At 55.8% G+C, this 56,615-nt stretch carries 55 protein-coding genes and 8 pseudogenes (2 of these 63 cut by a window edge); 32 read left to right on the top strand and 31 right to left on the bottom strand.

Translation table 11 applies throughout. The features are described from left to right. Positions 1-292, top strand: a pseudogene (gene tnpC, locus AGA_RS13570) (IS66 family transposase); its annotated part reaches 398 nt to the left of the window's first position; the annotation flags it as partial. Between the two features lie 26 nt (positions 293-318). Continuing rightward, positions 319-1,134: pseudogene (locus tag AGA_RS12955) on the top strand (IS5 family transposase); the annotation flags it as partial. Positions 1,135-1,451: 317 nt separating this feature from the next. On the opposite strand, the gene AGA_RS12950 reads toward AGA_RS12955, so the two are convergent. After that, the gene (locus tag AGA_RS12950) at positions 1,452-3,188 is read right to left on the bottom strand and encodes an OprO/OprP family phosphate-selective porin (protein WP_083503720.1); all 1,737 of its coding nucleotides are present in this window, start codon (positions 3,186-3,188) and stop codon (positions 1,452-1,454) included. Positions 3,189-3,198: 10 nt separating this feature from the next. Then, positions 3,199-4,515 carry an MFS transporter gene (tcuC, locus tag AGA_RS12945; RefSeq protein WP_059024968.1) on the bottom strand — a complete coding sequence of 439 codons (1,317 nt, stop codon included), beginning with the start codon at positions 4,513-4,515 and terminating at the stop codon, positions 3,199-3,201. 303 nt (positions 4,516-4,818) lie between these two features. On the opposite strand from tcuC, the gene AGA_RS12940 reads away from it, so the two are divergent. Both AGA_RS12940 and AGA_RS12930 read left to right on the top strand, forming a co-directional pair. After that, a complete protein-coding gene (locus AGA_RS12940) occupies positions 4,819-5,871 on the top strand; it encodes an IS110 family RNA-guided transposase (protein ID WP_059025018.1) in 1,053 nt (350 codons plus the stop codon). A 369-nt stretch (positions 5,872-6,240) separates the two neighbouring features. Next, positions 6,241-7,854, top strand: coding sequence for an ISL3 family transposase (locus AGA_RS12930; protein WP_083503717.1), 1,614 nt, complete (start codon positions 6,241-6,243; stop codon positions 7,852-7,854). 464 nt (positions 7,855-8,318) lie between these two features. On the opposite strand, the gene fghA is transcribed toward AGA_RS12930, so the two are convergent. The 8 genes and pseudogenes from fghA to AGA_RS12890 all read right to left on the bottom strand — a co-directional run bounded on the left by fghA (position 8,319) and on the right by AGA_RS12890 (position 15,332). Continuing rightward, positions 8,319-9,167: an S-formylglutathione hydrolase gene (fghA, locus tag AGA_RS12925; protein ID WP_059025019.1), complete on the bottom strand. Its 849-nt coding sequence runs from the start codon at positions 9,165-9,167 to the stop codon at positions 8,319-8,321. A 15-nt stretch (positions 9,168-9,182) separates the two neighbouring features. Next, positions 9,183-9,581 carry a VOC family protein gene (locus tag AGA_RS12920; protein ID WP_059024967.1) on the bottom strand — a complete coding sequence of 133 codons (399 nt, stop codon included), beginning with the start codon at positions 9,579-9,581 and terminating at the stop codon, positions 9,183-9,185. A gap of 30 nt (positions 9,582-9,611) precedes the next feature. Further along, the gene (locus tag AGA_RS12915) at positions 9,612-10,724 is read right to left on the bottom strand and encodes an S-(hydroxymethyl)glutathione dehydrogenase/class III alcohol dehydrogenase (RefSeq protein WP_059024966.1); all 1,113 of its coding nucleotides are present in this window, start codon (positions 10,722-10,724) and stop codon (positions 9,612-9,614) included. 198 nt (positions 10,725-10,922) lie between these two features. Next, positions 10,923-11,931, bottom strand: a pseudogene (locus AGA_RS12910) (Rieske 2Fe-2S domain-containing protein). Positions 11,932-12,005: 74 nt separating this feature from the next. Beyond that, positions 12,006-12,398, bottom strand: coding sequence for a VOC family protein (locus AGA_RS12905; RefSeq protein ID WP_059024965.1), 393 nt, complete (start codon positions 12,396-12,398; stop codon positions 12,006-12,008). A gap of 11 nt (positions 12,399-12,409) precedes the next feature. Continuing rightward, positions 12,410-13,393, bottom strand: coding sequence for an isopenicillin N synthase family dioxygenase (locus tag AGA_RS12900; RefSeq protein ID WP_059024964.1), 984 nt, complete (start codon positions 13,391-13,393; stop codon positions 12,410-12,412). A 23-nt stretch (positions 13,394-13,416) separates the two neighbouring features. Beyond that, a complete protein-coding gene (locus tag AGA_RS12895; RefSeq protein WP_059024963.1) occupies positions 13,417-14,445 on the bottom strand; it encodes an isopenicillin N synthase family dioxygenase in 1,029 nt (342 codons plus the stop codon). Next, entirely contained in the window at positions 14,442-15,332 is an 891-nt protein-coding gene (locus AGA_RS12890) for a TonB-dependent receptor plug domain-containing protein (protein ID WP_231946156.1), read from the bottom strand. The genes AGA_RS12895 and AGA_RS12890 overlap by 4 nt, the downstream gene beginning before the upstream one ends. Positions 15,333-15,526: 194 nt before the next feature. Here AGA_RS12890 and AGA_RS12885 point away from each other — a divergent pair, with 194 nt between their 5' ends. From AGA_RS12885 to AGA_RS12880, 3 genes and pseudogenes are all read left to right on the top strand, one after another. Beyond that, positions 15,527-16,441, top strand: coding sequence for a LysR family transcriptional regulator (locus AGA_RS12885; RefSeq protein ID WP_059024961.1), 915 nt, complete (start codon positions 15,527-15,529; stop codon positions 16,439-16,441). Between the two features lie 170 nt (positions 16,442-16,611). Further along, positions 16,612-16,728 (top strand): annotated as a pseudogene (locus AGA_RS14495) (IS110 family transposase); the annotation flags it as partial. Positions 16,729-16,926: 198 nt separating this feature from the next. Beyond that, positions 16,927-17,679 (top strand): IS630 family transposase, encoded by a 753-nt coding sequence (locus AGA_RS12880; RefSeq protein WP_264812030.1) that lies wholly within the window; start codon positions 16,927-16,929, stop codon positions 17,677-17,679. On the opposite strand, the pseudogene AGA_RS12875 reads toward AGA_RS12880, so the two are convergent. Together AGA_RS12875 and AGA_RS13560 are read right to left on the bottom strand one after the other, a co-directional pair. Beyond that, positions 17,668-17,976, bottom strand: a pseudogene (locus AGA_RS12875) (integrase core domain-containing protein); the annotation flags it as partial. The gene AGA_RS12880 and the pseudogene AGA_RS12875 overlap by 12 nt on opposite strands. A gap of 16 nt (positions 17,977-17,992) precedes the next feature. Continuing rightward, positions 17,993-18,379, bottom strand: a pseudogene (locus tag AGA_RS13560) (transposase); the annotation flags it as partial. 92 nt (positions 18,380-18,471) lie between these two features. Here AGA_RS13560 and AGA_RS12870 point away from each other — a divergent pair. Beyond that, positions 18,472-19,524 (top strand): IS110 family RNA-guided transposase, encoded by a 1,053-nt coding sequence (locus AGA_RS12870; RefSeq protein WP_059025018.1) that lies wholly within the window; start codon positions 18,472-18,474, stop codon positions 19,522-19,524. Between the two features lie 312 nt (positions 19,525-19,836). Here AGA_RS12870 and AGA_RS12865 read toward each other — a convergent pair whose 3' ends face one another. Then, complete coding sequence (locus AGA_RS12865; RefSeq protein WP_083503717.1) at positions 19,837-21,450, bottom strand: ISL3 family transposase; 1,614 nt, start codon at positions 21,448-21,450, stop codon at positions 19,837-19,839. Between the two features lie 53 nt (positions 21,451-21,503). Continuing rightward, positions 21,504-21,773, bottom strand: coding sequence for a hypothetical protein (locus tag AGA_RS12855; RefSeq protein WP_059024958.1), 270 nt, complete (start codon positions 21,771-21,773; stop codon positions 21,504-21,506). Between the two features lie 173 nt (positions 21,774-21,946). Here AGA_RS12855 and AGA_RS12850 point away from each other — a divergent pair, with 173 nt between their 5' ends. The 6 genes and pseudogenes from AGA_RS12850 to AGA_RS12820 form a co-directional block, all read left to right on the top strand. Further along, positions 21,947-23,410 (top strand): site-specific integrase, encoded by a 1,464-nt coding sequence (locus AGA_RS12850; RefSeq protein WP_059024957.1) that lies wholly within the window; start codon positions 21,947-21,949, stop codon positions 23,408-23,410. Between the two features lie 357 nt (positions 23,411-23,767). Further along, a complete protein-coding gene (locus AGA_RS13555; RefSeq protein WP_083503716.1) occupies positions 23,768-24,718 on the top strand; it encodes a replication protein RepA in 951 nt (316 codons plus the stop codon). 110 nt (positions 24,719-24,828) lie between these two features. Then, on the top strand, positions 24,829-25,866 hold the full coding sequence (locus tag AGA_RS12840; protein WP_059024955.1) for an AAA family ATPase: 1,038 nt from the start codon (positions 24,829-24,831) through the stop codon (positions 25,864-25,866). After that, positions 25,859-26,476, top strand: a complete 618-nt coding sequence (locus AGA_RS12835) for a ParB/RepB/Spo0J family partition protein (protein ID WP_059024954.1) — start codon at positions 25,859-25,861, stop codon at positions 26,474-26,476. Before AGA_RS12840 ends, AGA_RS12835 begins: the two co-directional genes overlap by 8 nt. Further along, positions 26,473-26,724 (top strand): hypothetical protein, encoded by a 252-nt coding sequence (locus tag AGA_RS12830; protein WP_157065402.1) that lies wholly within the window; start codon positions 26,473-26,475, stop codon positions 26,722-26,724. Before AGA_RS12835 ends, AGA_RS12830 begins: the two co-directional genes overlap by 4 nt. A gap of 381 nt (positions 26,725-27,105) precedes the next feature. Next, positions 27,106-30,018, top strand: a pseudogene (locus AGA_RS12820) (DEAD/DEAH box helicase family protein); the annotation flags it as partial. A 26-nt stretch (positions 30,019-30,044) separates the two neighbouring features. On the opposite strand, the gene tnpA reads toward AGA_RS12820, so the two are convergent. Continuing rightward, positions 30,045-30,458: an IS200/IS605 family transposase gene (gene tnpA, locus AGA_RS13550; RefSeq protein WP_083503715.1), complete on the bottom strand. Its 414-nt coding sequence runs from the start codon at positions 30,456-30,458 to the stop codon at positions 30,045-30,047. Between the two features lie 22 nt (positions 30,459-30,480). On the opposite strand from tnpA, the gene AGA_RS12815 reads away from it, so the two are divergent. The 10 genes from AGA_RS12815 (at position 30,481) to AGA_RS12770 (ending at position 35,410) form a co-directional block, all read left to right on the top strand. Beyond that, on the top strand, positions 30,481-31,701 hold the full coding sequence (locus AGA_RS12815) for an RNA-guided endonuclease InsQ/TnpB family protein (RefSeq protein WP_059024950.1): 1,221 nt from the start codon (positions 30,481-30,483) through the stop codon (positions 31,699-31,701). Further along, the gene (locus tag AGA_RS12810; protein ID WP_059024949.1) at positions 31,701-31,934 is read left to right on the top strand and encodes a hypothetical protein; all 234 of its coding nucleotides are present in this window, start codon (positions 31,701-31,703) and stop codon (positions 31,932-31,934) included. Before AGA_RS12815 ends, AGA_RS12810 begins: the two co-directional genes overlap by 1 nt. An 80-nt stretch (positions 31,935-32,014) precedes the next feature. Then, positions 32,015-32,488 carry an SH3 domain-containing protein gene (locus AGA_RS12805; RefSeq protein ID WP_157065401.1) on the top strand — a complete coding sequence of 158 codons (474 nt, stop codon included), beginning with the start codon at positions 32,015-32,017 and terminating at the stop codon, positions 32,486-32,488. A gap of 75 nt (positions 32,489-32,563) precedes the next feature. Continuing rightward, on the top strand, positions 32,564-32,743 hold the full coding sequence (locus tag AGA_RS12800; protein WP_059024947.1) for a hypothetical protein: 180 nt from the start codon (positions 32,564-32,566) through the stop codon (positions 32,741-32,743). A 58-nt stretch (positions 32,744-32,801) separates the two neighbouring features. Beyond that, a complete protein-coding gene (locus AGA_RS12795; protein ID WP_264811982.1) occupies positions 32,802-33,338 on the top strand; it encodes a hypothetical protein in 537 nt (178 codons plus the stop codon). Positions 33,339-33,439: 101 nt separating this feature from the next. Continuing rightward, the gene (locus AGA_RS12790) at positions 33,440-33,835 is read left to right on the top strand and encodes an SH3 domain-containing protein (RefSeq protein WP_059024945.1); all 396 of its coding nucleotides are present in this window, start codon (positions 33,440-33,442) and stop codon (positions 33,833-33,835) included. Positions 33,836-33,892: 57 nt separating this feature from the next. Continuing rightward, on the top strand, positions 33,893-34,261 hold the full coding sequence (locus tag AGA_RS12785) for a type II toxin-antitoxin system RelE/ParE family toxin (RefSeq protein WP_059025017.1): 369 nt from the start codon (positions 33,893-33,895) through the stop codon (positions 34,259-34,261). Beyond that, positions 34,248-34,589: an XRE family transcriptional regulator gene (locus AGA_RS12780; RefSeq protein WP_059024944.1), complete on the top strand. Its 342-nt coding sequence runs from the start codon at positions 34,248-34,250 to the stop codon at positions 34,587-34,589. The genes AGA_RS12785 and AGA_RS12780 overlap by 14 nt, the downstream gene beginning before the upstream one ends. 117 nt (positions 34,590-34,706) lie before the next feature. Continuing rightward, the gene (locus AGA_RS12775) at positions 34,707-34,982 is read left to right on the top strand and encodes an AbrB/MazE/SpoVT family DNA-binding domain-containing protein (protein ID WP_059024943.1); all 276 of its coding nucleotides are present in this window, start codon (positions 34,707-34,709) and stop codon (positions 34,980-34,982) included. Next, positions 34,979-35,410 carry a type II toxin-antitoxin system VapC family toxin gene (locus AGA_RS12770; protein WP_059024942.1) on the top strand — a complete coding sequence of 144 codons (432 nt, stop codon included), beginning with the start codon at positions 34,979-34,981 and terminating at the stop codon, positions 35,408-35,410. The genes AGA_RS12775 and AGA_RS12770 overlap by 4 nt, the downstream gene beginning before the upstream one ends. A 24-nt stretch (positions 35,411-35,434) precedes the next feature. Here the strand turns inward: AGA_RS12770 and AGA_RS12765 are convergent, their stop codons facing one another. Next, a complete protein-coding gene (locus AGA_RS12765) occupies positions 35,435-35,878 on the bottom strand; it encodes a hypothetical protein (protein WP_157065400.1) in 444 nt (147 codons plus the stop codon). Next, positions 35,875-36,852, bottom strand: coding sequence for a hypothetical protein (locus AGA_RS12760; RefSeq protein WP_059024940.1), 978 nt, complete (start codon positions 36,850-36,852; stop codon positions 35,875-35,877). Before AGA_RS12760 ends, AGA_RS12765 begins: the two co-directional genes overlap by 4 nt. A gap of 129 nt (positions 36,853-36,981) precedes the next feature. Here AGA_RS12760 and AGA_RS12755 point away from each other — a divergent pair, with 129 nt between their 5' ends. The 5 genes from AGA_RS12755 to AGA_RS12735 all read left to right on the top strand — a co-directional run bounded on the left by AGA_RS12755 (position 36,982) and on the right by AGA_RS12735 (position 41,823). Next, entirely contained in the window at positions 36,982-37,455 is a 474-nt protein-coding gene (locus AGA_RS12755) for an SH3 domain-containing protein (RefSeq protein WP_059024939.1), read from the top strand. After that, the gene (locus AGA_RS12750; RefSeq protein ID WP_231946158.1) at positions 37,452-38,189 is read left to right on the top strand and encodes a transglycosylase SLT domain-containing protein; all 738 of its coding nucleotides are present in this window, start codon (positions 37,452-37,454) and stop codon (positions 38,187-38,189) included. The genes AGA_RS12755 and AGA_RS12750 overlap by 4 nt, the downstream gene beginning before the upstream one ends. Positions 38,190-38,585: 396 nt before the next feature. Then, on the top strand, positions 38,586-39,914 hold the full coding sequence (gene repC, locus AGA_RS12745) for a replication initiation protein RepC (RefSeq protein WP_157065398.1): 1,329 nt from the start codon (positions 38,586-38,588) through the stop codon (positions 39,912-39,914). Between the two features lie 44 nt (positions 39,915-39,958). Next, a complete protein-coding gene (locus tag AGA_RS12740; RefSeq protein WP_157065397.1) occupies positions 39,959-40,738 on the top strand; it encodes a hypothetical protein in 780 nt (259 codons plus the stop codon). Positions 40,739-41,328: 590 nt separating this feature from the next. Continuing rightward, entirely contained in the window at positions 41,329-41,823 is a 495-nt protein-coding gene (locus AGA_RS12735) for a MucR family transcriptional regulator (protein WP_083503728.1), read from the top strand. Between the two features lie 4 nt (positions 41,824-41,827). Here AGA_RS12735 and AGA_RS12730 read toward each other — a convergent pair whose 3' ends face one another. Genes AGA_RS12730 through AGA_RS12715 form a run of 4 tightly spaced genes read right to left on the bottom strand, consistent with a single transcriptional unit; the run spans position 41,828 to position 47,429 of the window. Continuing rightward, entirely contained in the window at positions 41,828-44,983 is a 3,156-nt protein-coding gene (locus AGA_RS12730) for an error-prone DNA polymerase (RefSeq protein WP_059024935.1), read from the bottom strand. After that, positions 44,976-45,227, bottom strand: a complete 252-nt coding sequence (locus AGA_RS12725; RefSeq protein WP_083503727.1) for a GNAT family N-acetyltransferase — start codon at positions 45,225-45,227, stop codon at positions 44,976-44,978. Before AGA_RS12725 ends, AGA_RS12730 begins: the two co-directional genes overlap by 8 nt. Then, complete coding sequence (locus AGA_RS12720) at positions 45,227-46,747, bottom strand: DUF6504 family protein (RefSeq protein ID WP_083503714.1); 1,521 nt, start codon at positions 46,745-46,747, stop codon at positions 45,227-45,229. Before AGA_RS12720 ends, AGA_RS12725 begins: the two co-directional genes overlap by 1 nt. Next, entirely contained in the window at positions 46,641-47,429 is a 789-nt protein-coding gene (locus AGA_RS12715) for an ImuA family protein (RefSeq protein WP_059024932.1), read from the bottom strand. Before AGA_RS12715 ends, AGA_RS12720 begins: the two co-directional genes overlap by 107 nt. Positions 47,430-47,614: 185 nt before the next feature. Between AGA_RS12715 and AGA_RS12710 the strand changes: the two genes are divergently transcribed. Continuing rightward, positions 47,615-47,830, top strand: a complete 216-nt coding sequence (locus AGA_RS12710) for an antitoxin VbhA family protein (protein WP_059024931.1) — start codon at positions 47,615-47,617, stop codon at positions 47,828-47,830. 16 nt (positions 47,831-47,846) lie between these two features. Here AGA_RS12710 and AGA_RS12705 read toward each other — a convergent pair whose 3' ends face one another. From AGA_RS12705 to AGA_RS12680, 6 genes are all read right to left on the bottom strand, one after another. After that, the gene (locus AGA_RS12705) at positions 47,847-48,473 is read right to left on the bottom strand and encodes a hypothetical protein (protein ID WP_059024930.1); all 627 of its coding nucleotides are present in this window, start codon (positions 48,471-48,473) and stop codon (positions 47,847-47,849) included. A gap of 96 nt (positions 48,474-48,569) precedes the next feature. Further along, a complete protein-coding gene (gene bamE, locus AGA_RS13545) occupies positions 48,570-48,956 on the bottom strand; it encodes an outer membrane protein assembly factor BamE domain-containing protein (protein ID WP_083503713.1) in 387 nt (128 codons plus the stop codon). 183 nt (positions 48,957-49,139) lie between these two features. Further along, complete coding sequence (locus AGA_RS12695; RefSeq protein ID WP_172793769.1) at positions 49,140-50,042, bottom strand: TraB/GumN family protein; 903 nt, start codon at positions 50,040-50,042, stop codon at positions 49,140-49,142. 49 nt (positions 50,043-50,091) lie between these two features. Next, the gene (gene mazF / locus AGA_RS12690; RefSeq protein WP_059024927.1) at positions 50,092-50,421 is read right to left on the bottom strand and encodes an endoribonuclease MazF; all 330 of its coding nucleotides are present in this window, start codon (positions 50,419-50,421) and stop codon (positions 50,092-50,094) included. Between the two features lies 1 nt (position 50,422). After that, complete coding sequence (locus AGA_RS12685) at positions 50,423-50,665, bottom strand: AbrB/MazE/SpoVT family DNA-binding domain-containing protein (RefSeq protein WP_373319922.1); 243 nt, start codon at positions 50,663-50,665, stop codon at positions 50,423-50,425. A gap of 236 nt (positions 50,666-50,901) precedes the next feature. Continuing rightward, entirely contained in the window at positions 50,902-51,984 is a 1,083-nt protein-coding gene (locus AGA_RS12680; RefSeq protein WP_172793772.1) for an IS5 family transposase, read from the bottom strand. A gap of 216 nt (positions 51,985-52,200) precedes the next feature. On the opposite strand from AGA_RS12680, the gene AGA_RS12675 reads away from it, so the two are divergent. After that, positions 52,201-52,776, top strand: coding sequence for an acyl-homoserine-lactone synthase (locus AGA_RS12675; RefSeq protein WP_083503712.1), 576 nt, complete (start codon positions 52,201-52,203; stop codon positions 52,774-52,776). Positions 52,777-52,821: 45 nt separating this feature from the next. After that, positions 52,822-53,565: a helix-turn-helix transcriptional regulator gene (locus AGA_RS13540; protein WP_083503711.1), complete on the top strand. Its 744-nt coding sequence runs from the start codon at positions 52,822-52,824 to the stop codon at positions 53,563-53,565. Here the strand turns inward: AGA_RS13540 and AGA_RS12670 are convergent. The 4 genes and pseudogenes from AGA_RS12670 to AGA_RS12665 form a co-directional block, all read right to left on the bottom strand. Beyond that, positions 53,546-54,193, bottom strand: a complete 648-nt coding sequence (locus tag AGA_RS12670) for a hypothetical protein (protein ID WP_059024923.1) — start codon at positions 54,191-54,193, stop codon at positions 53,546-53,548. The genes AGA_RS13540 and AGA_RS12670 overlap by 20 nt on opposite strands. Before the next feature lie 322 nt (positions 54,194-54,515). Then, positions 54,516-54,629: pseudogene (locus AGA_RS13875) on the bottom strand (IS110 family transposase); the annotation flags it as partial. Between the two features lie 46 nt (positions 54,630-54,675). Then, the gene (locus tag AGA_RS13530) at positions 54,676-56,040 is read right to left on the bottom strand and encodes a chloride channel protein (RefSeq protein WP_194299308.1); all 1,365 of its coding nucleotides are present in this window, start codon (positions 56,038-56,040) and stop codon (positions 54,676-54,678) included. Between the two features lie 241 nt (positions 56,041-56,281). Beyond that, positions 56,282-56,615: the end of an IS3 family transposase gene (locus AGA_RS12665; protein ID WP_083503709.1), read on the bottom strand. It continues 764 nt past the right edge of the window; 334 of the gene's 1,098 nt are visible here — the last part of the coding sequence; the start codon falls outside the window, past its right edge; it ends in the stop codon at positions 56,282-56,284.

The raw sequence follows: 56,615 nt of genomic DNA, 5'->3' as shown, positions 1-56,615 counted from the left end.
GTTCCTTTCCGACGGACGGATCTGCCTGACCAACAATGCCGCTGAACGCGCACTGCGCGGCATCGCCCTGGGCAGGAAAGCCTGGCTGTTCGCCGGTTCCGATCGGGGCGGCCAGCGCGCGGCCGACATGTATTCCCTCATCGTCACCGCAAAGCTCAACGACGTCGATCCCCAGGCCTGGCTCGCCGACGTCCTCGCCCGGATCAACGACCAGCCCGTCTCACGCCTGCACGAACTCCTTCCCTGGAACTGGAAAAATACCCGTCACGCCAATCATACACAGGTCGCCTGATTCAGGCCCGTGGTCCTCGCCGGATGCTTACTTTCCTTGGGCTGGGACTTTCAGATCGGGTGCCGGATGCCAAAACGGTCTGGCTGTTTCGCGAGCGTCTGACCCAGGCGGGTGCGATCGATGGGCTGTTCAACCGCTTTGATGCGACCCTGCGTAACGCCGAGTATTTGCCGATGTCAGGCCAGATCCTGGATGCCACGCTGGTAGCGGCTCCGAAGCAGCGGAACACCAATGCAGAGAAAGCCGATCTTCGGGAAGGACGTATTCCTGAAGACTGGCAGGACAAACCCGCAAAGCTGTCGCACAAGGATCGTCATGCGCGCTGGACACTGAAGTTCACGAAGGCGAAGCGGCAGGATGATGGAACCATGCCATCCAGCGATCTCGCCATCCCGTTCTTTGGCTATAAATCGCATGTTTCCATCGATCGGAAATACCGGTTCATCCGCAAATGGAAAACAACGCATGCCGCTGCCAGTGATGGCGCGCGATTGAGAGAGGGGCTTCTGGATAAAACCAATACGGCCTCAAGTGTCTGGGCCGCCACGGCCTATCGCTCAAAAGCCAACGAAGACTTCATGGAAAAGCAGGGCTTTGTCTCCAAGGTTCATCGCAAAAAGCCGCATCTCAAGCCTATGCCCCGGCATATCCAGAAATCAAATGCTGGAAAGTCGGTCATCCGCTCGCGTGTCGAGCATGTCTTTGCTGATCAGAAGTCACAGACGGGGCTGTTTGTCCGGACTGTCGGTATCAGTCGAGCCACCATGAGGATCGGGCTCGCCAATATCGTCTACAATATGCGCCGCCTCCTCTTCCTCGAAAGATTGAACGCGAGCGCATAGCCATCCAGCGAGAGACAACTCCCAATCTGCTCAAAACGCAGACTGGACGCCATCGCAAAAACCGTCAATCAAATCGCCAAAACCCAGAAATTACCGGCCAAGCACATCAATCAAGGGTTCTTCGATCCCTCCACCTCTCTCACCGCTTGAAAATCACGTCAGTGGCTCTACTCACATCCCATCCCACTTATCGTGACAGCACCCGCTTTCCCGCGTTGTCGGTGGTCGGCAACAGCCCGTCGATAAATAGAGAAGCCATTTTTCAACTAGCCTCAGGAAACGTAATTTTTTACGAAGGACACGGTGGGTGGAGGAGCTCAGAAAGTAATGCCCGCCCTCATGCCCACGATATTGCCACCCGTCACGCCCGGATACTGGCTGGTGCGGTTATTCACACGTGCATAGGTGTAATTCAGCATCAGGCGTGCATAGTTCACAAGGTACCAGTTGACTCCCGCAGTCGTGGTCCAGGCATTGCCTCCAGATGGGATATCGTTTGCATCCAGCCAGTCTCCCCGCAGAGCCACTTCCCATGCTCCGGGGCCGCCATCCAGAACAGGGGAAAGCACGCGGGGCGCAGCCCATTGGCCGGTATGGGCAAAGTAGTTGGGGGTTTCTCCTGTAAGGAACAGGCCTGCCTGAAGGCTGGCGGCTTGCATGGTCCCGGTATGGCCGCCCAGATCCACTCCGTTATAGCTGTTGCGGAACTGCATGTGCCGCACTCCATATTCTCCCAGAAGCCACGCTGATTTCCATATTGCGAAAAACTCCAGTCCACCGGCAAGGGAGTTTGCGAGTGGCACCGTGTTGATGCGTGCGGAGAAAGCATCATCCGTGCGGGCGAGCAGTCTGATGTTCTGGGTGAACTGGGCGGTCGGCTTGACGTCTTCATAAAACCCCCATGCGCCGAGATGGATCAGGGACTCTTTCGAACGGTAGGGGATCCAGTGCGCGCGGGCCTCGTAGGTCAGGTCATCACGGAGGTTATTCGCGCTGTTGACCGAATTGACGTCGTCGCCCGAAATCTGGGCGGCGAAATGCCAGTTTTCGCCAAAAATCTTGAAGGCGCCGCCGAGACCATACCATCCTTTGACCGGCAGGATGGCGTTGGCGACCAGATCACGATCCAGAAAGACGGTCGCATCCGATCCTGTGGATCCGTCAAAACCACGTTCGTTAAATTTGTTGCCCAGACTGAATTCGGTCAGATGGCTGCCGAACTTCGTGCTCCATGTCGCAAAGGCGCTCATGATGGAAGGGCTGTTGTCGGCAAAGTCACTTTCAAACACCCATGACAGCTGCTTGGCACGTCCTTCCACACCGAGGCGTGCCGCGCGAAGCCGGGTACGGGAGACGTTCTGCTCATGATAATCCGAGCCGAACGACGCGCCGTAATCCGCCAGAATACGGCCACGAATACGAATGGAATACTGACCGTCAGGTGTGGTGATCGCGGGGAGGCCCCGTCCCCATTTCAGTACGAGTCCCCCCACTGTCGTCGTGTGAGAAGAGTAGGGAATGGACGATTCAACACCATAGACTGGTGCTGAACCTGAAGGCATGGCTGAAACCGCGCCGGAGGTTCCGGGCGCTGCAGCTTTGAGGGGATAGGCGGACAGGCCGGGATCAGAGAATGCAGTGGATGTCGTATGAGGAACGACCGCACCGTTGAAAACGGGCGTGACGTCCGGTGAGGTGGCCGACTTTGGTTCATTCACGACAGACGCTGTCTGCGTATTTCCATGAATGGGCATCCCGACGTGCGGCTGGTTCACTTCAGCGACGCTATGATGGTGCGACACCGATGCCGGCGCTTTATGAGCCGGGACATGCTCGATGGCATCCAGACGACTTTGCAGGGCCTGAATCTGTCTGGCTTGTGATTTTACCAGTTCCGCAAGGGCACGCACATCCACGCCGCCAGTATCCGCCGCCATGGCCTGAGCCGACCAGAGCAGGGAGACAGTACCGCCAGACAGAAGCAGATTACGCAGGGATTTTTTCTGGATGTGCATCGGACGCAATTCTTGTGGATCGAGGTATCGGTTGATCATTGAAGCCGTGTCAGGAAACGGAACGTTTCCTGTCGTAAGGGCGTGCAATCAGCGTAGCGATCAGCCCGCAAACTGCGGCAAGGGAAAGCCATAGGCCGGGCATGGAACGATCATGTGTCGCTCCGATCAACCAGGTGCAGATGGCTGGAGTAAAGCCGCCAATGCAGGTTGCCAGACTATAGGCCAGAGAAAATCCTGTTGTACGTATGCGGGGAGGCACGATCTCCGTCAGGAACGGAACGGCTCCGCCATTATAGGCGCTGTAAATCAGTGCAAGCCATAATTCGACAACCATCAGATGAATGAAGGATGGGTCGGCAGTCAGCCATTTCATGGCTGGCCACGCTGTTGCGATTGCAAGAATGGTTGAGCCAATCAGTAGGGGCTTGCGTCCAATACGGTCGGACAACGCTCCAAACACAGGTAGTGCGACAAAATTCATTATGCCGACGCAGAGTGTTACAACAAGAGCGTCACGCGATGACAGATGCAGGACGGCATGCCCGAAAGCCGGTGTGTAAGCTGTAATGACGTAAAATGATGTGGTGGTCATCAGCACCATCATGATTCCGGTCAGGCAGACGCGCCAGTCTTTCAACAGGGCCGAAAGTGTTTCACCAAATGTGGGGTGATGATGAATCTGCTCAAAAGATTCCGTTTCTTTCAGGTTGCGTCGTAGAAAAAAGAGAACAGGAACAATGAGGCAGCCGATCAGAAGGGGAATGCGCCAGCCCCATGAGGCCATCTGGCCTGGCTCAATGAAAGCCGTCAGAGTCACGCCAATAGCAGCGGCGGCCATTACGGCCACCTGTTGTGAGGCGGACTGAAAGGCGACGACAAAGCCTCGAGTCTTCTCTGTCGCAATTTCAGAAAGATAGACCGAAGTCGATCCCAGTTCGACGCCAGCGGAGAAACCCTGTAACAGCCGCCCGCATAGAATAAGAAACGGTGCGATAAACCCGATTGTCGCATAGCCCGGAGTCAGGGTGAGGGAGAGTGTTCCCACTGACATGAGCGCGAGCGTGAGAAGCAGTCCTTTTCTCCGGCCGATCCGGTCCACGTAGGCACCCAGAATGATGGCTCCCAGTGGGCGCATCAGAAACCCGGCACCAAATGTCGCAAATGACTGCAAAAGCTGGGCTGAAGGATCTTTGGAAGGAAAGAAAGCTGCACCAATGGCCGCCGCATAGTAACCGAACACCATAAAATCGTACATTTCCAGCATGTTTCCGCTGGTGACCTGAATGATGGCCCGAACAGGGGACTGTGTTCGCTGGTGGTCCGCAGAGGTTGACGGGGAAGAGACTGGTTCGGGTGCGATGGTCATGGGCTGGTCACATTCTCACTTTTGGGCTGGCCTCTAGTTCACTTGACGCCTTACGTCCAAATTCATGCATTTGTTTCAATTGTGTCTATCCATAAAAGACCGCTTGTCTCGTTTGCGACGGAAAAGTGATATGTTTGTCGCACTTCAGGGGGTCGATCACAGGGCTTCCGGAAGGAGATATCGAGATTTCCGGCCGCAGAAAATCTTTCCCTGTTGATTTTCACTGAGAACTGATGGTGTGGACGGCTCGCAGCGGTCCTGAGAGGATACTGAAGAGCTGAGTGTCCAGTGGAGGAAACCATCATGTCCCAGTTGATCCGTATTGGCATGGATACGTCGAAAAAAGTGTTCCAGCTTCATGGCGTGGATGCCGATGAGCGGGTTGTTCTGAGCCGGAAACTGAGCCGACATCAGATGATCCGGTTTTTCGCGAACCTTCCGCCCACAGTAATTGGCATTGAAGCCTGTGGAGCGTCCCATCACTGGGCCAGAACCCTTGGTGCACTTGGCCACGAGGTGCGGCTGATGGCGCCACAGCTTGTCAAACCCTACGTCAGACGCAGCAAGAATGATGCGGCAGATGCCGAGGCCCTCTGTGAGGCGATGAGCCGGCCGACCATGCGTTTTGTACCTGTCAAAACCGTTGGGCAGCAGGCAGCCCTCATGCTTGTCGGCATGCGGGAGCGGCTCATTGGCAGGCGGACCCAGCTGGCCAATTCCATTCGGGGCTATGCCGCAGAATTTGGAGTGACCGCCCCTGTGGGTCTCTCCCGTGTGGCCCCGTTCCTTCAGCAGATTGCGTCTGAAGAAACGCTGCCACCTCTAGCACGTGATCTGTTTGCGCAGATGGCAGAAGAGTATGAAGGTCTGATGGAACAGATCAGGGATCTCGATAAAAATCTGGCCACATGGCATCGAAGTCAGGAGGTGAGCCGCAGGTTGTCCGGAATTCCGGGCATCGGTCCTCTGGCTGCTGCTCTTCTGCTCATGAAGGCGCCGGATCCGCATCTGTTCCGCTCAGGGCGGGATTTCGCGGCGTGGATAGGCCTCACTCCTCGTGATCATTCCTCAGGTGGCAAGGTCAGGCATGGCGGGATCACCAGGGCTGGAGACAGCCGCCTGAGAAGCACGCTGGTGGTTGGCGCGACCACCGTGCTCCGGCATGTCAGGCAGAACGGACAGAGCCGTCTCGCCACGCCGTGGCTTCTCAGTCTTCTGAGCAGAAAGAAGCCGAAACCCGCTGCTGTGGCTCTGGCCAACAGGATGGCACGCATTGCATGGAAGCTGATGACCAGCGGCGAAACATATCGCAAACCGATGGATGCTGTTGCGCTGGCAGCGGCAGCCGCCTGCTGACGAGATTGGCCAACACGATGCACGGAAAAAGAACGTGATCGTGTGAGCCGATACCGCAGTCCTGCAAAGAGGAGATGGGGAGATCGTTCGATCTGAATGGAAGACACTCCGCAAGAGCCCGTGGTTTTCAAAAACCGCAGAACTGAATGGAACTTCCATCGCAGAAACCATCTTGGCCAGCAGTCTGAACACTGCAAAAACAGGCCGGACATATGGGTGCAAACGACACGGTCACACCGCTATTTTCCCCCTTGCAAGACAGAGCCGTCCACATATGGGTTCTTCCGCACTTTTCGTGATGGGTATCTTGTACTGAGGTTCCGGAACTGGGAAATCCAGAAAGTCGTTCACTTTCATGGATATTCCCCAGTGTCACGCCTTCGGTCTCTTGATCTTCCCCGTTCCCTCGTCGTTCGTCGTGTTGTTGCACTGGATAACAGAGTGGAGATCGAAGTCGGTCTGCGAAAACGGAGTGCAGTGTGTCCGGACTGTCAGTGCCCGACACAACGCATTCACAGTTTCTATCAGAGAAAACTCGCGGATCTTCCATGGCAGGGCCGTCCAGCCACGCTGATCGTTTCTGTGCCGCGCTTTTTCTGCCAGACGATGCTTTGTCCACGTCGGACGTTTGTCATGCCCCTTGAGGGGATAACCGTGCGTCATGGCAGACAGACCACACGTCTTGCCGATCTTCATTATTATATCGCCCACACCCTGGGCGGTTCCGCTGGAGCACGAATGACCGTGCGCCTGTGTTGCCCCATCAGCGCGGATACTCTTGTCCGCCGTCTTCTCTCACGTGTGCAGAACACCACAAAAGGCACGGCCCTTACACGTGTGGTGGGGGTGGATGACTGGGCATGGCGGCGGGGACATCACTATGGAACGATTGTGGTCGATCTTGAGAAAAACGATGTCATTGACCTCCTGCCAGATCGGCGGGCTGAGACCCTGACCCAATGGCTGCAGGTCCACCCCGGTATTGAAATCATTGCCAGAGACCGTGCCGGTACTTATGCAGACGGATGCCGCAGAGGCGCACCATCCGCTCTTCAGGTGACAGACCGCTGGCATCTGCTGAAGAACCTGTCAGACGCTTTTGTCAGCATTCTGGACCGTTTTACGACGACTGTCAGGACCCTGACACGACAGATGAACGTATCAACGGTCGTAAGCAAAATATCTGAAACAATCAGAGCGCATCCAGAAGAGGCGCAGGCGGTCGTCAGGTCAGCCTCTGGGGAACGGCGTGACATTCTTTTCAAGGAAGCTCTTGCCCTGAAAGCAGCGGGACACAGCATTCAGGCTATCGCCACAACGATCGGGGTAGAGAGAAAAACCGTGCGGCGCTGGTTTCAGCGGGGCCATGCACCACCATGGAAAAGAACGGTTCCGTCACGCAGCATACTCGTGCCTTACACAGCCTACCTGGAAAAGAGATGGTCCGAAGGATGTCGCAATAGTCGTCAGCTATGGCGGGAACTCCTGGAGCAGGGCTTTGCAGGACAATATGGCACCGTCTGGAAATGGGTGGCGACGCGACAGGGATGTTCCGCGAAACCCGTTCCTTCCGCGCATGTCGTTGCACCTCGGGGACGCAGACTTGCGCGGCTTCTCCTCGCAGAGGATCCGTTATCTGCCGGACAGGAGGGACTGCTGGTTCCTGCCCTTCTGGAAGCTGAACCGCACCTTGCCGTCACACTCTGCTGGCTCAGGAAAATGCAGACCCTGCTCTGTAAAAGGGGTGACACCTGCACGGGAGGCGATCTGAAGGCTCTGCTGGAAGAAGGAAAGACGACGCTGCTGTCACGTCTGATTCCCGCGCTTGAACGGGATGCGGCTGCCATTGAAGCGTCTCTTGTCACACCTTGGACAACCAGCCCGGTTGAAGGACAGATCAGCCGACTGAAAATGATCAAGCGAACCATGTTCGGAAGAGCAGGCTTCGAACTCCTCAGGGCGCGTGTCCTTCAGCCCGCATAATCAAAAACATCATCACGAAAAGTGCGGAAGAACCCAGTTCTCAGTGAAAATCAACATAAACAATATCTTTTATTTCCATTTATATGATACCGATTATTATTTTAATAAATTTATGGCATTGAAGCGGAGATCGCAAATAAATCTATGGGGCAGCTACCCGCTCGGCGGCTATGATAGAGCCTTCCAGATAACCCGGTTCAATGGGGCTAGCTTCGCTGCCGATCAGAACCAATCGGCCTTGCCATGGCTCCGACACCCAAGGTTCTGGCGAAGGGGTTGGATAGCCAGTAGCTATTTGGTCGGCGGCGGTAGCTGTCAGCGGATCCGCAGCCCAATCTGTCATTGTACGCGAAAACCTGCTCTTGATGCCAGAATGAACAGTTTTCGCTCCGACGGGTGGTTGTGTCTATCGCGATGATCTGATGTCGTAGCACCCGTGTCGCGAAGAGGTTTTATCTCGCGGGTCAATCTCGTAGACGCTCTGCGTGCCACTCGAGATGGTCAGCCATGAAGGTCGATATGAAATAATAGCTGTGGTCATAACCGGGCTGCATCCTGAGCGTGCAGGCGATTCCAGCGTCCGCGCAAACCTGCGCCAGAAGCTCTGGACGAAGCTGTTGCGCAAGGAAGACGTCGGATTCGCCTTGATCAATGAAGAGGGCGGGCACGCGCGCACCATTCTTAATCAGGGCGACAGCGTCGTGCCTTTCCCATGCCTCACTGTCGTCGCCCAGATATCCTGCGAGCGCCTTTCGCCCCCACGGTACTTGCGAGGGCGCAACGATCGGAGCGAAAGCCGAGACAGACCTATACCGCTCGGGGTAGGTGAGGCCAATGGTCAGCGCACCATGCCCGCCCATCGAATGGCCGAAGATTGATTGTCGATCTGCATCGGCGGGAAAGGAACGCGCGATCACCGCTGGCAATTCCTCTGTGACATAGGACCACATGCGGTAGTTTTTTGCAAAAGGCTCTTGTATTGCATCTACGTAGAAGCCTGCGCCCAACCCGAAATCATAGGCGCTCTCCTTATCGTCGGCGACACCTTCGCCCCGCGGTGATGTGTCAGGGGCAACGAAGATCAGGCCCAATCGGGCGCAGACTGCTCGGAATTCTCCTTTCTCCGTCACATTGGCATGTGTACAGGTCAGGCCGGAGAGATACCAGACAACTGGCAGTCTGGTGCCCTCTGGGTGATCGGGAACGAAGACGGAGAAGGTCATCTCCGTCCCCGTCACAACCGACTGATGTTTATAGACACCCTGAACGCCGCCATAGGCCTTGCTGGTCGATAGGGTTTCCAAGGTCATCATCATCAACTTTCAGCTTCAGGCACTAGCAAAGGTGTAGGCGCAGACCTTGCTGCCAGCAGGATCGCGCAGATAGGCGGCATAGGCATCAGGCAGATGGTTGCGCGGTCCGGGCTTACCTTCGCACGTGCCCCCGACAGCAAGCCCGGCAGCGTGGAAGGCATCAACGCCTGCTTGGCTGGATGCGGCGAAGCCGATAGTCACGCCGTTGCCTGAAGGGGCCTCACCGTTGCTGGGCTTAAGGACCAGAAGTGCCGGCTTGTCTTTGCCGTAAAGGACGATGCTATCACCGAATGGCCCAAGATTCTTGATGTCAAGTGGTGCAAGAACCGCGTCGTAGAAGGTGGTCGAAGCGTCCAGATCGTTGGCGCCAAGGCAAATATGCGAAAACACGCTATCGCCGGAAATTGCGGCCATAAATATTCCTTTTTATTTGGTGCAAAAATATTAGAATACGACTACGCTGCGGATGGATTTGCCTTCATGCATGAGGGTGAATGCTTCGTTAATCTCCTCCAGGCCCATGACATGGGTGATCATCGGGTCGATCTCGATCTTGCCTGTCATGTACATATCGACGATTTTGGGCACGTCAGTCCGCCCCTTCGCTCCGCCAAAGGCCGTGCCGCGCCAGTTGCGACCCGTCACCAGCTGGAAGGGACGGGTTTCGATGGTCTTGCCGGCTTCGGCCACGCCGATGATGATGCTGGTGCCCCAGCCGCGGTGGCAGGCTTCCAGCGCGGTGCGCATCACCTCGGTGTTGCCCGTCGCATCGAAGGTGTAATCCGCGCCGCCATCGGTCATCAGCACGATGGCCGCCACGATCTCCTCACGGCTCATGCCCTTCGTGTTGAGGAAGTCGGTCATACCGAAACGGCGGCCCCATTCTTCACGGTCCGGGTTGATGTCGACGCCGATGATTTTGTTCGCACCGGCCAGACGCGCGCCCTGGATGACGTTGAGGCCAATGCCGCCCAGACCGAAGATGACGACATTGTCGCCCACCTGCACTTTGGCTGTGTTGACCACCGCGCCAACACCCGTGGTAACGCCGCAGCCGATGTAGCAGCTCGACTGAAACGGCGCGTCTTCGCGAATTTTGGCCACGGCGATTTCGGGCATTACGGTGAAATTGCTGAAGGTCGAGCAGCCCATATAATGGAAAATTGGCTGCCCCTTGTAGCTGAAACGGGTGGTGCCATCGGGCATCAGCCCCTTGCCCTGCGTGGCGCGGATGGCGGTGCACAGGTTGGTCTTGCCGCTGAGGCACGATTTGCACTGGCGGCATTCGGGCGTGTAGAGCGGGATCACATGGTCGCCCGGCTTCACATAGGTCACGCCGGGGCCCACCTCGCGCACGATGCCCGCGCCTTCATGGCCCAGGATCGAAGGGAAGATCCCTTCCGAATCGAAACCGTCCAGCGTGTAGGCATCGGTATGGCAGATGCCCGTCGCCATGATTTCCACCAGCACTTCGCCAGCCTTAGGGCCCTCCAGATCGATCTCCACGATCTCCAAAGGCGTTTTGGGTGCAAAAGCAACAGCGGCGCGAGTCTTCAAGGTTTATCTCCGAGGGAAGCTGGGGAATGGGGTGAGCGTCTGGCAGACTTGGCCTCAACCGCCACTGTCGGCGCGGGTAACGTAACGCCCTCCGCACCCCATGTTGAACAAAAAGCTTCTGTATCTGGGGGCATCTCAACCCTGCCCATTGCTTGGAGGTTGAAGGTGACGCCAGATAGCGCACTTGGTGTATTTTAATCAGTTCGATAACCCCATATCGCGCAGAGCCTTGCGGTACGCGACCGACGATCGATCGGCGGCAAAATGCGCTTCATCGTCGGTTCCAAGCGGCAGATCTTCAGGACACTGTGACTCGACAATCTCCTGATCCTCCGCAAATATCTGAGCATTGAAAGCATAGACATCTTCAAGAGACCCGGTCTGATCGAAATTACGGACGAGCGGCACGTAGAGAGTGGTCTCACGAGCCGAGACGGGGCTGGCGATGTTCATGATCTTGAGCATACCGTCATTGGGAAAATCGACAGTCAGGAAAGCTACGAAGGGCGGGTGGATGTCAAAGACACGCCGCCAAACGAATCCCTCGGGTTCCAGGTGTCGTAACGATTTGGGTAAATTACTGACGCTGCTAATATATTCGCTCTGTATTCCGTAATCGGTCATCCGTGTCTTGTAGAGCGGTACAGCACTGTTTTCACGGTCGGCGAAGGCCTCGTGATGGACCCAGGCAAAATGAGCAACATCGATGAAACCTTCAATCTGTCGTCCAGGCGCCGCAGCCATTGAAACGGGGGGGGCAAAGAATGGGCTGGAAGCTTTCGTTTGTCCATTGCGGAAAGGCGGGAATATCGGCACGCCCGTCGTCGGAATCGAGGCAAGTCCAAACAAGGCCATACTGCTCCACAACCGGGAAGGTGGTGGCGCGAAAGCGTTCTCCGGGTACCACGCTAGGCTGGGCCGGAATGCGGTTGCATCGACCGTCTGTTCCATATCGTAGACCATGGTAGACACAGATAATTTCGTCACCTTCCACCCAGCCCTTGCTTAGCGGTACGCCGCGGTGGGGACACAGGTCCCGCGCAACGTGGATGCCCTGAGCGGTCCGATAGACGACCAGCTTAACGTCAAGGAGCTTAGTCGCAACCGGCTTGTCCTCGATATCGATCGCTCGCGCGACCGGGAACCATTTTTTTGCCAGAATTTCCCAATTGCCGTGAGGATACGTGCAGACACGAGGACGCGTCATGCGGGAATGGGTGACAGCGTCGGATTGACAGGTTGCCAGCGTCACAGCCCGAGTTTCGCCGAGAGCTGCGTGGCTCATGCAAATTGTCCCCGGAAATTGATGCGGAATGCATTGCCATCAGGATCGCGCAGCACCGACTGGAACCAACCATAGTATGTTTTGAACGGCTCTTTCACAAGCGTTGCACCAAGCAAGACAGCCTTATCAGTCAATGCAGAGACCGTGTCAGCATCAGGAGCATCAAAGGTTTGAAGAACACGGTCGCCTGACCCTTCCTGAGGCTTAAGGCCCAAGAGATCATAGGCTTCGGGAGCGCTGAAGCCTATGGCGCTGCCGCCGGCTGTGAAACCACGGAACAGAGGTGAGCGGCTCTCGAGAAGCTCTTCGAGTCCAAAAAGCTCGCTGTAAAAATCGGCGAGCCGATTGATGTCCGCAGTGAAAATGTTGGTGTAGGCGAGGGCGATCATCGTGAGATCCTTCAGGCAGCTAGGCCGTATGTTTTGCGGTACATCTCAGCGATATGCTCGCCGACGGTCGTCGCTGCGTAATCCGGCCGACCTTCTTTGGGCAGACAGGTGCTGGCGCATTTAACCTCATAGAAATAGTTGGGGTCAAAGAAGGTCGGCACAGAAAACCGGTCCTTCCCGCTATGATTGTTTAGCACACGGTGCAGATTGGCGTGATACATCCCGTTGGTCAGGACGCGGACCATCTCACCAAGATTGATGACAAACGTGCCCGGAATCGGCGGCGCCGAAAGCCATTCTCCGGCTGCGTTTTCAACCTCGAGACCGCCGATGTCGTCTTGCAGTAAGATCGTGATCATACCCCAGTCGGTGTGTGCGCCCGCACCGATCTGATTGAAGGCAGCATCCTCAGGCTGCGGCGCATAGCGAAGCAGCCTGCTGTTAAAGAGTGGTTCGTTCAGGCCCTCTGCGAAATAGTCCTCCGGCAGGTCGAGCGAAAGCGCGAGGAGCCCCATCAGATGCCGTCCGACCCGAAACATCTCGTCGATATAGGCTTCAAAGGTCGAACGAAACCCATCGGGCTTGGAAGGCCAGAGATTGGCACCGCAGTTGGGTACGCCATCGCGCACATAGGGGTGGTTCTCGTCGAGATCACACCCAATAACGAAGCCTTCTTTGAGATCCGGTGGCGAGCCGTCGTCCAGGGTCTGCAGACCCATTGCCTCATAGCCACGATTGCAGGTCGACAGACTGGCGTCCACAGCCAACTTGTCTTCCATCGGGAGCGCGAAGAACTTCCGGGCAAGGTCCAACTGCGCATCAACCATCTCTTGTGGCACGCCATGGTTCTTGATGTAGAAGAATCCTGTATCGCGGGCGGTCTTGTGGATTTCCCAGGCTACGGCTCGCCGGTCGGCTAGATCGCCGCTAAAGCTAGGTGCCAGATCGATAACGGGTATGCTATCTGCCGGCTTCGGGGGGGTGTAGATGATCATGGTCAGTCTCCTAACCGTAGCCCTTAGAGGGCCTCGGCTTCGTTAAATTTGGGCGTGTCGTTCATCTGGTTCATCTTCATTTCAAGATGTTCCAGTGACGTCGTTTTGGCATATTTGGGGGCAACGCGCTCCGCGCAGGTCGGAATGCATTCGATCACGGCGTCGTAGTTGGGCTGATGGAAGAAGACGAGCGACTGGCGGCGGCTGCCGACTCCCTGATCGCGGGGCGGATTTACCACACGGTGCATGGTCGAAACCCACTCATCATTCGTCCATTGGGCCATAAGATCACCCAGATTGATGATGAAGGCGCCGGGAACAATCGGCACAGGCTCCCAGCGACCGTCCGCGGTCTGAACCTCGAGCCCGCCTGGCTTGTCCTCGGTCTTCAGGATCGTAAGGCCGCCGTAATCAGTGTGGGCGCCTGCACGCAGTTGGCCCCATTCCAGTTCCTCTGGCTGGTCGGGATAATTGCTGACCACCATATTGGTGATGTGCTTGTCGATCTTGTCAGCAAACCAGTTGGCGGGCAGATGAAGAGCGCGTGCGCACAGTTCCATCAGCAACGCGGCAAGCTTTTCGAGCTCATGATAATAGGCCGTCATAGCCGGCTTAAACTCCGGAACATCGGCATCGGGCCAGATGTTGGGATGAAAGAGCCGCTTGGCGGTAGCGCTCGTGAAATAAGGGTCGTCCAGGTCGAGATCGAAGCGGCCGATGTTAAAATATTCGCGGTGATCGGGCTTGGCTTCCTCCTCGCCGATCGTGCTGGCCAGGTTGCCGGTTTCGATGCCGAAATAGCCTCGATAAATATTCTTGTCGGTTGAGCGATAGCGCGACTTTTGCACGGGCGACATGTCGAACACCTTGCGGCTTGCTTCCCAAGCACGATCGATCACGTCGGCAGGGACGCCATGTCCCGCCACGACCAGAAAACCGATGCTGCGCGCCGCTGCGCCAACCTGCTCGGCAACAGCTTGCATGGCCGCTTCGTCACCGGTTAGGGCTGGGGTCAGGTCGATGATGGGAACCAAACTACCGTCGAATTTCATGCTAGCCTCCTGTCGTCGTCGGCGAGCGCTACTGCCGACACTGTAATAGGTTCTGCCTGCTGAGGACGAAGACGGACTTTGCCTCGCAGGAAGAGGTTGAGAATGATCGCGGTCACGATCTCTAGTAGGACGCCACTGAGCGTGAAGGGAGCAAGCGCCGGAGGCGCCGCCGCAAAAAAATCCGAAAGCGTCGGAACCAAACCAGCACCGAGACTAACGGCTACAAGCAGAAGGTTTTTACGGGAGCCGTCGATCCCGGCCGTTGCGAGTGAGCGAATGCCAGTCGCAGCAACCATACCGAACATGCCGGTAGCACGGACCAGATTATAATTGCCGTATTCGACCTGCGCTGAACCATGAACACCCTTTGTGTCGGGCCGCTCCGTGATAGCATTCACAATACCACCAGTCGCGCTTTGCCCGAAAACAGTGCCTTGGGGGCCGCGCAGCACCTCGACCCGCTGAAGATCGAGGAAATCTTGCTGTAATGCATAAGGACTGACGACGTAGACACCGTCAATGTGGAAAGAGGTGCCAGGCTCAGCGCTCAGATTGTCCGAGGCTTCGTAACCAATACCGCGGATAGATACGACGCGTACAAAGCTACCGCTATTGGCGACCGTCAATCCGGGAACGAAACCGTTCATGTCAATCAACTGGGTGATGTTCGAGCGCGATAAGGTGTCTGAAGTCAGCGCAGTGATCGCAAGCGGGGCCTTCTGAAGGGTGGTCTCCTTCTTTTCTGCTGTCACAACGATGTCGCCGGGGGGCGGCGTTTCTGACGGCGCAAGTGCTGCAGGAGATGCGCTCGCTGAGGATGCGGCATTGTTGCCCGCATGGGCAGCAGAACCCATCGCGACCAACGCGGACAGCGCCAGACCAGACAACGAGGTTTTCCGAAGGTTTACTGCACTCACTGTGATTCCCCCTGGGTCGAGAATATCCAATCACCACAGCAGGCTGCAGCGTTTGGTCTCTCGTTAAATCTGACGATGGAGCATCATTTATCATTGCCAGGCGAGCTGATCTATCGCAGATTACAGATACTCGCGTTCGCATAATGTGAGCACAGGAAGGACTCATGTTGCTAGGTCGTGCCGCCATTTATTTCGATGAAGTCGTCAGGCGTGGCTCACTACGCCGCGCAGCCGACGTGCTGCATATAGCGCCTTCGGCTGTCGATCGTCAGATCATCCAGCTTGAAGAGGAACTTGGAGCCAAATTGTTCGAACGAACGCCCAGTGGCATGCGTATGACCGCCGCAAGCGAGATTCTGATCGACGGGGTGCGCCGTTGGCGCCGGGACCTCCAGCGCATTCGTTCGGAAATCGACAATCTGGTGGGATTGCGACGTGGCAAGGTCGCAATCGGTATCGTCGAGGGGGCGACAGAATTTGTCAGCGCTGTCATCGTCGAATTCCGAAAGCGTTATCCGGCGATCGAATTCCGTATGCAGGTTTACGGCGCGCAAGGTGTCATCGACCAAGTCTTGTCTGGTGACATAGATGTCGGTGTCACGTTCAATCCGCCCAATAATCCTACGATAAGACTCGAGCGGACGATGATCTACCGCCTCGGCTTGGTGGTTTGTCCTGAACATCCATTGGCAGATCGGACCGAGATCTCTTTCTCGGAATGCGCCTCCTATCCGATGATCATACCGGATGAGAGCATTTCATTACGTCGAGTTTTGGACAATGCGTGGGCCCGCCACGTCGGAGGAACCCTTCGAGCCGTCGCAGAGGTTAGCAGCATCGGCCTGATGAAAACTTTGTCGATGCAGTCGGTTGGAGCAGGTTGGATGACTGCTTTTGACGCTATGAACGAAATAGAAGCGGGAACGCTAATTTTCATCCCGTTGCAAAAAGACGACAAGATCGAACTATCCACGCTCTCGGTTGTCAGCGCGTCGGGCCGCAACCTGTCCGTTCCAGCCTTGCTGATGTTGCAGCATCTCGGCCAAGCGATGGAGAACCATGGAGTTCCGATCATTTGAGTGCCCGTCGTCGAAACATTTGGCACAAAATTGATGGCGACGTAACGAAAAGATGGCCTCGTCTGGGGTTGACTTTTAGGCGGCGAGTTTGCGGTGCTGCAAGCTTCGATGTTCGATGGTCTGTTTTTTGATTCTTGAGTTGCGCTGAGAGTTGACCTGGGTTGGTATGGGGGCCTCGCAAGGCATGGGTGGCGCTCGCCAGAAAGCTGGCTGTCGTGCTTCACCATATGTTGAAACACGGCACAACCTTTATTCACCACCATGCGGCACGTGCACGTGCCGCATGACAAGGAGATAGCAACACAGGCTTCGGGCGGATGAGCCATCAACCCACTTGAGCGAAGTCCCGTCGCCTGGACGATGGACAAGTCAGGCCGCAATAGCCCAAGCAGTGCTTTGCAACTGCGTGTCACTAGTGGATTGATCGGAACGAATGAGTCCGGTTGAAGGATTCCCCTGCGATCTCCGGCATACCAGAATGCGGCATGCGAACAGGTATCCAGATTGAGGTCACGACGGGGGACAGAAAGCGGCTTGAGGCGATTGTTGCGGCGCGAGGCTCACCGCAGAAGCACGTGTGGCGGGCGCGGATCATTCTGCTGACCGAGCAGGGCGAAGGCACCCAGGCCATCATGACGGCAACCGGCAAGTCCAAGACCTGCGTTTGGCGCTGGCAGGAGCGGTTCATGGCAGAGGGCGTGGATGGTTTGTTGCGCGACAAGACCCGGCCTCCTGGCATCGCGCCTTTGGATACCACGCTGATCGACAAGGTCGTGGCGCTGACGCTGGAGCCGCCCGCTCAAGAGGCGACGCATTGGACGGTGCGCGCGATGGCCAAGGCTGTCGGCATTGCCGCATCAACGGTGGTGAAGATCTGGCACGATCACGGCCTGGCGCCGCACCGGTGGCGCAGCTTCAAGCTGTCCAACGACAAGGCTTTTGCTGAAAAGCTGCACGATGTCGTCGGGCTCTATGTCTCGCCGCCCGCCCATGCCATCGTGCTGTCGGTCGACGAAAAAAGCCAGATCCAGGCGCTTGATCGCACGCAACCGGGGCTGCCGCTCAAGCGCGGGCGCGGGGCGACCATGACCCATGATTACAAGCGCAACGGGACAACCACGCTGTTCGCCGCGCTCAATGTGCTGGACGGATCGGTGATCGGCCGGAACATGCAGCGGCACCGGCATGAATTGCCCCGGGTTTTGTGGAGACGTTTTTTATCTGATTTAAGCGGCTAATGCATGTGATTTCTGTTGTGCATAAAAGCGTGCCTCAGCTTCTGCCGGCGGGATGTTTCCAATGGAGGACAGGAGCCGCCGATTATTGAACCAGTCGACCCATTTAAGTGTTGCCAGTTCAACAGTTTCCCTGTTTTTCCATGGCCCCTGCCGATAGATGAGTTCGGTTTTGTAGAGCCCGTTAATGGTCTCTGCCAAGGCGTTATCATAGGAATCCCCAACACTGCCGACAGAAGCAACGAGCCCCGCTTCAGCCAGTCTTTGCGTGTAGCGAATGGACACATATTGACAGCCGCGGACGCCCTTCTGTTTGTCAAGTAGCAAAACGTGTGGCGTTGATGTCCCGGTGTCGGCGTATGATGATCCCGTAGACCTCACGGGCGATATAGCGCTTGAGGATACGGATAACCTCAAGTTTGGAATGTCCTTCTGCCACACGTCTGGCAACATAGGCGCGTGTTTTTTCATCTGTTCGCAGGCGTCCAATCGCGATGATATGCAGGGCGCTGTTAGCCGCCCGATCACCACCTCGGTTCAGACGATGACGAATTGTTTTTCCAGAGGACGCCGGAACAGGCGTGACCCCACAAAGGGCAGCGAAGCTGGCCTCTGATTTCAGGCGGTCAGGATTGTCGCCCGCCGTCAGAAGAAGTTGCGCTGCTCCATTATAGCCTATGGAATTTCTGGCAATGAGGTCAGGTGTTGATTTTCACTGAGAACTGATGGTGTGGACGGCTCGCAGCGGTCCTGAGAGGATACTGAAGAGCTGAGTGTCCAGTGGAGGAAACCATCATGTCCCAGTTGATCCGTATTGGCATGGATACGTCGAAAAAAGTGTTCCAGCTTCATGGCGTGGATGCCGATGAGCGGGTTGTTCTGAGCCGGAAACTGAGCCGACATCAGATGATCCGGTTTTTCGCGAACCTTCCGCCCACAGTAATTGGCATTGAAGCCTGTGGAGCGTCCCATCACTGGGCCAGAACCCTTGGTGCACTTGGCCACGAGGTGCGGCTGATGGCGCCACAGCTTGTCAAACCCTACGTCAGACGCAGCAAGAATGATGCGGCAGATGCCGAGGCCCTCTGTGAGGCGATGAGCCGGCCGACCATGCGTTTTGTACCTGTCAAAACCGTTGGGCAGCAGGCAGCCCTCATGCTTGTCGGCATGCGGGAGCGGCTCATTGGCAGGCGGACCCAGCTGGCCAATTCCATTCGGGGCTATGCCGCAGAATTTGGAGTGACCGCCCCTGTGGGTCTCTCCCGTGTGGCCCCGTTCCTTCAGCAGATTGCGTCTGAAGAAACGCTGCCACCTCTAGCACGTGATCTGTTTGCGCAGATGGCAGAAGAGTATGAAGGTCTGATGGAACAGATCAGGGATCTCGATAAAAATCTGGCCACATGGCATCGAAGTCAGGAGGTGAGCCGCAGGTTGTCCGGAATTCCGGGCATCGGTCCTCTGGCTGCTGCTCTTCTGCTCATGAAGGCGCCGGATCCGCATCTGTTCCGCTCAGGGCGGGATTTCGCGGCGTGGATAGGCCTCACTCCTCGTGATCATTCCTCAGGTGGCAAGGTCAGGCATGGCGGGATCACCAGGGCTGGAGACAGCCGCCTGAGAAGCACGCTGGTGGTTGGCGCGACCACCGTGCTCCGGCATGTCAGGCAGAACGGACAGAGCCGTCTCGCCACGCCGTGGCTTCTCAGTCTTCTGAGCAGAAAGAAGCCGAAACCCGCTGCTGTGGCTCTGGCCAACAGGATGGCACGCATTGCATGGAAGCTGATGACCAGCGGCGAAACATATCGCAAACCGATGGATGCTGTTGCGCTGGCAGCGGCAGCCGCCTGCTGACGAGATTGGCCAACACGATGCACGGAAAAAGAACGTGATCGTGTGAGCCGATACCGCAGTCCTGCAAAGAGGAGATGGGGAGATCGTTCGATCTGAATGGAAGACACTCCGCAAGAGCCCGTGGTTTTCAAAAACCGCAGAACTGAATGGAACTTCCATCGCAGAAACCATCTTGGCCAGCAGTCTGAACACTGCAAAAACAGGCCGGACATATGGGTGCAAACGACACGGTCACACCGCTATTTTCCCCCTTGCAAGACAGAGCCGTCCACATATGGGTTCCTCCGCACTTTTCGTGATGATGTTTTTTGATTATGCGGGCTGAAGGACACGCGCCCTGAGGAGTTCGAAGCCTGCTCTTCCGAACATGGTTCGCTTGATCATTTTCAGTCGGCTGATCTGTCCTTCAACCGGGCTGGTTGTCCAAGGTGTGACAAGAGACGCTTCAATGGCAGCCGCATCCCGTTCAAGCGCGGGAATCAGACGTGACAGCAGCGTCGTCTTTCCTTCTTCCAGCAGAGCCTTCAGATCGCCTCCCGTGCAGGTGTCACCCCTTTTACAGAGCAGGGTCTGCATTTTCCTGAGCCAGCAGAGTGTGACGGCAAGGTGCGGTTCAGCTTCCAGAAGGGCAGGAACCAGCAGTCCCTCCTGTCCGGCAGATAACGGATCCTCTGCGAGGAGAAGCCGCGCAAGTCTGCGTCCCCGAGGTGCAACGACATGCGCGGAAGGAACGGGTTTCGCGGAACATCCCTGTCGCGTCGCCACCCATTTCCAGACGGTGCCATATTGTCCTGCAAAGCCCTGCTCCAGGAGTTCCCGCCATAGCTGACGACTATTGCGACATCCTTCGGACCATCTCTTTTCCAGGTAGGCTGTGTAAGGCACGAGTATGCTGCGTGACGGAACCGTTCTTTTCCATGGTGGTGCATGGCCCCGCTGAAACCAGCGCCGCACGGTTTTTCTCTCTACCCCGATCGTTGTGGCGATAGCCTGAATGCTGTGTCCCGCTGCTTTCAGGGCAAGAGCTTCCTTGAAAAGAATGTCACGCCGTTCCCCAGAGGCTGACCTGACGACCGCCTGCGCCTCTTCTGGATGCGCTCTGATTGTTTCAGATATTTTGCTTACGACCGTTGATACGTTCATCTGTCGTGTCAGGGTCCTGACAGTCGTCGTAAAACGGTCCAGAATGCTGACAAAAGCGTCTGACAGGTTCTTCAGCAGATGCCAGCGGTCTGTCACCTGAAGAGCGGATGGTGCGCCTCTGCGGCATCCGTCTGCATAAGTACCGGCACGGTCTCTGGCAATGATTTCAATACCGGGGTGGACCTGCAGCCATTGGGTCAGGGTCTCAGCCCGCCGATCTGGCAGGAGGTCAATGACATCGTTTTTCTCAAGATCGACCACAATCGTTCCATAGTGATGTCCCCGCCGCCATGCCCAGTCATCCACCCCCACCACACGTGTAAGGGCCGTGCCTTTTGTGGTGTTCTGCACACGTGAGAGAAGACGGCGGACAAGAGTATCCGCGCTGATGGGGCAACACAGGCGCACGGTCATTCGTGCTCCAGCGGAACCGCCCAGGGTGTGGGCGATATAATAATGAAGATCGGCAAGACGTGTGGTCTGTCTGCCATGACGCACGGTTATCCCCTCAAGGGGCATGACAAACGTCCGACGTGGACAAAGCATCGTCTGGCAGAAAAAGCGCGGCACAGAAACGATCAGCGTGGCTGGACGGCCCTGCCATGGAAGATCCGCGAGTTTTCTCTGATAGAAACTGTGAATGCGTTGTGTCGGGCACTGACAGTCCGGACACACTGCACTCCGTTTTCGCAGACCGACTTCGATCTCCACTCTGTTATCCAGTGCAACAACACGACGAACGACGAGGGAACGGGGAAGATCAAGAGACCGAAGGCGTGACACTGGGGAATATCCATGAAAGTGAACGACTTTCTGGATTTCCCAGTTCCGGAACCTCAGTACAAGATACCCATCACGAAAAGTGCGGAAGAACCCAAACCGTCGTGCAAGGGGCTATTGGCGGGCAGATGCGCCAACAAATCAGCCTCGCTGAGCGCCGCGCAGAAGGCAAAGGACGGCGCTAGAATATGACCCATAAGATAAGTATGAGCGGCAACCTTAGACTTGGCAAGTAGGCGCTCGTCAGCTTCTGCCATCACCAGAGGTTCACCGGGGCGGCATAGAACGACCGGAGTGGCGCGAAAGCATTCGTGAGGATCGTCCATGTGAATGTCCGGTTTTAGCAATTGCCCTACACATAGCCGACCTTCCGTCCCCCCCCCATGCCGGTCTTCAAGAAATACGGTATGAGATGAAAAATACCTTTCTCACTCAGCACCGTGAGCTACTACACTGGGTGTAAGATACTCAGGATAGTAGCAAGCACGAGGCGCCGTTTATGCAGGTTGAAGTTGTTGTCCACGGCCGAAAAGATCGGGTTTTAGCTACTCTGTTCGAGCGGTGTGACCGGACTACCCGACACCGTCTGGACGAGGCAGGTTCAGCAGCCGACACACTGCCGGAAATTCTTGCTGCTGCCCGCCTCTCCCCAGGACTGGAACTGCGCTTGTCTGGTATCTCCCTCTCAGGAAATAAGACCGACGATCTGGTAATTGCTCATGACGTGCCGTTCGCTGCCCGTGCCCGTGCACTGGCCGCAGAGCGGATCGGTGTGGCTCCAGATGATCCCTCACTGGCTATCGTGCTGCATCTCAGTTCAGTTCCGTATTTTCTGGCGCGTTACAGGCAAGCACACAGGGACACTATCGTACAGTCTGACGCGTCCCCTCCCCTGCCCTCTCCTGCGGGTCAGACGCCCGGCGTCATTATCCGATGGTTTGACGCCTCTCTTGGAAGGGCCGTCCCGCAACGCGATGGCTCTCTTGAAACCGCGCGTGATAGTGCCTCAGCTTACGCTTTGCAGGCCAAGGCAGATAATACACGCAAAGCCTATCGCGCTGGTGTCCGGGCATGGTGTTCCTGGGCGGATCGTCATGCCCTTCCCTGCCTCCCTGCGCGTTCGGCCGACATTGCCGCATTCCTGGCAGACGAAAGAGGTAGGGGTCTTGCGCCCTCAACATTGGAGTTGCGACGGGCCGCTATTACCTATCTTCACCGTCTGGCAGGTTGCAGCGTGCCCACGGCAGATGCCGCTATTGGCGAAACCATGACTGGCATCAGGCGCGCCGCCGCAAGGGATGGCTTTACACCGCGCCGCAAAGCCGCCGCAACGCTGGACGTGCTGGCAACAATCATCAATGCGATAGACCTGAGCAAGTTATCCGGGATACGGGACCGGGCTTTACTCCTCATGGGGTTTTATGGCGCTTTCCGGCGTTCGGAGCTGGCCAGCATCGAGATCCGCCACGTGGCTTTGGTCAGTAAGGGCCTGCTTGTCACCCTTCCCCAGTCCAAGGGAGATAGACAGGGTAAAGGCGTTGAAATCGCCCTCCCCTACACCAAAGATCAGTATTGCCCGGTAAAGGCATACGAGGCCTGGTTGGTCGTGTCAGGCATACAGGACGGAGCTGTTTTCCGCCGCATCCGCAAAGAGGGCACGGCAGCCGTTGAAGGCGACATTCGCGCAGTCGGGCTGCAGCCTCTGGCAGATCGCTCTATCGCCCGGATCATCCAGGCACGTGCCAGCGCTGCCGGGCTGGATGGAAAGGCCTTCGGCGGGCATAGCCTGAAACGGGGAGCGTTGACGACAGGAATGGATGCTGGTGCGCACCCCGTTAAACTCAAGCGCCTGGCCCGACATGCGACATACGCTGCTCTGGGGGACTACCTTGAATTGGGCGATCCGTTTGATGGGCATGCACTACATCGGGGCACACCACCTCTAACCTCACTGTCAAACTAACGGCACCGAGTAACAAGCGAATGCCAGCGTCGATGTCATGTGGCCGATTCGGGTTGATTGGACTTTCCTCACGGGCTGTCAGCCCATATTTTTTATTCACAGGTTCCCGCAAATCGACACACCAAAGGAAAAATTATCTACTGGACTCTTCTAACGGCGAATTCTGGACCACTCTCACGAGAATCGGCGTTATCCACAGGACTCTTCTCACTAAGCAAATAGATAAAAACAAAATAAAAAACAAATAGTTGTGTGAGGAAAGTCCAACGCAGACGTGAGGAAAGTCCAACCATCACACAAACCACCGTGAGAAAAGTCCAAGTTGACGCCAGACTACATGCTGGCTCACCATTAGCCATGGCTGAAATCCATCAGATGCTCCTACAGTATGGCGTGGAAGAAACGCGGCGCATTCTTGCTTCAAGTAAGAATGATAGGAACTGTGTGGACGCAGCACACGCGATCCTGACCGACGAGACACAAGACATCGGAATCGCGCATGCAGGTTTTGCGATGGCAGCTTTGCCGCATAAAAAAACTGCGTCCCCCGTCTGGGAAAAAGACGGCGGCCCCGTTAAATTGCTCGTAGAAAGCGGTCTAGATTCTAATAAAACTCCCATTGGAGTACCATATGGATCGGTTGCGCGCCTAATACTGCTCTATCTACAGACACAGGCAGTTAAACACAAAAGTAGAGAAATAGAGTTAGGCGCTTCAATGAATGCCTGGCTCGCTGCAATGAATTTATCTGTAGGTGGGAAAACATATCAACTGGTCCGTGAACAAAGTAGACGTATTAGCCGGTGCAGACTTACGTTTTTTCGAACAGAAGGCGGGGCACAGTTTGTAAGTAACGGCGCTTTTGTTCGAGACGCCATATTTCCTATCGACGACTCAAAAACAAATCAGAAGTCTCTGTGGCTTGACGTTGTGCGGCTTGACGAATCTTTTTATCAATCTCTGATTGATCATCCGTTACCACTGCGGGAAATTGCTATTAAACAAATTTCTACACGGTCACTAGCAATAGACTTGTATATCTGGCTAGCATATAGACTGCATATTCTTACGCAGCCATTACACATATCCTGGGCAGCTCTAAAAAGCCAATTCGGACCAGAATACAAAGAACTGAGATTCTTTAGGCGTGACATTATGCCGTCGTTAAATTTGGCATTATCGGTGTATCCAGAAGCAATCGTTCGAATTGACGAAAAAACAGGCATCACTCTCCATCCGTCACCTTCCCCAGTTCAACCACGGCTCTATCCGGTTTCAGCAACGCCGCGACTTTCCACACGGGATTGAGTGGCGTGAGTAAAGTCCAGAATTTTCCCTGTTGAGTGTTGATGTTGAGTGTTGACTGTTGATTGCTTGGTGTATAGCTTTGGACCAGACTCACGGGTTGGAGCATCATCATGCACGTATTCAAAGAATATAGAGATCGGCTGTCCCTCTCTCAATCACAGCTAAAAGATCTCCTAAACGAACGCTTAAACCGGAATTATGACAGGCATACCATTTCCCGGTGGGAAAATGGAAAACAACCTATCCCGGCTGACGTAGCAAACGAACTGGAGGCACTAGTAAACAGAGCTCCTCGCGAAACTACAGTAATCTCGTTTGCTAACCAAAAAGGTGGTGTCGGCAAAACTACCAGCGCTTTAAATATTGCTTTTGCACTCACACGTTTGAATTTTCGTGTTCTTCTAATTGATGCAGATCCCCAAGCGAGCGCAACATCAGCTCTAGTCGGATCAGATATTGTATCCTTGTATCGAAACAAGAAAACTTTAGACGCAGCTCTCCTTAAGGACGAGCCAGTAACCAACATAATCCTACCAAAAGATTACGAATTAACAGATGAGCGGTCGCTACCATTTTCCTTAATATGTAGCCATATTGATCTAGCTGAAGTGGATGTCCGTCGTGAGCCTGGTACCGAAGGCCTGCTCCGTGAGGCGATTGCGAAAATCAAGGCGGATTATGACTATATCATAATTGACAGTCCTCCTCATCTTGGCTTTCTAACGTGGATGGCTCTTACTGCAGCCCACCTAGTCTACATCCCAGTAAGAACCGAGCCTTACGATGTAATGGGCGTAAATCTAATCTTGGATACGATTGCCAAAGTTAATCGCCGTTCGAACCCAAGACTGCGCGTCGGCGGTGTGATTCCAACACAATTTTCAGCTACCCAGTATGTCGATGTTGGTATCGTAAATCATTTGATTTCGGCTCTAGCTGGGAGAGCTGAAATCCTTGAGCCTGTTCCAAACAGTACCGCATACAGTAATGCCGCGTGGGAATCAAAAATACCGGCAGAAGTTGCCCCCCGTAACCCAGCTGTGCAGCCTTATATTCGCCTAGCTGAAGCCATTTCCACAAAGAGACAGCCCATTATTGCGGCACAAATTATCGAACAGCTTGGTAACGTAGGAGAAGGTAATGGCTAAATTTAAACCCAGATCGTCGCCTTTTCTTGACAGGCAGGCTGCGGCGACAAAAACTTTAGCAACACCGTTCCTGCGCGACAGTCAGTTTAAACATACTTTTGAAGCTACAGTAGCGGATATCCAGCCAGATCCGCAGCAGTCGCGAAAGATATTTGACGACGACGAAATTGTCGAACTTGCTCGATCGATAGACTCACGCGGCCTGCTTCAACCAATACTTGTTCGTCAGGATGATAGCCGGCCGAATGGTTGGATAATTGTGGCAGGCGAGCGACGCTGGCGTGCAGTTTCGACGCTCGGCTGGGAGTATATTCCAGCAATAGAATATGATGGAGACTATGTTAGCGCCAATTTAGTGGAAAATCTGTTGCGTGAAGATCTGTCTCCGGTAGAGGAGGCGCGAGGCGTTCAAAAGCTAATTTCCCACAATGGATGGTCACAAAGTGAAGCGGGGCGACAACTATGCATTCCCCAGTCTCGGGTAAATAAGCTCATTCATATACTTGATCTTCCACACGATTTCCTAGCGAAGGCTGCTGAAAAAAAATACCACTCAACACGTTGGTCGCGATTTCTCGTGAAACCCAACCTCTGGTTCGGGATGAGATGATGGCTAAAGCACTTGAGGGTGGCCTAACTGTTCTCGGCGCGCATGCGGCAAGGACAGAAAAAAAGACACGCAATCAAGTGAGCGATGAGGATAAATTTTCGAAAAGCTACGTTAATACAGCTCAGAAATTTATAAAGAATATCAACATTCTAAAGGAAAGGTCGCGCCCCCTGACTGACGAAGAAATTAAACTACTCCATCAGAGCATGGACGCGATTAATGATATTCTAGCAAAGGTGGGGAAGTAGTTTTCCCATCTATTTATGTCACGTGACATAGCTCAGATATCGAGGTCTATGTCACGTGACATAGTATCGGGCTAGTTACCTATGTCACGTGGCATAGGTAACTAGCCCGATGGCTTAACAATAAAATATCCCCAAAAAATAAAACCCCGACCAGCCCTGAGCGTCCCGCGCAAAGGGTGGGTCGGTCTGTCTGACGCCAGCCCGATCCCGGCGCAGGCGCCGCCTTTGCCCGCGCCACCCAGGCCCGGTTCCGGAGGCAGCATGCAGAAGAAAATCTGACGCAACACAGCGCTCAGTCCCCTTCCCTGCCGTTGTCCATCCTCCCCGAACGCCGCCTCGTCCCGGACGCAGGCGGCGTTCGGCGTTTGTCCGGAGCCTTTCATGTCCCTGTTCGATGATCAGCTCAGCCTGTTCTCTTCCTCTTCCCTCAGCGGTGCCGCAGACCTGTTCTGGGGTGAGCTTGAAGGCGAAGACAGCCCCCTCCCCTCCCCCATCGCAGAAACCCCGCTGGTCATCCCCCAGACCGATTTCCGGCTCAAGGAAACCCGTGGCCTTGCCAACAGCTGGAAAGACCGCGCGCGGGACAATATTGCGGCCATTAAGCTCCTGGGAACGCTCGAAGCCGAAGACCGTAATGCAACCCCCGACGAGCAGGCTGTGCTGAGCCGGTTTATTGGCTTTGGGGCGGGTGAATTGGCCAACGCTCTCTTTCCCCGTGCCGGTGAGCCTTACCGCGCAGGATGGGACAGCATCGGCCATGCTCTGGAGGCGGCCTGCAGTGAGACGGACCATGCCGCCCTCGCCCGCTCCACCCAGTATGCCCATTACACGCCGGAATATATCGTCACCGCCGTCTGGGACATGCTCATGAAGCGTGGCTTCCAAGGCGGGTCCGTTCTGGAACCCGGCTGTGGTGTTGGCCAGTTCATCGCCCTCAGGCCCGAGCGTCTCGAAGGCCTGATCGCCTTTACCGGCATTGAAGTCGATGGAATTGCCGCACGGATTGCCCGCAAGCTGTTCCCCAAACAGTGGATCAGGAACGAAGACTTCACGAAGGCAACGCTGGCAACCACCTATGATCTGGCGATTGGCAATCCGCCCTTCTCCAACCGTCTGGTCAACGCGGTGGATCATCGTGAGCTGCGAGGGTTCAGTCTTCATGACTGGTTTATCGCCCGCTCAGTTGGTGCCCTGCGTCCGGGCGGCTTCGCAGCGTTCGTCACGTCACGTCATACGCTGGATAAAACCGACCCGAAGGCACGTCAGCATATCGCCGAAGAGGCTGACCTGCTGGGGGCGGTGCGTCTGCCCGCAGGAGCAATGCGTGCGGATGCCGGCACCGAGGTCGTGCTCGATCTGCTTGTGTTCCGCAAACGCATGATCGGTGAGATGCCCGGCGATCAGACCTGGCTGGAAACAGCTCCCGTACCCGACAGTGATGAAGGGTGCGGCCCGCTGCGGATCAACCGCTATTTCCTAGACAATTCCGCTCAGGTTCTGGGGCGGCATGGTTGGGCAAGCAGCCAGTTCGGTCTGGATTACTGCTGCCTGCCGGTGGCGGGCATGGACCTTCAGACTGCTCTACCGGAAGCGCTGGCCTACATCGCCCCCGAGACCCGGTTTCTGCTGCCCGTAGAGCAGCGCATTACGCGGCCAGAACTGGATGGCCTGCGCGTTGGCACCGCGGCGTCAGGCGCTGACCTGAAGGAAGGCAGCTACTATCTGCACAACCGCATCCTGCATCAGATCATAGGTGGCACAGGTCAGGAGGTGCCCATCCGCAAGGGGGACCAGAAAGAAGGCCTCTTCCAGAAACACGCACGCATCATTGAAGCCCTGATCCCGGTGCGGGATGCAGCCAAAGCCGTGTTGCGCGCCCAGATGGACAACCAGCCGTTCGGGCGGCACCAGCATCGCCTCCGGCAGACCTGGCAGAGCTTTACGCGTCAGTTCGGGCCGATCAATCTGACCAACACGACCGTCAGGGTGAACCCGACCACGGGCGAAGAAACCGAAAGCCGCCGCCGGCCCAACCTCCAGCCGTTCTATGATGATCCCGATGTCTGGCTGGTCTCTTCCATTGAAGAGTATGACGAGGCCACCCAGACAGCCCGGCCTGGGCCGCTGTTTACCGAGCGTGTCATCCATGCGCCGGTCGAGCCCGAAATCCACTCCGCTCATGACGCGCTGGCGGTCTGCCTGCATGACGTGGCGCGTGTCGATCTGCCCCTGATCGCCGAGCTGACGGGTTGCACCGTAGAGGCAGCCCTGAACGAGCTGGGTGAGGCCGTCTATCTCGATCCCGAGGCCTCGTGCCCGGGGTGCGATGTGTGGGTGGCGGCGGACGAGCTGCTCTCAGGGGCCGTGCGCACCAAACTTGCGGCAGCCCGTGACGCAGCACAGAACGATCCGCGTTTTGCCCGCACGGCGGCAGCGCTGGAACGGGCCCAGCCCGAGGATCTGAGGCCATCCGACATTACGGCCCGCCTGGGTGCGCCCTGGTTGCCAGTGAGCGACATCATGGCCTTCACCCGCGAGGTGTTGGGGGTTGAGGCTGTCATCCACCATACCGCCGAGGTGGCCTGCTGGAGTGTCGAGAAACGTGCTTTTCTGGGGCGGGCCGAAGCGACGTCAGTCTGGGGAACGGTACGCCGCCACGCTGGTGAACTGCTCGAAGACGCGCTCACACAGGCCTCTCCAAAAATCTGGGACACGATCAGGGATTCAAACGGCAACGACAGCCGGGTGCTGAACACGCAGGAAACCGAAGCAGCGAAGGAAAAGCTGGCCGCTATCCGTCAGGCGTTCCAGAACTGGGTCTGGCAGGATGCCGAGCGGGCTGACCGGCTGGTGCGGCTGTATAACGATACCTACAACAATCTGGTGCCACGCACCTTCAACGGCGATCATCTGCGTCTGCCCGGTGCAAGCACTGTCATCACCCTGCGCGAACATCAGAAGCGGGTGATCTGGCGGATCATTGCCGCGGGTAGCACCTACATCGCTCATGCCGTGGGGTCGGGCAAAACTTTCTCCATGTGTGCCGCCGTCATGGAGCAGAAGCGACTGGGGCTGATCAGCAAGGCAATGATCGTTGTGCCCGGGCATTGTCTGGCCCAGATGGCCCGTGAGTTTCTCATGCTCTATCCGACTGCCAAAATCCTTGTCGCCGATGAGACGAATTTCGCGAAGGCCAAACGCCAGCGGTTTCTGGCCCGCGCGGCCACGGGGAACTGGGATGCGATCATCATCACCCATGACCCGTTTTTCAGGCCCGCAAGCTCCGGCGTTCAGGCCGGAGATAGGGCCGTTCCGGCGTTTCAGTCAGGTGTTCTTTGCTGTTCGATATACTGCCGGATGATAGAAAGCGGCGCGCCACCACAGGACGCTGCAAAATAACTGGGCGACCAGAGAACTCCGCGCCAATAGCGGCTCGTCAGCGTTGGATGCATCTGCCGCAACCTGCGGCTAGAGACCCCTTTGAGGCTGTTCACGAGAACCGACAAAGCCACCTTAGGCGGATAGTGCACAAGAAGATGCACGTGATCATCCTCCCCGTCGAATTCTACCAGATGGGTTTCGAAGTCTGTGCAAACTTTTTCGAAGACAATTTGCATATCCTTCAGGATCGCGGCGGTGAAGACACGGCGGCGATATTTTGTTACGAAGACCAAATGGGCATGAAGCGCAAAAACACAGTGTCTTCCACGCCTATAATCGTTGTCATCAGCCATAGACTGATGTTATCTTTTAGAGATGATCCAGCGCAAGGCCAACATCTACCGGCTCTACCCGGATGCGGAGCAGAGGCTTGCGCTGGCCCGGATCGCCGGAGCATGTCGCGCGGTCTACAATCTCGCGCTGGAACAGAGGCGGGATTGGTGGCAGCGCCATAAGGATAGAACCGGCAAATCAATTTCGTTTGCCGGTCAATGTCGTGAACTCACCGATCTGCGCCGCGATGTGGACTGGTTGCGCGAAGCGCCGATCCACCCGCTACAACAGGCCCTGCGTGATCTCGACCGCGCCTATCAGAGCTTCTTCTCCGGGCGGTCTGGCTATCCATCGCCCCGTCGAAAGGGCCAGCACGACAGTTTCCGTTTTCCCGATCCGGCCTCGCTGCGTGTAGAGCGGACCGGAAAGAAGACCGGGCGCATCAAGCTCCCCAAACTCGGATGGGTTGCTTTCCGGGGCTGGTATGCTCTGCCCGGTATGATCCGCAACATCACCCTGTCCCGGCGGGCCGGGCAGTGGTTCGCGTCTGTCCAGTGGGAGCGCGAAGTAGAAGGGCCCGTCCCGTCTGGCTTGCCAGCAGTCGGGATCGACATGGGCGTGGCCGTGTTCGCCGCCATGAGTGATGGCGAGACCGTCGCGCCGGGGAACTTCGGCAAAAAGACCCTGCGTGCGCTTCGCAAGGCACAACGGGCCGTCTCCCGCAAAAAGAAGGGCAGCGCCAACAGGCGCAAAGCCGTGCGGCGGGTGCAGACCCTGCACGACCGCGTAGCCAATGCTCGCAAGGATTTCCTCCACAAACTCAGTACGACCATCGCCAAGAACCACGGCACGGTCGTTGTGGAGGCATTGCAGGTGCGGAACATGTCCGTATCCGCCAAAGGCACGGCAGAACAGCCGGGCCGCAATGTCCGGCAGAAGGCCGGGCTCAACCGCAGCATCCTCGATCAGGGCTGGCGAATGTTCCGCACCCTGCTGGAATACAAGCTGGAAGAACGTGGCGGCAGGCTCATTGAGGTGCCAGCCGCCTACACTAGCCAGACCTGTTCGGGCTGCGGGCGTGTGGACCCGGCCAGTAGAGCCAGTCAGGCACGTTTCGTCTGCACTACCTGCGGACACACTGAAAACGCGGACATCAACGCCGCAAAGAACATCCTACGGCGGGCGGACTGCCCGTTGAAGCCTGTGGAGGGACACCGCATCAGGCGGCCCGTTGAAGCAGGAAGCATCAGGAGGGCAGCTTAATGCACGCCTACACTGGAACCATCGGCCTTCAGGCCGGTGAGCAGGTCAGCAGTATGGAGTTTTTTATGTGCGCTGAAACCGTGGATCCTGGTGTGTCCAAAACTGCTGAACGACCGGACCAAACGCCCGCAGCTCGACAGCCGCGCCTGCAAACTACGCTAGCCGCTCTGTTGGCAGAGCATCTGAACCGCCGTGCAGCCCAGACTTTGCAGGATCGTGCTCCAGACGAGTAGGCTTATCTGCGCACTGGAATCTTCTTGCCCGACAAGCGGTATGCTAATCGACGTGTTCAACCACTTAGAGGGATTTTCCCGTGTCGATTATGCCCAAACTGGCCGTTGTCCTGCTTTCCACCGGCCTGCTCGTGTCGGCCGCACAGGCCCAGACGATGTCGCCTGCCGAACTGGATCGGCTTTCAGCCCAACGGCAGGCCGAAATCGGTTCACGCGACTGGGGCGCGCCTGTGGCAGCAGCTCCCGAAGCGCCGCCCGTACCCCTGAAGGATCCCGCCACCTGCATGTCGCCCCGGACTGAGTTCGAAACCCTCTATGCCGGGCCGAGCAAACATGCGAAAAAAATCGGTGTCGCGTTGCCCCAGCTGGCCGTAACGACGACCACATCGGGCGAGTGGACGCGGATCATCCGAGGGCAGGGCCGTTACGCCTGGATCCCGACAGCGGACGTTCTGCCATGGCATTCGACAACCGCCACCGCAGGCACACGCTGCACTGTCGCAGGCATCCGCCCGTCAGACGGTGTTGTCGTGTTTTCTTATCCGGGAGCGTGATCTGCGCCAGGAGAACATAAGCCAGCAGAGCAGATTGATGATGACTCTTAGGGCTGCTACGCTTATTGTTGTTTCATGAAGACTGACACCCGACAGGCAGTTCTTGAGGCAATCAAGAAACAGACCAATGCCAATATCAAAAGCAAAGCCACCGCCCGTGCGGCTCTGCAGCGTATGGGTATTGTCGATCGCAAGGGCAATATTACCAAGGAATATACACGGGATCCCCGATCCGATGGTATGATGCGGGCGTGACGCATTGACTGCTCTGCATACGTCTTTTGTTCTCGGGTATCATGGATGTTCCGAAAAGGTGGGCCGTAGTCTCATCTTGCGGCAGCAACAGCCGATCAAGTCGGAAACAGCTTATGACTGGCTGGGGCCGGGGTTTTATCTCTGGGAGTCAGACCCACAACGGGCTTATGAATGGGCGGAACAGAAGAAAAAGCGTGACCCGACCTTCAAGCCTTTCGTTGTTGGTGTCGTGCTCGATCTTGGCAACTGTCTTGATTTAACGAACCGCGAGGATCTCGCTCTCCTTCAAGTAGCCTATGACGGTTTGAAGGCGACTCTTGATGTCCAAGGCACTCCCCTTCCTGAAAATCGTGACGCCAGTTTCGATTCCAACAACGACAAATTGTTCCGCAATCTGGATTGCGCCGTTATCCGCTATCTGCACGCCTCGTTAGACACAGGCTCTCCGCTACCCGCCGCTTACGACACGGTTAGAGGTCTTTTTCAGGAAGGCGCGCCACTATACCCGGGTAGCGGGTTTCGATCCAAAACACACACACAGATAGCAGTTTGCAATCTGGATTGTATCAAGGGTTTCTTTATCCCGCCGCTATAGGCCAAAAGTTCTGGTACAGACTGCGCCTGAAGGTTGAAAACTGGCTGGAGGCACGACCTCGTGCCAGAGCGCGACAAGTCTGACGCTCCAGCGCGACGACGATGTCGCCTGCCGAACTGGATCGGCTTTCAGCCCAACGGCAGGCCGAAATCGGTTCACGCGACTGGGGGGCGCCTGTGGCAGCAGCTCCCGAAGCGCCGCCCTTACCCCTGAAGGATCCCGCCACCTGCATGTCGCCCCGGACTGAGTTCGAAACCCTCTATGCCGGGCCGAGCAAACACGCGAAAAAAATCGGTGTCGCGTTGCCCCAGCTGGCCGTAACGACGACAACATCGGGCGAGTGGACGCGGATCATCCGAGGGCAGGGCCGTTACGCCTGGATCCCGACGGCGGACGTTCTGCCATGGCATTCGACAACCGTCACCGCAGGCACACGCTGCACTGTCGCAGGCATCCGCCCCTCAGATGGCATGGTGGTGTTCTCTTATCAGCAGTGAGCAACGCATCTGCAATAACACTTGAACATGCCCTAGAGGGCATATATGGTGAGGTTTATGGCGTGGCTGGTCGAACACACAAACGAGTTCGAACTCTGGTTTGACTCACTGTCCAGCAGCGAGCAGGAGGACGTTTATGCGTCCGGCCTTCTTCTGGAGCAACGCGGTCCCAACCTTAGACACCCTATGTCGTCTGGCATAAAGGGCTCGCGACACAGTCACATGCGTGAATTAAGGGTTCAGAGCGGAGGAAAGCCACTTCGTATCTTTTATGCCTTTGATCCACGTCGCGCTGCGATATTGCTTATCGGCGGCGACAAGACTGGTCACGACCGCTTTTACGTCAATCTGGTGCCGGTGGCGGACGACTTGTACGACATGCACCTACAGGAACTGGAACAGGAGAAGCGACATGGCAAACCGTAAGTCACTGGCGTCTCTGGCGGAAAAGCTGTCCCCAGAGGCCCGCGAAAGAGCCGTCCTGAAGGCACGCGCCATGTCGGACGCCATGGATCTGGCAGAACTGCGGCGTGCTCAAGTGATGTCGCAGAAGCAGATCGCAGCACTCCTTGGGATAAATCAGGCATCTGTTGCAAAAATGGAAAAGCGTACCGACATGTATATCAGCACGCTCCGCAGCTACATTGAAGCGATGGGCGGAGAACTGCAGATTGTCGCGAAATTTCCAGCACATGCCGTTCCAATCAGAAGCTTCTCTGCGATTGCTACGGAGCCGGATACATATTCTGCCTGACTCGGCTTTCAGGTCCGCAGGCCCCGGCGTTCAGGCCGGAGATAGGGCCGTTCCAATTTGTTCTGGAAACTTTGGTCCGGTACATATACAATATGGCATATACAAGGAGACGCCTCCATGACAATGCCATCCCCTTCTACATCCCGCCCAAGGGAAGTCCGGTTATTCCGTAACAACCGCAGTCAGGCGGTACGAATTCCTGTTGAGTTTGAGCTGCCAGGAGACCGGGCACTGATCCGGCGTGAAGGCAACCGGCTTATTATCGAGCCGACCGAACGACCGACAACGATGGCCGGGCTTCTGGCTCTATGGAAATCCGAAGAACCACTGGGACCAGATGACCAGTTCCCTGCTATCGAAGATCAGACTGCCAGTCCGGAGGATATCCTTTGAGCGGATACCTTCTGGATACGAACATCATCAGTGATCTGATTCGTAATCCTGCCGGACTTGCCTCGTGTCGCATTGCAAAAGAAAACCCGAAGACGCTCTTCACCAGCGTAATTGTCGCAGCTGAACTACGTTATGGCTGCGCAAAGAAAGGGTCTGCGAGACTGCTGGAACGGGTCGAGAGCGTTCTGAGCATTATCCCGGTCCTGGCGCTGGATGTACCTGCTGATGGCGAATATGGAGGCATCCGGGCCGAGCTGGAAGCGGCAGGGCAACCAATCGGCCTGAACGATCTACTGATTGCTGCCCACGCCTATACCCTCAACCTCACTTTGGTCACGGATAACACCCGTGAGTTCTGTCGCATCAGGGGGCTGAAGGTTGAAAACTGGCTGGAAGCACGGCCTCGCGCCAGAGCGCGACAAGTCTGAGGCTCCAGCGCGACGCAGTGCTCCCTAACGGGGCCAGAGATTGCTTCCCCGTGCGATGAACGTTCCGAACCGCCCGATGCCTCCGGTTCGGAGCATCCAGTTCGAGAAGCTGAGTCTGATAAACTCGGCCAGCAGCACCAGCAGGATAACCCCGAATTGCAGACTGGTGACACTGACCAGCCTTGTCCCCTGGTGAACACACGACCAGATCCACACGCACAGAGTGCCCACAAACAGGAGCAGGCAGAACCGCCCGTTGCGCCGTGTGGACACCAGCGCCCTGATAGTCGCCGGGTCCATAACGGGAGCAAGAGCCGTGTCGATGGCTGACGCTTCGATGAAGGCTTTCCGGTCGCGCAGATACTGTCGCGACAGGTTAAAGGTGCGCACGGCCCTCACGAATGGCAGGTAAAGCGGAAAGATCAGCCACTTCCCCACTCTTAGAATGGGGCGTGTGGATCTCCTCACCGTCCCAGTTCCCGTATCAGTTGTTCAACATCCCGTGGCAATCCCTCAGTCACATGCGAGGCACCCGTCTTGTCGCGCCAGATGAATGTCGGTGTCCCGCGAACACCGATGGCATTGGCGACGGCCATATTCTGCTGCAAATGAAGAGCGGCCTCGTCTGTGCGGGGCATGTCGTCTGCGACGTGATGCAGGTCGACGATCTTCTGCCATGTCGCCTGCATCTCGTATGGCACTGCTGACAACAGCGCTGTGGCGGCCGGGGTGCTGGCATTGCCGTTTTCGTGATCATTGATCGCGATCGGCAGCAGAGCCAGCTGGATCTGGCCACGTGCGACAAAAGGTTCCAGCGTATTGAGTGCGCGGATTGACCAGGGGCAGAGCGGGTCGATCACCATAGTCAGGCGCGGTAGCCCGTCCCGTCCTTCCAGCCCGATATTGGCCTGAGCGACGTGCTTCACCTGCTCGGGAGATAATATTCTCCCATCGACCGATGTACCGTTCTGCCCGGCCGCCGTTTTTGCCGCGGTGATGGTCACGGTAGGGATCGCTCCCTTGATCGGGGCAATGGTATCACGCGTGACGTTGTGCCCGTCCTGCTCCCACAGGACACCGCCAATCAGCGCCTGCCCATCCGGGGTCAGGTAGAAGACCCGGAAGATGTCGCCATTGACGGCATACACACCCTGAAGGCCATGATTCATGACGTGGTTACCGATCTCATAGACTTTCGCACCTGTACTGGTGATGCGTCGGAGTGCAGGGCTTGCTGCAATTTCTTCGGCCGGGATGAGCCGTGGCGTAGGCACGGTCGGCGTGGGGCGCAGGACAGGGCCAGCGTCAGGGGTGCCTGATGGGACAGGCAACGGGGGTGTCACTTCCACAGGGGGCAGGGTTGGGCATTGCTGCGCCTGCGCCAGTGTTGAAAGGACCACAAGGGTTGTAGCCGCCAGAAGAGCGTTTCGGGAATGTCGCATTGGGGTCTCCTTCTCTCCCCATGATGCGCCAGAGCGTTGTGACGCTCTTTGGAACAAAAGACGAACGCAGAGCGTCACAACGGTCTGCGACATACTGGGGGAAGACCAACAAGGCAAAGGAGCCGCCCCGTGTCGCTCAGATCTACGCTTACCCTCACCCTGCTGGCAGGTGGCCTGCTGGCAGGGCCAGCCTACGCTCAGGATGTGTCGCCTGCCGAACTCGACCGACTGGCTGCTGAACGGCAGGAAGCCATCGGCCCGCGCGACTGGGGACCGCCTGTCGACGCCGCACCTGAGGCGCAGCTGATGCCGCTTGGCGGGCACGTGACGTGCATGTCGCCCCGTATGGCGTTTGAACCGGTCTATGCCGGACCTGGGAGCAATACGAGACAGGTTGGTGTCGCCCCACCCCAGCTTGCGGTTACCACGACGACTTCAGGCGGTTGGACCCGCATCCTGCGCGCGTATGGGAAGGCCGCATGGATACCGACCGAGGATCTACAGCCCTGGACATCCACGACAGCCTCTGCGGGCACACACTGCATCGTGGCCGGGATGAGACCATCTGACGGCATGATTCTCTTCTCATATCCTGGCGCATGACGCGCCCCCTCTCTCTGGCCCGCTGGAGCGGGCTAGGCATGCTGGCTGTATGTATCGTCGCGCGGCCGAGTATTGCGCAGGTGGCCACCCAGATCGTGCCGAGCATCGAGGAGACTGGTGCACCGACCTTCGTCTTTCCAGGTGCGCAGACGTCTTCCTCATCAGGGTCAGGCGCATCGGGGAGCGCGGCGCGTTACTCGGGTGCGTGGGGCAGCAGTGATGCGATGTCCAAACTGCTGTCGCAATCCTATGGCGCCGATGCTGTTGCTGCAGCCAAAGCTGCCGGGATCAATCCCGATACGCTCGCAGCTTACGCTCAGATCGAAAGTCATTTCCAGAATACCGGCAACAGTTCTTCATCGGCCACGGGGGTCTGGCAGATCACCAATGGCACATGGAATGACTACGCATCCAAGCTTGGGCTGAGTAGTGCTGACCGGAATGATCCGACGGCGCAGGCGAAAGTCGCCAGTGCCATCATCAGTTCCTATGCCAGCGCTGTTTCCAAATCCACCGGAACACCCGCAACCTCGGCGCAGGTCTACGCCGCCTATATGTTCGGACCGTCGGCCGGTTCAAAGATCGCGGCAGCGACCAGCAGCACACCTCTGAGCAGTCTCGTGTCGCGTTCCTCGCTGGCTGCCAACAACATGAGCGGCTGGACAGTGGGACAATACCTCTCAACCGTCTCGACCCGCATGGGCAGCGGTGCATCCGAAACGGTCACGGGATGAGAACAAAAGCGGAAAAGTTGCGCAATTTTGGACACAAAATCAGTGAAAAAACAGTGTCTTACACGTGGTTTTTTCACTTTTTGATCTTGTCTGGAAACATGTACACGGGCAGGTTGAGCGGCAGACCGGACACGCGGCTGATTGCGAGTCCGTGCCACCCCATTCGAGGCCCACCAATGACGTAGCCACAAAAAGGAAAACCCTGCCTCTCCCGGTCGGCAAACCGGAAAAGCCAGGGCACCTGTAACGAACCATAAGCTATAGGGGAAAAGTAATTGCCCTTTCCCTATAGCCAGCTTCCGCTCGAAACGCAAGCAAATTGCGAACGGGGAAGGTTTGTCCAGATGCCTGTGCCGAGAGATCTGTCATGACCCATAGCACTGGAACTTTTGAGCTGTGCCCCAGACACACACTGATGACCTCTGCCCGATCCGCAGACGGGGAAAACGCACCCTCACACCCGCCATGCTCAAGGCGCGTGATGAACTGCTCGGCGTCCCCCCGGACTATCCGGATAAATACGCCGTCCTGAATACGATCAGGGCTTTGCCCCGCACCTTTCCATTGACGCGCAGCGCACGGGGTTTGCTGGAACGGATGATCGAGAAAACCCGGCCGGAGAGCTGGGAAACGCTATCGACCCCTTTTATCTACGCCCATAACGCGACACTGATGTCCTGGACGGGGTTGTCGCTTACGACTTTGAGGCGGGCGGTCAGAGAGTTGGCTGAGGCCGGGATGATCGTGCCCTGTGACGGCCGGAACGGACAGCGAGGGCGGCGCTGGCAGGGGCAGGAAGGCATGTCGCAGGTTGGATTCAGTCTGGCGTCCCTGCGCTATCGGTGGCCGGACCTGCAGGCCCAACTCGAGATTGGTAGGCGACAACGCGCGGAAGTGGCATTTCTGCGTGAAGCCATTGCTGATCTGAATGAGCAGGTGCGCGTGGCGGCCGAGCTGCGGAACGATGAGGCAACCGCCATGGAAGCCGCACGGATCATGCGGCTCCGTCGCGGCACGGACCTGATTGATACGCTGGCCAGCTATCACGACATCATGAAAGCGCTCTGGGCGCGTGTGAAACCTGTGGAAAAGCCTGCGGAAAACCGTGTCGACAGGTCGCCAGATTCTGTCTGGTGTACCCCTGAAATGGCACCCATGGATGCTCAATCTGGCACCCACTATACAGAAAGAAATAACAAAAAACCTAAAGAGGTTGTTGTAGTAGCGCCCGAGCGGCGCAATCGCATTGAGACAATGCGGCGTGAAGGGCAGGTGTCTCAACGTGAACCATCCGAGGGGCTGGAAGCAACCATTCTGCGGGGCTTCCCGGGCACCAGCACGTTCTTTCTGACGGTGTGTCCTGCCTTGCGGGATCTGTGTGGCTCAGCCTCGCCCGACCGTGCCCAGCTGACCGACGCCGCTGAACTGCTTTCCGGCCAGATCGGCATTGGCTACCACTCGTGGAAAACCGGCTGCATCGCTCTGGGGCGGTTTGAAGCTGCTGTAGCGGTCATCGTCATGGCGACACGTAAGGACCAGGGCGAACAGATCCGTCACCCCGATGCGTATTTCCGGGCCCTGGTCGAACGTGGGGTGCGGGGAACACTTCACCTCGACCGCAGCCTTTACGCCCTGAAGGACATACTGGCACAGGATGTGTCGCAAATCCCAGAACGTGCGACAGGCCGGGTGAAAACAGCGTCACAACCGGTGCGGATACAATGAGGGAAAGAGCCGGATGGTTCGGCTCAACAGAAAGGATTTACCTCATGGTTCGCAAACCCGCAGGCACATATATGGCACCTGATGGTCGAAATATCCGGGCGTTGAACGTGCGGTTATGGGGGCGCAGGACGATGCCGGCTCTTGGTCTGCTGGCCTGCTTTCTCAGTTCGACGGTTTGCGCGGAAAATATCCACTCTTATCAGCGCATCGCTCGTGCGACAGACACCAGTAATGTCCGGTCTACGGACGGTCATATTTCAGAACGGCCCCTGAACGGCAAAGACGTGATCACCATGACGGCGCAGGGGATGCAGCTTCTGGGTCTAACAAATAAAGAGGTGGATGGAGCATCCATAGTGCTTCCCCGCTCTCAGGTTTTAGAGTTTCATGGTTATGTGAAAATAGACGGCGAGAAAGTAGTTTTCCTGCATAAAGGGGAAAACATTACCTACCTTTCCAAAGTGATTCACACGAAAGACAAGAAAACGGGCCTTACCCATATTGACCTCGTGCCTGGCACGATCGAGACAGGTATCCTTGGCACCACCACTGCCACACGCCTTCCCAACGATGGCGTGAAAATTGATGTCATGGTATCGGACGTTAAATTGGTCGATATGCCAGACTGCAATGACGCACAGTGTCCAATAACGGTTGGTCGTGAAGCACGCCGTACGGTGATATTGTCTCCCGATCATGCAGAAACTGTTGATCTTCAACTTGGTGACAACACCGACCTGTCGATCAGGCTTATCTTTTCCCGGCAGCGACTCCCAGCGCAGGTAAAGCAGGCAGTGTCTGGTCCGTCCGGTCACCGGGCGTGACATAAGTTTGCGGCGCTCCCCCTTAATGACATCCTGCACGACTGACGTGGATTAAACACCTAAGCGCACACTTTGGAGCTCTATGAACTGCGATCCAGTCGATCTCGCAAATGACTGCGAGCATCTTTCTGCCCCTACTGGGAAAGTGGGCAGACCGCATGCTGTCTGCTGCCATTGAAGAATTTGGCGGCGACCCTGACCATGAAAGTCTCTGACATGCCAAACCATCACCTCAATCCCTTTGCTGTTTGGCCTTGAACCGATGGACATTTTTTACAACCCGTATGAGCTGATACAGTTCCAAATCGCACTCATGATCGTGGGTCTGGTGTCGTGCTGTGTCCTCGGTTTTCTTGTGTCCAACAGAAGAATCAGGCTAGGACTCACACTACTGTCATGGGCGTGTCTTGCGCTTTTCTATGCGGCGCAAGCACCGTCTGGTACACCATTCCTCCAGTAGTGGTGACTGGCGGCAGTATTTTCCCGAGACGACCCTAGCAGGGTGCCTTTCAAAAACCATGGAATCCTGCCACAGACCCTGCCTTCTGCTTACGCGCTTTGCGCCAGATGTTCAGGGAATATTTCCACTTATGTCCACCAACGCCGACCAGCCAACCCCCGATGAACTCAAACGGATGACGGCCACGATCGTTAAGGGCTTCCTTGCCGGGAACCCGATGGATTTGAAAAAACTCCCTGCTCTGATCAAGCTGGTTTATAGGTCTCTGGAAGAAGCACACATCCCGGTGGAGGAACCAGAACCGGAAATTCCGGCCGTGCCAATCGAAGAATCCGTTTTCCATAATTATATTATCTGTCTTGAAGATGGCCGGCACATGAAGCTTCTGAAGAGCCATCTCAGGCGCATATACAACATGACACCCGACGAATACCGGGAAAAATGGGGACTGCCACCGGATTATCCTATGGTCCCCAAAGCCTATTCTGAGAAATGCGCGGCTAATGAGTACAAACGGAAGCACGGACGCAAAATGCCTGTCCGGCGCAAGAAGGACCCGAATCAGGCTCCTATGCTGAAAGGTGTACTACCCAAATCCAACCGAAAACGTAAACGTCCCGACTGAGGTTTTAGCGAAAATCCCGTGAACTGATCGCAATGTCGCGTCCACTTCCGTTGCTAAGGCGGGAGAGCATTGGCTGGAGATCCTCGACAAAGCGCACGACCAGATGGGTCACATCACCTTCGCGCTGGAGGCGCGCGTAAGCCGCGATGAAGCCCGATCCAACAATAATGGCCCGTTGCGCTGTCACGCGATCTTTCCACAAAACCAGATTGGCCGTGCCGGTTTCATCTTCAATCGTCATGAACATGACCCCGTTCGCGGTAGAGGGCCTCTGGCGCATCAGCACCAGACCGGCTACCCGCACGAACGCGCCATCACGGACCTGTGGCAGATCCGCAATGGGGGTAATCTCCTGGCGGGCAAGCGTGTCGCGCAGAAAGCTGAGTGGATGGGCGCGCAGGCTCAGTCCTGTTGCATGGTAATCTTCCACCACGGCGCTGCCTGCCGAGATTTCGGGCAATTGCGGGTCAGGCTCCCAGAGTTCGGGGGTCGGTGCGTTCCGCCCGCGATCGGCCGCTTCGAAAAGAGGTAGCGGGGCTGCGCCAAAACCCTTGAGCGTCCACAAGGCCTGTCGCCTGTCCGCCCCCAGTGCGCGAAAGGCATCCGCTTCGGCGAGCTTTTCCAGCAAAGATAGCAGTACATCCGAGCGGCGCCAGACATCATCCAGACTGTCATACCCCGCCCCACGGGCGAGGATCAGCCGGGCTATTGCATCACACGATAGGCCCGACACCAGTCGGAAACCCAGACGCACAGCCTGCCGCGCTCCATTGCGTCCTGTCTCCAACGTGCAGTCCCAGCGTGAGGCATTGATGCAGACCGGCCGGACTTCCACCCCATGTTCGCGCGCGTCGCGTACAATCTGGGCCGGGGCATAAAACCCCATGGGCTGGCTGTTGAGCAGGGCAGCACAGAACACATCGGGGTAATGGCATTTCAGCCAGGCCGAGGCGTAGGCAATCAGCGCGAAACTTGCCGCATGGCTTTCGGGGAAACCATACGCTCCGAAGCCTTCCAGTTGTGTCCAAATTCGCGCGGCGAAAGCTGGATCATATCCATTGGCAATCATGCCGCCCAGCAAACGGGCCTTCATATGGTGGACACCACCCGTGGAGCGGAAGGTACCCATGGAGCGCCGGAGCTGGTCTGCTTCCCCACCCGTAAAGCCCGCACAATGTACCGCAACCTGCATGGCCTGCTCCTGAAACAGCGGAATGCCGAGTGTCTTGCCCAGAATACGCTGTAGGGCAGGGCTGGGGCAGTCCGGGGCTTCTTCTCCCGCCCGGCGTCGCAGATAGGGATGGACCATGTCGCCAGTAATGGGACCAGGGCGCACGATGGCAACCTGCACAACCAGATCATAGAAGGTGGCGGGCTTTGTGCGCGGCAGCATGGCCATCTGCGCGCGGCTCTCGATCTGGAACGTCCCCAGCGTATCCGCCCGGGCAATCATCTGGTAGGTCGCGCGGTCCTCAGGCGGGATCGTCGTCATGTCGAGCGTGCGGTGGTAGCGCGCGTGGATGAGCTCGAAACAGCGCCGCAGACAGCCGAGCATGCCAAGGCCCAGCACATCGACCTTCATCATGCGCATCCGGTCGATGTCATCCTTATCCCAGACCAGGGTCTGGCGTTCCGCCATGGCGGCGGGGCGCACGGGCACCAGTTCATCGAGCCGGTCGGCGGTCAGAACGAACCCGCCGGGATGGGTGCCATACTGGCGCGGAAAGCCCACCAGTAGACGGGCAAGTTGCAAGACCATGCCAAGTCGCCTGTCGCCAGCAGACAGGCCGATCTGTGCCAGCCGTTCGGCAAGCAGGGCCTCGTCGTGCAGGACACTGGCCAGATGTTTCGACATCTGGCCCAGAAGGTCCTCTGGCAGACCGAATGCCCTGCCGACTTCCCGCAGCGCCCCTTTAGGCTGGAAACGCATAAGAGTGGCGCACAGGGCCGCATGGGAGCGGCCATAGCGCCGATAGATCCACTGGATGACTTCCTCGCGCCGGTCGGCTTCGAAATCCACATCGATGTCGGGCGGCTCCTGCCGCTCTTCGGAGACAAAGCGTTCGAACAGGAGGCCTGAGCGGACGGGATCAATGGCCGTGATCCCCAGCACGTAACACACGGCAGAATTGGCGGCCGAACCGCGGCCCTGGCATAAGATGCCGCGAGAGCGGGCATAGGCGACAATGGTATTCACCGTCAGGAAATACGGCGCATAGCCAAGACGTTCGATTAGGGCCAGTTCGTGATCGAGCTGCTGGCGGACATCGAGAGGTGTGCCGGTTGGATAGCGATAAGGCACGCCGGCCCTGACGAGGCGGGTTAGAACGGCCTGCGGTGTCTCACCGCTTCCGTCAGTCTCATCAGGATACTGGTAGCACAGATCCTCCAGCGAAAAACGGCAGGTGGCGGCGATCTCCTGGCTGCGGTTCAGCGCGTCCTCATAGCCGGGGAACAGGGCGCGGATCTCGCCCGGGCCGCGCAGGTGGCGGGAGAGATGCCGGGTACGTTCCGCTCCCAGTGTTTCGAGAGTGCGGTGGCAACGAATAGCTGTCATCACATCATGAAGGATCTGGCGGGACGGGTCATGCCACAGCACATCTCCCGTGACGACGGGGAGTACGCCATTTTGGACACAGAGCCGCGCAATCCATGCCAGACGCTCGCTCTCATGCCCCTCGAAACGGCGTGTGAGCGCGACATAGGCCGGGCCGTCGTCTTTCTGTCGGGCCAGTTCTGCTAGTCGCGTCATGTCGGCAGGCAGACGCTGATCATCGGTGGGAAGCAGGATCAGCACCAGATTGCGCCCGTCACGCGCCAGATCCTGCCAGCGGAGCTGGAACGCATCATGTGGACCGCGCCGTGCGCCTAACGTCAGCAATCGACACAGCGACGCCCAGCCCTCCCGATCCCGCGGGTAGGCCAGCAGGGCAGCTCCGTCTTCCAGTCCCAGCCGTGCCCCCGGAATAACGCGGATACCCTGCTCGCAGGCCGCATCGTGGGCACGTACCAGTCCGGCCACCGAATTGTAATCGGTGATGCCCAGTGTCGTGTAGCCCAGTGCTCTGGCCTGCTGCATCAGTTCACCGGGATGGCTGGCCCCGCGCAGGAACGAGAAACAGGTCGCCACCTGCAGTTCGACATAGCCTGCCTCACTCACGGCGGACCTCGGGCGGGTGCGGATGGGCCGAAGCTGTGTGGCTGCCTGTGTCCTGCACACGGCACAGGATAAAGCCACAGCGTTCGAGATGGGCGACTAACCGCTCAGCTACCAGCCGGGCCATCAGCTCGTCCGCATCATGCACCCGGCGGCGACCGTCATGGCATAGCGCGTGCATGAGGGCATCGGCGATGTCGTCTGTGCGGGCCGGACGCAGGCCGGGAAGGTCTGACGGGCGCTGCATCAGAAAAGCCCATGCAGGAACCATAGGGCCTGCCCTTTAGCCAGGCCCGCGCCATTATGGGCAACGAACAGCCAGAAGCGTTCGCCCTCTACCGTTTCGGCCACCCAGTAATCGCGCGTGCAAGCGCCCTGCGGGTCATGCCACCAGTCGCTCCACACCCGCTCTGGGCCGATCAACCCGCGAATGGTATGAGTGGCACGCCTCCAGCGGAAGGCTTTGGGCGCACCGTCAGGCCAGAACTCCGTAACGGTAATGGAAGCTGGCGCTGGGAGTAACCGGGTAGGTCGTGGCCCATGAGGGCCGGATGGGGAGTGGTCCTCCATACTCTGTACGTGCTCACACCCCTTATAAGCCTGTTCGCGTTCGGGAAACTGACTGGCTCCATCGTGCAGGCGCGAGAGGCTTTGAATCCCGACCCGTCCCCCAAGACGCTCAAGGAGGGCAGGCAGGCCTGCGGGATCGGTGGCGGGTGCCAGCCAGTCCCGGTTGGCCGGGGCGTCCAGTGGGGCTGTTTGTGTCGCACTGAGGGTAAAGGCTTCAATTCCGAAGCCAGGTTCGATGGTTTCGATCCGCTCGGCCAGAAGCCGGTTCAGCCGGACAGGATCGGCACTGGCGTTCGACAGTCCGATCTGAAGGCTCTGGAGTGTGCCATCGACCCGCATGCACTGCACCTGCAGGTGGCGCGCGCCGTGCCCCCGTCGGCTCAGGGTATCTGCCAGTTCCGCCACGAGGTTTCCCAGAGCGCGGGCAATGGCTGGGGCCGTGCTGATTGGCTCAACCAGTGTGCCGGAAGCGCGGAAAGCCTGTGGCGCCGTCCGGAAGGAAAGGGGTTCAGGTAGGCGTCCCATCGCCTGATCAAGCCGGTCGGGTAGGGCCTGCCCGAAACGGCGTGCCAGAGGCGCGCGGGGCATATCCAGCAGCTGGCCGACACGTACCAGACCCAGACGGCGCAGGGTCGCCAGTGTCTCAGATTCAAGTCGCAGGCTGGCCAGAGGTAGTTCGCGCAGGACACTCTCCTGCCCCATCGGGGAAATGAGGGTGATGGACCGGTGGCTGCTGCGGGCGACAGCCGCCGCTATGGCTGCTGTATCTGCGATCGCGATCCGGGCCGAATAACCGGCCTTTGCAAGACGGGTCAGCAGGTGTTCAGCCATCTGGTCCTCACCTCCAAAAAGATGGTCACAGCCAGTGGTCTCCACCCACACGCCATCGGCGCCATCGGTGGCCGTGAGGGGCGACAGCCACTGGCACCACAGTGTGAGCGCCTCCAGTGCGGCCTGATCGGCGGCAGGCTGAGCCTGCGCCACGAGCAGCTCCGGTTGCATGGCCCGGGCTTGTGCCAATGGCATCCCGCGGCAGATCCCCAGTCGCAGGGCTATGGGATCGGCTGCTGTCACCAGAAGCCGGCCACGCTCAGGCGCGTAGAGCGCCAGTCCGCTGCGTGAAGGCGATGGCTGCTGTTTCTGGTGTCGCTCGATCGGCCAGAGGGGCAGCCACAGGGAGAGAATACGTCGGGTCATGGCGTGTCGGGGTAATGATCCAGGTGCCGCCGGGTCCACCGCGATGACGCAGTAGTTCGACAGCCCAGCGTTCTGCGCCGGCAACCGGAGAAAGAGAGGGGAGATCGGTGCGCAGTGTTGAGGGGCTGCCCCCGATCCGCCAGCGGGTCATGCTGGCGCTGGCTGGCGGGTCATTCTGAGCCCCTGCCGTGCGACAGAGCAGGAAGCCACTGACGTGGCTTCGACTGGCAGCCAGCACGAGGCGGCGGGACTGGGTGAGCGTAAGCGGTGTACGGATATCTGCGACCAGGGCACAGACCCCGCGTTCGTTCAGCACGTCCTCGCACAAAGCTTCCAGACCGCCCTTGCGGGTGGTGACGCAGAGCAGGCGACCGGGATTAAGGCCGGACTGACGGATGCCCGGGGCGGACAGGTCAGGGTAGTCCTCACTGGCCCAGATCACTGGCCCGGTGGTGCGGGCCAGCACATGAGCGACGAAGGCTGCTGAGCGGGATGAGAAAACACTATCACGTCCGGCACTGAACACTTCATGCACGCAGCCTTGGGTAAGGCCGCCGTCCAGATGCGTGTCGATGGCTGTAAACCCGGTTGGTAGCCGGTCGGCCGACGTGTGCTGGGGGGCTTCCATCCGGCGGATTTTCTCGCGCAGAAGATCCAGCGTATCAGTCTTGTTCTGGTGCATGGGGTCGCTCCTTTACCCCTAATGGCTACAACAGAACAAAAAGAGAACGCAAGCCTTTTTGATGCACGCATATGCCCAGCGCAGCTATCCGTCTGTTCTGGCGGGGAAACTGGAATGGCGAAGCTGTCGTGACTCGCTCAGGGCGGCATCTGGAGGTAAAATGCGATGTCAACGATGAGTAACGCGTGAAACAGCTTACAGACTCTGACACAGAGCGCCGCCTGCAGGCGGTTCAGGACGCGCTGGCCAGTGCCGCCCGGGAAGGGCAGCGGGTTTCTCCAGCGGCAGCCGCAGATCTGGAAGCGTACGTCCGGGGAGAAATCACGACAGACGAAATTCGCCAGCGTGTCATGGCGCGGCTACATGCGGATCCACGCTACAAGGCCGCCACGCGCTCATGATCTGCATCTTCGATACCTACCGATCGGCCGACTTCCATGCATCGAGAGAAACGATCTTGCGCGCGACCAAATCCTGACGGGCATGTCCCGTGTCGTTGCTGGCAAGAGCGGCCGGGCGCGCGGGATTGGCTTTACGGTAGGCATCGAACACCTTGCCAAAAGCCTCCCATGCCCCTGCTATCCAGTGACCCCCATGCCATGCCTGATAGAAAACCCTGCCTGCCGCTTCCCGTCTGGCACGGAAAGCCGGATCATTCAGTCTCTGTTCCACGGTCGTATTCTGTGTGATCTGCTCAATCTGGAACCGCTCATCCTCTGCCTGTGCCAGCAGGTGCAGAAAAGTATCGACCGCTTCCTGCAGGGAAAGCCGTGCCTGTTCCTGAAGTTCGTCTAAATCTGCGAATATCGAAAAATCGAACCCTTTTGCTTCGGTTCGGACGGTACGGGAAGCTTCCCGCCTGAGGGTCTCGGCTTTGCGGGAAAAACGTAGTCCAGCGCCATGGAGTGTTGCGGCGACAGCCTCGGTGTCCGGTGTGAGCTGAAGGACTGTTTCAACCGTCCGCTCCGCCAGTTTTTCACGACCGAGGCGGCGGACTGGAGTAGACAGACCCGCACCGACCTGAACAGGGGTATCTACGCTCATTTCACAGTTCCGACTGCAATCACCGTCAACTCGCAGTTATATTTCGACAGTGGGAACCAGCCTGATGTCATCAGGCTGGATTTTATAGTCCTGAAATCAGCTACCGAGGCCGCCGTGCGATTTCACTGCGGAATTCGACAGGGAATGATGCCAGACCTTATTTCCATTAAAGATGATGGAAAGCTGTTTCTCAGTTCCGTGGGAGCCAGAGGAGAACATGCCATAGTAAGGGATGAAATTTGTCCCGTCCTCTTTAGATTTGGTGAAAGCATATTTCCAAACTTCATGACCACTATCGGTGAAGCTGGTATCCATTGGGTCACCAAATTGAGCGCGAACCTGATCTTTGGTTGTGACGCCGTCCTGAATTTTCTGGTCGACTGTCGCGCCAGTTTCGTTCTTGATGGATTCATTCCCGCTTGAAGCACAGGCTGACAGAGCCAGAAGAGCAGTCAGGCATCCAGCCAGGGTAGTATTTTTCATAAACTTACCTTCAATGCATAATTTCTAATTAAAGATTCCGCAGGCAGAACCACCGCAATTTTATAGCACATATATGGATTTTCTGTGAATAATAAGCTTACTTTTGATAATGTTTTTCGGTCATTGCTGCCCGTCAGTAGCGATATCCCGTGATCAAAAAGCGTCCGATTACCATGACATAGTTTATTTATTCGCGGGCAGCGTGATCGGACGCAAATGATACCCATCGCGTCGCAGTAGAGCCGCTAGTCCATCTGGTCCACCTATATGGGCTGCTCCGATCAAAATAACCGCACCGCCGGATCGTAGATATGGCGCCATATCCCGATACATTAGGCGGGTACGCTTGGTAATTTCGTAATCATACATTTTCTTCTGGCTTGGCGTGACTTTACGCTCTCGGATCCATGCATCCAATTCATCATATTGTCCATTTTGAACGAAGGAAACAAATGGGGGGGATGAAAGGTTTTCATCAGGTCGTTTAAGCATCTCAACGATTGCGTCACGATAGTAGTCATCCGGAATTTCCTTTTGAACCGCCTTCCATTCGTCGAGATGTTCGAGCCACTTGATAAGGACGCCTGATTTTTGCGCTTCAGCATGCACGACAGCATCACGGGATAGAGTTGCTGGTTGCGGGCACGGCATTTCGAGAATAAATTCGGCTAATCTTGCTGTTTGCATGTTCAACAGCACCCGCGTGAACATCTCCGTATTGCCCGTTCGAAGCATTTCCTGACCAGTATAGCACGCGAGATGCGGTTGCAGTCTGGCTTTAAGCTTTTCGATATCTATTTCATGGACCCATGAGGCAAAAACAGTGGAATCAAGTGCGATTTCAGATATGGGGTGTTCGAGCTTGTCAGGTTGGGTATCCGCGTTTCTATCTGCCGTTCCTTCAGAAACAAGCACTGTTTTTCCTACGAAGACGGCTGCACTTGGAGCCTGAATCCCAAAGATGGGACCATGAACGGCCGGTACAATAATACTTGGCTTGGTGTTTGAGTTCTCGATCTGAATAGCATCCACGTCAGCAAATGCCACAGGGCAACGAAGCACCATGATCGCAGCGAGAGCGATCATGGTGCTTATTTTCCTTATGGTCGTCTGGTTGTCACCCATGGTGATTCACTTATTTGCCGATCAGTGCGCGGGCTTTCGCTCGGATTTCCGATAGTTCTTTCTCAGACACACGACCTTTCTTCTTCGCACAACGCGCCCGCCAGTCGAGTGACTGCACTTGATCCGCAAGAACCGCGCTCTGCCGATAGTTGTCGATTGCGACTTCGAAGGGATAGCCCTTCTGTTTGGTGGTCAGCGGGCAGCACAGCATCAGGCCAATCCGATTATAAGCCACCGGCGAGAGAACGACGGCAGGTCGATGACCGGCCTGCTCGTGTCCAGTCTGCGGCGAAAAATCGAGCCAGACGATATCGCCGGCATCTGGCACATAGACGGCCATATCAGAGACGTTCTCCGCCGACCGCTGCTCCGAAATTTACTTCGGAATGAACATTCTCCGGGGTAATCCCTGCCAACAGATCCGCCAGATCGTATTCTGCGACTGTGACTGGCTCGATGATGACGCGACCACTTTCCTCGCGCACATCGACCGGCTGATCCAGCTTCAAACCAGCCGCTGCCAACACTGAGGCGGGGATGCGGACAGACGCACTATTTCCCCACTTTTTTACCACAGCCTTCATCGTTACCACCATAACGTATTAACGAAGTCGATACTACAGGCCACAACGCCACGTGTCAACGGCGTATCGACATCATTTCTTATTCGGATTCCGCCCGGTCATTTGGAAGGTTCGAAGAACCGTTGATTGATTGTCTTTTTGCCTGATTTTAGTTTTTTAGCGTATTGATTGCTGGTTCGTGGCCCTGATTTTCACTCTGCGTATTGAGTAGAGAGAGGGTCTCATGCTCTGGATTGCTACGCGATCGCGTTAATCCGCTTCAGGAGAAGAAAGCGACGCATATTATAGACGATATTGGCCAGTCCGATCCTCATGGTGGCTCGGGTAATGCCCACGGTCCGGACGAATAATCCCGTTTGCGATTTCTGATCCGCAAAGACATGCTCGACACGAGACCGGATAATGGATTTTCCGGCATTGGACCGCTGGATATGCCGGGGCATGGGTTTGAGATGAGGCTTCTTGCGATGGACCTTCGAAACAAAGTCCTGCTTTTCCATGAAGTCTTCGTTGGCTTTTGAGCGATAGGCCGTGTCGGCCCAGACATCAGACGCCGTATTGCTGCGACCAAGAAGCCCCTCACGTAGTCTGGCACCATCGCTGGTAGCGGCATCCGTCGTTTTCCATTTGCGGATCAGCCGAAATTTCCGGTCGATGGAAATATGCGATTTATAGCCAAAGAAAGGGATGGCGAGATCCGTAGACGGGATCGTCCCGTCATCCTGACGCTTTGCTTTGGTGAACTTCAGCGTCCATCGCGCATGACGATCTTTATGGGACAGCTTTGACGGCTTGTCCTGCCAATCCTGTGGGATCCGTCCTTCCCGCAGATCGGCCTTCTCCTCATTGGTATTGCGCTGCTTCGGGGCCGCTACCAGTGTCGCGTCCAGGATCTGGCCTGACATGGGGAGATAACCGGCATTCCGCAGGGTCGCATCAAAGCGGTTGAACAAAACATCAATTGCTCCCGCCTGTGTCAGACGTTCCCGGAACAGCCAGACGGTCCTGGCATCAGGCACGCGGTCAGACAGCCCTAGACCAAGGAAGCGCATGAAGGACAGGCGGTCGTTGATCAGGTATTCCGTCCGTTCGTCGGACAAATTGTTCAGCGTCTGGATGAGCAGAATTTTGAACATCAGCACTGGATCAAACGGAGGACGCCCGCCTTTTCTTCCGTCTGAATAGGCCAGTGCCTTGTTCAACTCCGGACGGAACACCTCAAAATCCACAATCCGGGAAAATGCTTCAAGTTGGTCACCAAGCCCACTCAACCGAGCAAGCCGCTCTTCAACATCAAAGAAACCAGACTGCGTCATCAGCCACTCCTCCAGTCATCACAGAGACAGAGCTAAAACCATAGGGTTTTTCGGACCCTCTACCTTCGTATTCATATTAAAATGGCGCTTCAAAGCGGCTGCGAATGCGCCATAATTTCAATTATGTAATTAATTTATAATTAGTTAACCTATCAATATTAACTAATTATAAATGATATTAGTGCTGAATAAATCAAAATCTCCATAGGGAGGTTTGTGATGATAAAAGTATTCAGTTACAATCAAAGACAGGACCACGGTCAAACATATTCACAAATGCTTCGAGCGCGTGCAATTGTTTTTTCAGATCGCCTGAACTGGGACGTTAATGTCGTAAATGGAAAAGAAGAAGACGAATATGACCGGGAGTATAACCCACTCTATTTTGTAGCAGAGCGGCCTGATGGTTCACACGCAACATCCATGCGTATTATTCCCACCACAGGACCGACAATGTTGCGTGACAAATTTCATTCATTTTTTCCAGATTGCCCGGATATTTATAGTCCAACAATATGGGAAAGCACCCGTTACTGCGCGACATTACGACCTGGTGAGATACATTATACAGGTGAGTTAGCACGCACTCTGTGTCAAACGTGCCTCGAAAACGGAATTACTCATCTTACAGGTATCTTTTTTCGGCCAATGTTACGGATTTATGAGCGTGCGGGCTGGCCACCTGAACCTATTATGAGTGCTCAACTCGACGGGAAGATGATTACGCTTGCCACGTTTGATGTGTCGCAGGCGCGTCTTGACGAAATTAATAAAAAATTTGCATTGGCCGCTTAAAATCTTATATGCCAGCCAAGAACATCTTGGCTGGCCTTAATCGTAATGGTTCCTGACACACACAATGCGCTTCTTCCCCTAGGGGATACCCTTCTCGAACGCATTCAGTCATGCGAAAGCATCTCGACAATGCAGGAGTTGGCATTCGAGATCAGGGATAATAGTGGCGCGGCCCATCTTACCTACCACTTTCTATCCAACCCTTGGGTTAGAGAGGGAGGAGAATTGGGGGTCACGACATACCCGCTGTCATGGCAAATCTTATATACTGAAAAAAATCTTGTTCATTCAGATCCGGTAGTCCGTACTGCACTAACCAGCGCACTTCCTTTTTTGTGGTCAGAAATAAAGATACTTTCTCAGAAAGAGAAACGGGTCATGCAGCTTTTTTCTGAACAGAATATGGGCAAGGATGGAATGTCCATTCCGTTAAGAGGGTTACGTGGTGAAGTGGGTCTTCTGACGATAACCAGTCGCAATATCCATGATTTCGGGCGAGATCGGCGAAGGGTTTATGCGGCAACATTCTCTCAGATTGGTGCATACATGCATGAATGGTTTGCTAATTATGGAGGGCGTCGAGAGGCTCTGGCGCCTCCTCGGTTATCCATTCGCGAACGAGAATGTCTTGCTTACCATGGCGAGGGTTTGATGACGCAGGAAGTGTCTTACAGACTGAATATCTCTGAAGCGACTGTAAGACTTTATCTTGCGACGGCTCGGCATAAACTTTGTGCACAAACAACCTGCGGGGCTGTGGCAAAAGCAATTAAATTCGGGTTGATATAAGTTTAGCCCGTTTATAAATTTCATCAAACGCAGAAGATATTCCAGAAAAAACATTGATAGATTTAATACAGTCATAAATAAAAAGCTGGTTTATAACGTTTTTGCTTTCACGCCCACCGAGACGCAGAACGCCAGATACGTCATATTCCGAACTGACAGACAGCATGCACACCCAACTTGCAATACAGTTGGATGCTAGATATTTCCCTACTTGAAAACCAAGTGATGTGTTTTCTATATTATCATTATACGGGATAGGATCGAGGTCGATATTTGTTATTTTACTACGTCCCTTGTGCAATGCACTGGCATAAAGCAATTGTCCCGTACTAATTGTTCCAATCCCGAGGTCCGGACTTAATTGGATGATGTTGGCTGCCACTGCTCCAGCATCCGGTGGAGAAATTTTATTCACTTCGTGCAAAACAAAAGCTGCCAGCTTAAGTGCAAACTCAGTTCTACGATTACTATCGTGGTATACCATATCTATAAAATGGCGACGGCCGATCATATCGGTATTTTTGAGTACAGACGCCAATACATCAATAGACTCAACAATAAAAGGATGAATTAATTCTGTATAAATATCTTTTTCGACATCAATATAGGAATATAGCAATGCGCTCATCGATATTCTCTCTACAGAAATATTAAATAAACTTATAATTTTTATACTCTTAAATCTTCCCCTCTAAAATGACCTATCAATATCGCTAGATCGGCAGAAGGTTGGAACTGATCTAGAAAGACATAATTTGTTTCCATGCTGTTCTCTCAGACTCTTGTTTCAAGCAGAAATTGCTAAAACACATGAAGAATATCTTAACGGGAGATGCCTGAATGTGGAGGGTTCGAAAAACCCTCTGGTTTTGGGCCTCTCACACCCCTACCGGTTCCATCTGCGGGAGCCGAGCCATCGCTCAGACTGCCACGGACAGGTCTGGATCCCGCTAATCCTCCTGTTTTGTCGCCATGGCCCAGATGGCCCGTGCCATCCTGTTGGCCAGCGCAATCGCGACCAGCATACGGGGCTTACGGGCCAGCATCCGTGCCAGCCAGCTTACCGGTGCAGGAGCCTTGCGGCTGGCCCAGTTCACCATGGTCATAGCGTTAAGATTCAACTTTTACAGAAATATCAAGTTGTTTCCGTGCAAATTTCTTTGCAAGGACTGTATATAACGGGGTTGGGCATATAATACGGGAAACAGCATACGCGAGAAAAGATGTTGATAACAAGGCAAGCGTAATTTGCTGATTATCACAGATTTCCATAACAATGATAGTTGCTGTTAGAGGAGACTGTGCTACTCCACAGAAATACGCGGCCATTCCCAATAAGACTACTCCAGCCGAGGTAGTATGAGGGAGAAATGGACTAATCCACCCTCCCAAGCCAGCGCCGATAGCTAAAGAGGGCGCGAACATACCTCCAGGGATACCAGAAGCAAAAGTAACCAGCATAGAAATGTATTTCATTATGAAAAACGAAGCAGGGTAATGAAGATAACCATTTACTATTCCATTGGCCTGTAAATAACCAGTGCCATAGGTTGCTCCGTGTGATTCCAAACCTAACAGGGCAAGAACAAAACCGCAGCAAGCAGCAAAAGTAATGGGCCTATTTTGTTGAAACACCGAAATTGAAAAAAATCTTCCTTCAGATATAGCAATCACGATGCGAGAAAATATTCCCCCAGCGGTTCCACCCAATACGCCACAAACGCCAACGGCTATCCATGCTGATCCTAATGGGATCGCAGTGTTCGAACGTCCAAAATAAGTATAGTTTCCTAAAAATGCTATTGATGTAACTCCAGAAAATATTATAATTGCTAGCGTTCGTCCCGATGCTTTTTGCTCGAAGGAATGAGCCAATTCCTCAATAGCAAAAACTATGCCTGCTAACGGTGTATTAAAAGCCGCAGCCATCCCAGCAGCACCGCCTGCAAGTATCATACCATGCCGAGTTATTTCCCCATTTTTTCCGAGCAGGCGTGAAAAAGCATGCATGACAGATGCACCGATTTGAACACTAGGCCCCTCGCGACCTATTGATGCTCCGCAAATCAAACCTAATGTTGTCATTAATATTTTACCAATTGTTATTTTTATTGATAATATTTTATCGATTAATTCAAAATTATGAATGTGTAATGTTGCTATTGTTTGAGGAATGCCAGAGCCTTGGGCCCCATTGAATACGACTCGCGTTATCCACGTAATAACTGCCATTCCTACAGGAGCCACACATAACATGCTGTATGGACTAATATCAATTAGATGATTGCGAATATCGGCTGCATAATCGCCTAATTCGGCAAATATAACAGCAATTATTCCTACTAGTATAGCACCGATCCAATATATGGCTAAGTCTTGCCATTGGCGTTTTTTTAATAGGATTTTTCGTTTTATCCGGCTAGTTTGATGTTTAGGATTTTTCGTTTCAGCCGATTGAATAAAGGAAAAAAACATCTCGTACCGGACTCTTATTCTAATGGTGGCATACATTCATGAGTAAAATAGAGTTAGCATTGAACCATATGATGTCAAAATTATATAGGCTTTACAGCTGTTTTTGATATATCTACGAGTATAATAACCTAATTTTGCGAAAGCAGGTGGAGGGTTCGAAAAACCCTCTGGTATTGAGGTCAGAGGTGGACCCGTTTGTTCGGACAGTTTTTGGGTTTGAATAAGCTATACCCGGTTGTTGTTATGCCGCCATTCTGACGGCGTTGCTGTTGACCATCTGGTCCGGGGTTAACCCCGGACCAGATGGTGTCGGCGCGCCATGATATGCCTCATCAGGCGTTCGTCCAGCCAGAGCCGTATGGGGACGTTGCCCGTTATAATGTGCGATCCATTTCGTGAGCCCCACTCGAAGTTCTGAACCCGTCTCGAACGCATGCAGGTAAACGCATTCGTATTTCAGCGACCGCCACAGACGCTCGATGAACACGTTGTCCAGCCAGCGCCCACGTCCATCCATGCTGATACGGATCTGACGCTCTTCCAGGATCTCGGTAAAACGGGGCGTCGTGAATTGT

It is taken from the genome of Acetobacter ghanensis, assembly GCF_001499675.1.
GTDB lineage: Bacteria > Pseudomonadota > Alphaproteobacteria > Acetobacterales > Acetobacteraceae > Acetobacter > Acetobacter ghanensis.
This window is presented reverse-complemented; position numbering and strand designations above follow the sequence as displayed.

What these genes read in the sequence shown, in the direction of transcription:
- AGA_RS12735 (WP_083503728.1), top strand. Translation starts at nt 41,329, where the DNA reads ATGTCCACCAACGCCGACCAGCCAACCCCCGATGAACTCAAACGGATG.
- AGA_RS12810 (WP_059024949.1), top strand. Translation starts at nt 31,701, where the DNA reads ATGCACGCCTACACTGGAACCATCGGCCTTCAGGCCGGTGAGCAGGTC.
- AGA_RS12885 (WP_059024961.1), top strand. Translation starts at nt 15,527, where the DNA reads ATGTTGCTAGGTCGTGCCGCCATTTATTTCGATGAAGTCGTCAGGCGT.
- AGA_RS12740 (WP_157065397.1), top strand. Translation starts at nt 39,959, where the DNA reads ATGGTTCGCAAACCCGCAGGCACATATATGGCACCTGATGGTCGAAAT.
- fghA (WP_059025019.1), bottom strand. Translation starts at nt 9,167, where the DNA reads ATGATGACCTTGGAAACCCTATCGACCAGCAAGGCCTATGGCGGCGTT.
- AGA_RS12835 (WP_059024954.1), top strand. Translation starts at nt 25,859, where the DNA reads ATGGCTAAATTTAAACCCAGATCGTCGCCTTTTCTTGACAGGCAGGCT.
- AGA_RS12675 (WP_083503712.1), top strand. Translation starts at nt 52,201, where the DNA reads ATGATAAAAGTATTCAGTTACAATCAAAGACAGGACCACGGTCAAACA.
- AGA_RS12715 (WP_059024932.1), bottom strand. Translation starts at nt 47,429, where the DNA reads ATGCACCAGAACAAGACTGATACGCTGGATCTTCTGCGCGAGAAAATC.
- AGA_RS12695 (WP_172793769.1), bottom strand. Translation starts at nt 50,042, where the DNA reads ATGATCGCTCTCGCTGCGATCATGGTGCTTCGTTGCCCTGTGGCATTT.
- AGA_RS13555 (WP_083503716.1), top strand. Translation starts at nt 23,768, where the DNA reads ATGGCTGAAATCCATCAGATGCTCCTACAGTATGGCGTGGAAGAAACG.
- AGA_RS12750 (WP_231946158.1), top strand. Translation starts at nt 37,452, where the DNA reads ATGACGCGCCCCCTCTCTCTGGCCCGCTGGAGCGGGCTAGGCATGCTG.
- AGA_RS12785 (WP_059025017.1), top strand. Translation starts at nt 33,893, where the DNA reads ATGGCGTGGCTGGTCGAACACACAAACGAGTTCGAACTCTGGTTTGAC.
- mazF (WP_059024927.1), bottom strand. Translation starts at nt 50,421, where the DNA reads ATGGCCGTCTATGTGCCAGATGCCGGCGATATCGTCTGGCTCGATTTT.
- AGA_RS12920 (WP_059024967.1), bottom strand. Translation starts at nt 9,581, where the DNA reads ATGGCCGCAATTTCCGGCGATAGCGTGTTTTCGCATATTTGCCTTGGC.
- AGA_RS12670 (WP_059024923.1), bottom strand. Translation starts at nt 54,193, where the DNA reads ATGAGCGCATTGCTATATTCCTATATTGATGTCGAAAAAGATATTTAT.
- AGA_RS12775 (WP_059024943.1), top strand. Translation starts at nt 34,707, where the DNA reads ATGACAATGCCATCCCCTTCTACATCCCGCCCAAGGGAAGTCCGGTTA.
- AGA_RS12940 (WP_059025018.1), top strand. Translation starts at nt 4,819, where the DNA reads ATGTCCCAGTTGATCCGTATTGGCATGGATACGTCGAAAAAAGTGTTC.
- AGA_RS12950 (WP_083503720.1), bottom strand. Translation starts at nt 3,188, where the DNA reads ATGATCAACCGATACCTCGATCCACAAGAATTGCGTCCGATGCACATC.
- AGA_RS13540 (WP_083503711.1), top strand. Translation starts at nt 52,822, where the DNA reads ATGGTTCCTGACACACACAATGCGCTTCTTCCCCTAGGGGATACCCTT.
- AGA_RS12850 (WP_059024957.1), top strand. Translation starts at nt 21,947, where the DNA reads ATGCAGGTTGAAGTTGTTGTCCACGGCCGAAAAGATCGGGTTTTAGCT.
- AGA_RS12905 (WP_059024965.1), bottom strand. Translation starts at nt 12,398, where the DNA reads ATGATCGCCCTCGCCTACACCAACATTTTCACTGCGGACATCAATCGG.
- bamE (WP_083503713.1), bottom strand. Translation starts at nt 48,956, where the DNA reads ATGAAAAATACTACCCTGGCTGGATGCCTGACTGCTCTTCTGGCTCTG.
- AGA_RS12705 (WP_059024930.1), bottom strand. Translation starts at nt 48,473, where the DNA reads ATGAGCGTAGATACCCCTGTTCAGGTCGGTGCGGGTCTGTCTACTCCA.
- AGA_RS12895 (WP_059024963.1), bottom strand. Translation starts at nt 14,445, where the DNA reads ATGAAATTCGACGGTAGTTTGGTTCCCATCATCGACCTGACCCCAGCC.
- tnpA (WP_083503715.1), bottom strand. Translation starts at nt 30,458, where the DNA reads ATGGCTGATGACAACGATTATAGGCGTGGAAGACACTGTGTTTTTGCG.
- AGA_RS12760 (WP_059024940.1), bottom strand. Translation starts at nt 36,852, where the DNA reads ATGCGACATTCCCGAAACGCTCTTCTGGCGGCTACAACCCTTGTGGTC.
- AGA_RS12840 (WP_059024955.1), top strand. Translation starts at nt 24,829, where the DNA reads ATGCACGTATTCAAAGAATATAGAGATCGGCTGTCCCTCTCTCAATCA.
- AGA_RS12685 (WP_373319922.1), bottom strand. Translation starts at nt 50,665, where the DNA reads ATGAAGGCTGTGGTAAAAAAGTGGGGAAATAGTGCGTCTGTCCGCATC.
- AGA_RS12800 (WP_059024947.1), top strand. Translation starts at nt 32,564, where the DNA reads ATGAAGACTGACACCCGACAGGCAGTTCTTGAGGCAATCAAGAAACAG.
- AGA_RS12815 (WP_059024950.1), top strand. Translation starts at nt 30,481, where the DNA reads ATGATCCAGCGCAAGGCCAACATCTACCGGCTCTACCCGGATGCGGAG.
- AGA_RS12720 (WP_083503714.1), bottom strand. Translation starts at nt 46,747, where the DNA reads ATGACCCGACGTATTCTCTCCCTGTGGCTGCCCCTCTGGCCGATCGAG.
- AGA_RS12870 (WP_059025018.1), top strand. Translation starts at nt 18,472, where the DNA reads ATGTCCCAGTTGATCCGTATTGGCATGGATACGTCGAAAAAAGTGTTC.
- AGA_RS12830 (WP_157065402.1), top strand. Translation starts at nt 26,473, where the DNA reads ATGATGGCTAAAGCACTTGAGGGTGGCCTAACTGTTCTCGGCGCGCAT.
- AGA_RS12855 (WP_059024958.1), bottom strand. Translation starts at nt 21,773, where the DNA reads ATGGACGATCCTCACGAATGCTTTCGCGCCACTCCGGTCGTTCTATGC.
- tcuC (WP_059024968.1), bottom strand. Translation starts at nt 4,515, where the DNA reads ATGACCATCGCACCCGAACCAGTCTCTTCCCCGTCAACCTCTGCGGAC.
- AGA_RS12725 (WP_083503727.1), bottom strand. Translation starts at nt 45,227, where the DNA reads ATGCAGCGCCCGTCAGACCTTCCCGGCCTGCGTCCGGCCCGCACAGAC.
- AGA_RS12880 (WP_264812030.1), top strand. Translation starts at nt 16,927, where the DNA reads ATGCGAACAGGTATCCAGATTGAGGTCACGACGGGGGACAGAAAGCGG.
- AGA_RS12790 (WP_059024945.1), top strand. Translation starts at nt 33,440, where the DNA reads ATGTCGCCTGCCGAACTGGATCGGCTTTCAGCCCAACGGCAGGCCGAA.
- AGA_RS12780 (WP_059024944.1), top strand. Translation starts at nt 34,248, where the DNA reads ATGGCAAACCGTAAGTCACTGGCGTCTCTGGCGGAAAAGCTGTCCCCA.
- AGA_RS13530 (WP_194299308.1), bottom strand. Translation starts at nt 56,040, where the DNA reads ATGTTTTTTTCCTTTATTCAATCGGCTGAAACGAAAAATCCTAAACAT.
- AGA_RS12900 (WP_059024964.1), bottom strand. Translation starts at nt 13,393, where the DNA reads ATGATCATCTACACCCCCCCGAAGCCGGCAGATAGCATACCCGTTATC.